Here is a 43,275-nt window from a genome sequence, read left to right as displayed (position 1 = left end):
GGTCCGCCTGCTGACCGAAGATCCCGCGCATCCGTACAGCGCGATCAGCGGCTGGGCCAGCCAGGACAAGAACGCCCCGGTGCCCGGCGCCGACGGCTTCAAGCTGGTCGGTGACACCCGCGACTTCGTGCTGGCCAAGGGCCAGAACGAACTGCAGATCCCGTTCGTGTGGACCGCCGACAACGGCGTGACCATCAAGCGCACCCTCACCGTCTCGCGCAACGAGTACGCCGTGCGCTTCAAGGATGAAGTCAGCAATGCCGGCGCCACCACGTGGAACGGCTACGTCTACCGCACCCTGGACCGCACCCCGACCATCCTGTCGCGGAGCATGACCAACCCGGATTCCTTCAGCTTCAACGGTGCCACCTGGTACGACAACGACAAAAAGTACCAGCGTCGTGCGTTCAAGGATTACCTGGAGGACGGTGCGCTGAACCAGAACATCACCGGCGGCTGGCTGGCGATGCTGCAGCACCACTTCTTCACCGCGTGGATCCCGCAGAAGGACCAGGTCGCCCACTACGTGCTGTCGCAGGTGGACGGTCGTGACCTGATCGAAGCGCGCGGACCGGCCTTTACCCTGGCCCCGGGCCAGTCCACCAGCACCGAAGCGCGCCTGTGGGTCGGCCCCAAGCTGGTCAACCTGATCGCCAAGGAAGACGTGCCGGGCCTGGATCGCGTGGTCGACTACAGCCGTTTCTCGATGATGGCGGTGATCGGCCAGGGCCTGTTCTGGGTGCTCAACCAGGTGCACAAGCTGGTCGGCAACTGGGGCTGGGCGATCGTCGGCCTGGTGGTGCTGCTGAAGCTGGTGCTGTACCCGCTGTCGGCCGTGCAATACAAGAGTGGCGCCAAGATGCGCCGCTTCCAGCCGCGCATCCAGCAGCTGAAGGAACGCTATGGCGATGACCGCCAGAAGTTCCAGACCGCGATGATGGAGCTGTACAAGAAGGAGAAGATCAATCCGATGGGCGGCTGCCTGCCGATCCTCATCCAGATGCCGATCTTCTTCGCCCTGTACTGGGTGCTGGTGGAGTCGGTCGAACTGCGCCAGGCGCCGTGGCTGGGCTGGATCCAGGACCTGACCGCGCGTGACCCGTACTTCATCCTGCCGGTGATCAACGTGGCGGTGATGTGGTTCACCCAGAAGCTCACGCCTGCGCCGGGCATGGACCCGATGCAGCAGAAGATGATGCAGTTCATGCCGCTGGTGTTCGGCGTCATGATGGCCTTCATGCCGTCCGGCCTGGTCCTGTACTGGGTGGTCAACGGCGGCCTGGGCCTGCTGCAGCAGTGGTGGATGACCAAGCGCCATGGCGGCGACCCGGTCCCGGCCACCGCCGCGTCGGCTCCGGTCAAGAAGAAGTAATCGGTAGAGTCGGCCGCTGGCCGGCTGACCGCAGCAGAAGCCCGCCGCAAGGCGGGCTTTTCGCATGAGGCGGTAGAATTCCGCGCGTGCGCAACCGGAGACGTTCCAAGCGATGAATGAGGCAGCCAGCACCGACACCATTGTCGCCATCGCCAGCGCGCCAGGTGCAGGTGGCGTCGGCATCCTGCGCCTGTCCGGCCCGCGCGCCGCCGCCATCGCCAACGCACTGGGCGCAACCGGCCTGCGCCCACGTCACGCGCATTACGCACGTCTACGCGACGCCGACGGCGAGGTGATCGACGATGGCATCGTGCTGTGGTTCCCGGCACCGAACAGCTTCACCGGCGAAGAAGTGGTGGAACTGCAGGGCCATGGCAGCCCGGTGTTGCTGCAGCAACTGGTTGCACGCTGCATCGCGCTCGGCGCGCGGCAGGCGCGGCCCGGTGAGTTCAGCGAGCGCGCCTTCCTCAACGGCAAGCTCGATCTGGCTCAGGCCGAGGCCATCGCCGATCTGATCGCTGCGGGCGACAACCGCGCCGCGCGTGCTGCCCGTCGCTCGCTGGACGGGGTGTTCTCGCGGCGCATCGACGCCGTGGTCGAGCAGCTGGTGCTGCTGCGCGTGCATGTGGAAGCGGCCATCGATTTTGTAGATGAGCCGCTGGATACGCTGGGCGGCGCGCAGGTGCGCCGCGGGCTGGAACTGGCACGCAGCGACCTGGCCCTGCTGCGCCGCGATGCCGAGCGTGGCCGTCGCCTGCGCGATGGCCTGCACGCGGTGCTGATCGGCCCGCCTAACGCCGGCAAAAGTTCATTGCTCAATGCGCTTGCCGGCAGCGAACGCGCCATCGTCACCGACATCGCCGGCACCACGCGCGACACGCTGCGCGAGACCATCCGCCTGGATGGACTGGAGCTGACCCTGGTCGATACTGCCGGCCTGCGCGACGGTGGCGACGCCATCGAACGCGAAGGCATGCGCCGTGCCCACGTGGAGATCGAACGCACCGACCTGGCGTTGATCGTGCTGGACGCACGCGATCCGGCGGCGGGCGAGGCGGCCATCGGCGAAGCGGTGCGGGCCGTGCCGCACAAGGTCTACATCCACAACAAGTCGGATCTGCTGCAGGCCGGGCCAACCGTGGACGATCCGGACCGTGTGTTCGTTTCGGCCGCTACCGGTGCCGGACTCGACGACCTGCACGCGCGCCTGCGCGCGATCGCATCGGCAGGCGCGGGCGAACAGGTGGACGGCGAGTTCTCCGCGCGTACCCGCCACGTGGATGCAATCGAGCGTGCGCAGGAACATGCCCGTCGCGCTGATGGCGAGCTGGCCCACGAACACCTGGAACTGGCAGCCGAAGAGCTGCGGCTCGCACATGACGCGCTGGGCGAGATCACCGGGCAGATGAGCGCCGATGACCTGCTGGGACGGATCTTCTCCAGCTTCTGCATCGGGAAGTAAGCCGCGCGGAGCCGTAGATAGGAGCTCATTCTCCGGCCACATTCCCCATAAAGTGACGTAATTGGCACTGAATCTGGGTCAGGATCTGACCAACGGCTTGAGTCAGGGCAAGTCCCGGGTTAGCGTGCGGAAAAATCTGACAAGGAACGGCAGATGCATCCAGATCATGTGGAGTACCAGCACTTTACCTATCCGGCACAGCTGGCCCGCTCTCTGAACTCGCTCGCTGGAATCATTGAAGGGATCGCTATCGATCAGGAGATCAACGAGCTTGAGCGCGGCTTTCTCGAAGGCTGGATCCAGCAGCATGTAGCACGCCGCAAATACCATCCCTTCAACGAGCTGATTCCTGTTGCCGAGGCAGCTCTGGTGGATGGAGTCCTTACAGAGGAAGGGGCTGAGGACATTCGGTGGCTCGTCTCGAAGATGCGATCTGCAGAGCGCATCGGCAGCACCGTTGCCGATCTCCAGCGACTACATGCCGTACTGGGCGGGATCGTCGCCGATTGCGAGATCAGCGAAGCTGAACTGCGCGGTCTGTCAGACTGGATGGAAGAGCATGTACATCTTCGGGGGTGCTGGCCGTATGACGAGATTGATCATTTGGTTGCGAAGGTACTTGCGGACGGAAAAGTGGATGAAGAGGAGCAACATCAGCTAACGCAGTTCTTCACTGAGTTCATTGCATTGTCCGATGACCGGACGGTCACGGCACCGACTGTTGGCGTCCAGGGTGCATTGATTGGTCTGTGTGCCGTTGCGCCGGAAATCCAGTTTGCCGAGAAGGGCTTCTGCTTCACGGGAGCTTCCTACAAAGGAAGTCGGAGCGAGATGGGGTTGCTGGTGTCAGACAGAGGAGGAACCGTCCACTCGAATCCCTCCAGAAAGGTCGATTACCTTGTCATTGGCGCGGAGGGCAATCCGTGCTGGACGTACGCTTGCTACGGTCGAAAGGTCGAGCGCGCCGTAGAACTACGTAAGCAGGGGGTGCGCATCATGATCGTCCATGAACGTGACTTCCACGACGCGCTGGTCGATTAGACCAGAATCGCCGAGCAGGCATCGGACTCCGCAGGACAGCATGGATCACTGCATCAACTGTCCGCCGTAGAGGCAAGCCCAAGTCAGGCTCCACAGCGGCCCTTCCCCCACCTGTCACATTGCCGCCGCATACTGCCGCCCATCACCTACCGTTGGGGGACGTTGCAGTGAAGTCGTGGGGTTGTGCGTTGCTGTTGTCGCTGGCCGTGGCACCATCGGTGGCCATGAGTGCTGAATCCTCTCTCCCGGCTGCGGCCAGGGCGTCGGTCTATGGTCATCGCGGCGCCAGCGCGCTGCTGCCGGAACACACCCTGGCTGCGTATGCACAGGCCATCGCCGACGGAGCCGACTACATCGAACCGGACCTGGTGATGACCAGGGACGGGGTGATGGTGGCCCGCCATGAGAACGAGATCGGGGGCACCACCGATGTCGCCTCGCATCCCGAATTCGCCAGCCGCCGCACCCGCAAGGTCATCGACGGGCAGACGGTGGACGGATGGTTCACCGAAGACTTCACCCTGGCCGAGCTGAAGACGCTGTACGCGCGCGAACGCCTGCCCGACCTGCGCAGCACCGCCTACGACGGCCAGTTCCGCATCGCCAGTCTCGATGAAATCCTCGCCTTCCTGGTCCAGCAGGCCGGCCGCGCCAATCGAGGCATCGGTCTGGTGCCGGAGATCAAGCATCCGACCTACTTCCAGTCCATCGGTCTGCCGATGGAAGACAAACTATTGGCCGCGCTGCGTGGCAATGCCTACACCAACGTCGGTCCGGTCACCATCCAGTCCTTCGAGACCGCCAACCTGCGTTACCTGCGCAGCAAGATCCCGCAGGACAGCAACATCCGCCTGCTGCAGCTGTTGTGGAAGGGCGATACCCAGCCGGCCGACGTCGCCAAGGCCGGGGGCACGCTGAACTACGCACAGATGATGACTCCTGCGGGCCTGAAGGACATCGCGGCCTATGCCGATGGCATCGGTCCTGAACTGCGCTCGATCATTCCGCTGGACGCCAACGGTGCACTGGGAACGCCGACCGCGCTGGTGCGCGATGCGCACGCGGCCGGCCTGATGGTGATCCCGTATACCTTCCGCCCGGAGAATCAGTTCCAGCCCAGCAACCTGCGCAGGGGGGCGGACAACGCGCGCAATGCCGAAGGCTCGATCGCCGAGATGCGCGCCTATCTGGCCACTGGCATCGATGCGTTCTTCACCGATGACCCGGCGCTGGGCCGGCAGGCGGTGGATGGCACTGGCGCGGCGGGCAACGCGGCGAACTGACACGTCAACGCCGCCGGGCATGGCCCGGCGCTACCCGGGATGCCGGTGAACCGTAGCGCCGGGCCATGCCCGGGACCCATCCCACCTCAGCCGCGCGGTTCGTCCGGCCGCCGGAACGGGATGACCACGTAATCCTGCCCTTCGCGCGGCTGCCACAGGACCGGCACACGGTGTGGCGACGGCGGCTCCAGTTCATCGTCGGCCAGCGGTTCTGCGTTCTCTTCCTCGTCCTCCCAGCTGTAGCGCGGACGCGGTGGCAGCGGGTCGGCGGTGCGGAACAGCAGCGCTGCGATGATGCCGGCGAAGGCGCCGCCCATGTGCGACTGCCAGGACACGCCGTCGGCATGCGGCAGGATGGTCATCAGCATGCCACCGTAGAACAGCATGCCGATCAGGCCGGTGGCGATGGCGGCGCGGTCGCGGCGCAGCAGGCCGAGGCCGGCGAGCAGGAACATCAGGCCGTGGGTCACGCCACTGGCACCCAGATGGACGCTGCCGGGATTGCCCAGCATCCATGCGCCCACACCCGATCCCAGCCAGAGCAGGGGCAGGGCGCGGACGGTGGCCCTGGGATAGACGCTTCCGGCCAGGGTGCCGAGGATCAGGATCGCGATGCTGTTGGCGGCGATGTGCTCGACCGAGGCATGCAGCAGCGGGCCGCCGAGCAGGCCGAGCAGGCCCTTGGCTTCCAGCGGCGCTACCGCCCAGGGGCGCCAGTCGAACGTGCCCTGCAGGGCGAACACGACCACCAGCACCAGCACGGCGGCCAGGCTGACATTGAACGCCCGCAGGATGCGGAGGCGGTCGTTGCGGGGGGCCGGCACGTCGCCGGCGGGCAGGGGCGCGTTGCTGTTCATACCTCAAGCAATGGCGGTGGCTGGCGCGAAACCAAGGCCACCGCTGCGGGAGAGTGGAAGCGGCCAGCGGGACAATCCCGCTGGCCATGTCTGCCAGCCGCGATCAGGCCTGGCCTTCGCCTTCCTTGGGCGGGTACTTCAGGCTCAGCACGACGGTGGCGGCAATGATCAGCGCGACCACGCCCAGCGAGACCGGGGTCGGGATCTTGAACAGGTCGATGATCATCATCTTGATGCCGATGAAACCCAGCACCAGTGCCAGGCCGTACGGCAGCAGGTGGAACCGGTCGGCCATGCCGGCCAGCAGGAAGAACATCGCACGCAGGCCCAGTACCGCGAACACGTTGGAGGTCAGCACGATGAACGGATCGGTGGTGATCGCGAAGATCGCCGGAATGCTGTCCACCGCGAAGATCACGTCGGTGACGGCGATCAGGATCAGCACCGCGAACAACGGGGTGAACCAGCGCACGCCGTCGCGCTTCACGCTCAGGGCGTTGCCGGCGTACTCCGGCAGCAGGCGAAGGTGCTTGCGCATCCAGCGCAGGGCCGGGTTGCTCTCCAGGTCCGGCTCCTGTCCGGCGGCAAACCACATCTTCCAGCCGGTGAACAGCAGGAAGGCGCCGAACACGTAGAGCAGCCAATGGAACTGGCTGATCAGCACGCTGCCGGCGAAGATCATGATCGTACGCAGCACGATCGCGCCCAGGATGCCGATGATCAGCACCTTCTGGCGCTGCTCCTCCGGCACCGCGAAGTAGCTCATGATCATCAGGAAGACAAAGATGTTGTCCACCGCCAGCGCCTTCTCGACCAGGTAGCCGGTCAGGAACTCGAGACCGACCTTGTTGGCCACGACCTGGCCGGCCGTCTCATTCAGGTAGTACCAGAGGCCGGCGTTGAACAGCAGGGCCAGCGCGACCCAGCCGATGGACCACCACAGGGCCTCCTTGAAGGTGACCTTGTGCGGGCCACCATGGCGCATCAACACGAGGTCGACCAGCAGGGCGATGACCACCACCGCTGCGAAGCCGCCCCACAACCACATGTTACCGATCGTCTGCATTGGGAATGTCCGTTGGAAAGATGAATGCCAGGCCGGACGGCGAGGATCTGCAACGGAGGATCGGGAGGGGATCCAGGGACAGAGCTTCGCCAGTACGGCGAAGGTCTCGCTCGCAGTTCCAGTCGGCTGGAACTGCCGTTGCACCGGAGCCTGCGGGCTCGAAATGACGGCGACAACGTCTGGGAGCTACTCCCCTTCTGGCGCCGATTCTGCGGCCTGCCGCGTCCGCCGTCAAATGCCCGGGCACCGGGGTCGGATCCCCGCAGGGACCCCGAGCCCATGTTCCCGCCAGAGAGGGGTCAGAGCCCCTGCGGGGATCTGACTCCCGGCGGCCGGTTTACAATAGGTGGATGAATACCCCCCTTCCCGTTGTCCGCCTCAAGAACGCGTGGCGCTCCAGCCACCCGTGGATCTTCCAGAAACTGGTCGAGAAGCCGACCGTCCGGCCCAAGCCCGGTTCCCTCGTCGACGTGGTCGGGGTGGACGGGGAATTCATCGGGCGCGGGTTCTACAACGGGCACTCGCGCATCGCCGTGCGCATTCTTGAAACCCATCAGGCCGTTGCGGTTGATGCCGGCTGGTTCTCGCGCAAGATCGCCCAGGCAGTGTCGCTGCGCCGTGAGGTACTCAAGCTCGACGCGGTGTCCGACGCCTGGCGTGTCGTGCACAGCGAAGGTGACGGTCTGTCCGGCCTGGTGGTGGACCGCTACGGCGACCTGGTGGTGGTCGAGTTCTTCGCTGCCGGCATGTTCCGCCACCGCGAATGGATCTACGATGCGCTGCGTGAGCAGTTCCCCGGCTGCCGCTTCCACAGCTTCGCCGACGAACACGTGCAGAAGCAGGAAAGCTTCGATTTCCACGGCAACACCACCACCGAAGCGTCGGTGATCACCGAGTACGGGATCAAGTTCCGCGCCGATCCGGCCGGCGCGCACAAGACCGGCTTCTTCGCCGACCAGCGCGAGAACCGGCAATGGCTGAGCCAGCAGGTGGAAGGCAAGAGCGTACTCGACCTGTGCTGCAACACCGGCGGCTTCGCGGTCTATGCAGCCGCACGCGGGGCCTCGGACGTGGTCGGCATCGACATCGATGAAGACGTCATCCAGATCGCCAAGGGCAATTCGCGCCTGAACAACGTGCGCCCGAAGTTCATCCAGTCCGACATCTTCCCGTGGCTGCGCGATGCCGCCAACCGCGGTGAGCAGTACGACGTGGTGATCCTGGATCCGGCCAAGATGACCCGCGACCGCGACCAGGTGATCAATGCGCTGAAGAAGTACCTGGACATGAACAAGCTGGCGCTGGGCGTGGTCAAGCCCGGTGGCCTGTTCGCCACCTTCTCCTGCACCGGCCTGGTGGCCGAGGACCAGTTCCTGGACATGCTGCGCCGTGCGGCCTATTTCTCCGGCCGCACCCTGCAGATCCTGAAGGTTGCCGGTGCCGGCGCGGATCATCCGTTCATGGCCCACGTGCAGGAATCGCGTTACCTGAAGGCGGTGTTCTGCCGCGTGGTTGATTGACCGCGTGGCGCTGTAGAGCCGAGCCCACGCTCGGCTGATCTGTCTGGCAGCCGAGCATGCGCTCGGCTCTACAAATTGGCCGGCCGCAGCGCTATGGTCGGGTTCTTCCCATTGCCGGTAGGAACCTCATGCCGTCGTTGCGCCGTCTGTCCGTGCTGCTTGCCCTGGCGCTGAGCGCGCCGCTGACCGCCCATGCCATCGAGTTCAGCGCGCAGGAGCTTGCGCGTGCCAAGACATTGCAGCAGCGCCTGCTGACGCTCGACAGCCACCTGGATACGCCGGCCAACTTTGGCCGCACCGGCTTCGATATCGAACAGCGCCATGATCGCAACGCGCTGTCACAGGTGGACTACCCGCGCATGGTCGAGGGAGCACTGGACGGCGGGTTCTGGGCGATCTACACCGACCAGGGCGACCGCAGCGCCGCCGCCCACCTGGCCGAGCGCGATCACGGCCTGCAGCGCCTGCTGGAAATCCGCGAGATGGTGGCGGCAAACGGCGATCGGTTCGCTCTGGCCCTGACCGCTGACGATGCAGCGCGGATCAAGGCCGCCGGCAAACGCGTGGTCTACATCAGCATGGAGAACGCCAGCCCGCTGGTGGCCGACCCCAGCCTGCTTTCGTTCTATCACCGTGCCGGCCTGCGCCTGCTGAGCACGGTGCATTTCGCCAACAATGAGTTCGCTGATTCTGCGACCGATCCGAAGGGACCGGAGTGGAAAGGCCTGAGCCCGGCCGGCAAGGCGCTGGTGCGCGAGGCGGTGAAGCTCGGCATCGTCATCGACCAGTCGCATGCCTCCGATGCTGTGTTCGACGATCTGCTGGCGATGATGCCGGTGCCGTTCGTGCTCTCGCACAGTTCAGCCAAGGCGGTCTACGACCATCCACGCAACCTCGACGACGCGCGGCTGAAGAAGCTGGCCAAGGCCGGTGGTGTGATCCAGGTCAACGCCTATGGCGGCTATCTGATCGACACCGGCAAGACGGCCGAGCGCAAACAGGCCGAAGAAGCACTCAGCCGGCAGCTGGGAGGCTGGGAAGGCATGGGCATCGAGCAGGGCGTGGCCCTGTTGAAGGCCGAACAGGCACTGGACCACGAACACCCCGTCCGGCACGCCAGCCTGGAGGACTTCTTCGCCCACTTCGAGCACATCCTCCAGGTGGTCGGGCCCGAACACGTGGGCATCGGCCTGGACTGGGACGGCGGCGGCGGCCTGAGTGACCTGCCCGATGTCAGCCAGCTGCCGAAGATCACCGCGTGGCTGCTGCGCAAGGGATACACGGAACAGCAGATCGCCGGCATCTGGGGCGGCAATCTGCTGCGGGTGATGCGGCAGGCGCAGGACTACGCCGCCAGGCAGGGCGGGTAACCGCCCCGCCCGGGCCGGATCTGCGCCGGGCCGTGCCCGGCGCGGTCTGGATCAGCGCGCGATCAGCGCATGGCGGCGGCTGTACAGGAAGTACAGCACCAGGCCCGCGACATTCCACAGCAGGAAGTACAGCTGCGTGGTGTGCGGCAGGCTGATGAACAGGTAGATGCAGCCCAGCGCAGCCAGTGGCCCGACGATGAAGGCCAGCGGCGTGCGGAAGGTCCGCTCGCGGTTCGGTTCACGCACGCGCAGCACGACCAGGCAGATGCCTACCGCAGTGAACGCCGCCAGGGTGCCGGCATTGGCCAATGCCGCGATCTCGTCCAGGCGTGCCACGCCGGCCAGGGCCGACACCACCAGCGCGGTGAACAGCGTGGTGGCCACCGGCGTACCGGTGCGCGCGCTGACCTTGGACAGGCCACGCGGCAGCAGGCCATCGCGGCTCATGACGAAGAAGATGCGGCTCTGCCCGTACAGGAAGGCCAGCAGCACGGTCGGCAGGGCGATGATCGCGATGACACCGATCACCATCGCCGCGGTCGGGTGGCCGAGCTGGCGCATGATCAGCGCCAGCGGCTCAGCACTGTGGCCGAACACCGCGTAGCTCATCGCACCCACGGCGGCCAGCGCCACCAGCACGTAGACGATGGTGCAGCCGATCATCGAACCGATGATGCCGATCGACAGGTCGCGGCCCGGGTTCTTGGTCTCCTCGGCAGCGGTGGAGATCGCGTCGAAACCGTAGAAGGCGAAGAAGATGATCGCGGCGGCCGCCATCACGCCTCGCTCGACACCATCCGGACCCAGTGATTTGGCGAAGCCATACGGCATGAACGGCTGCAGGTTGCTGCTGTCGAAGGCCGGCAGTGCCACTGCCACGAAGATGGCCAGCGCGATCAGCTTGAACACCACCAGGATCGCGTTGAGGGTCGCGCTCTCCTTGGTGCCGGCCATCAGCATCAGGGCCACCAGCCAGGTGATGACGATCGCCGGCAGATTGATCATGCCGCCTTCCACGTGCGGACCCGCGGCCAGCGCGGCCGGCAGGGTCACGTCCCAGCCGAACTGGGTGTGGACCCACTCCAGGAAGCCGACGAAGTACCCCGACCAGCCCACGGCCACCGTGCTGACCACCAGCGAGTACTCCAGGATCAGGCTCCAGCCCACCACCCAGGCGAACACCTCGCCCAACGCGCTGTAGCTGTAGGTGTAGGCACTGCCGGCGGCCGGCATCATCGTCGACAGCTCGGCGTAGGACAGGGCCGCGCAGGCGCAGACCGCACCGGCGATGGCGAAGGAGATCAGGACGGCCGGGCCGGCGAGATTGGCACCGACGCCGATCAGCGTGTAGATGCCGGTACCGACGATGGCGCCGATGCCCAGCGCGATCAGGTGCGGCCAGCTGAGTGTCGGGACCAGTCGCCTGCCGGCTTCATGGACGGTGACGGAATCTAGGGACTTGCGCCGGAGCAGGGACATGCAGGCCTCGGAAGGGGTGACTGATAACGACAAGTCTCCGAGTGTGACCGAACGCAGCGCAGCATTACCACTGACGGGGGTCATGCCTGGCGCAGCGCGCGCATGACCGCGACGACACTGCCGGAATCAGCACAAAGGCTGCGGAACGGGCCCGACGCCCGTCGCCGTGCCGGTCAGCCGTTCAGTCCCAGGCGGATGCCGAAGCCGACCAGGAACACTCCGGCCACGCGCCGCAGCGCGTCGCTGACGCGCGGATGCTGGATCAACCGGCGCCGCGCCAGGTTGCCGACCCAGATCAGCAGCGAGCAGTAGGCGATGCTGACCACGAAGATGATCCCCGCCAGCGCGACGAAGGTGGCGATGCCCTGGTGCGCCCTGGGGTCGATGAACAGTGGCAGGAAGGCCATGTAGAACAGGATCGCCTTCGGATTGAGCAGGCTGACCAGGATCGCCTGCTGGAAGTAGCGGCCCGGCTGCATGCGGATCGGGCCGGCATCGCCGCCCTCCTGCCTGGGCGTGCGCAGCAGGCTGATGCCCACCCACACCAGATAGGCCGCGCCCAGGTACTGCACGGCGTGAAAGACCAGCGGGTTGGCCTTCAGCAGGGCCGCCACGCCGGCCAGGGCCAGCCACATCAGGATCTGGTCGCCGACCAGCAGGCCTGCCAGTGCGGTGTAACCACCGCGCACCCCGCCCCTGCCGGTGGCGGTCAACAGGGTGAACGTGCCAGGCCCGGGCAGGGCGAGGAACACCAGCACGGCGACCAGAAACGTCCACAGGTCCTGGATGCCCATCCACGGCATGGCGGTGTTCTCTCGCTACGGGGAGCCGGTATTGTCGGCCAGTGCCGCGCGCTGCGACAGGGGGCCGCCGCCGCCCTCGGGCATGCCCGACAGCAGCGGTTGCAGGTGCTGGCGCAGTTGCGCATGCAACTGCCGCACCGCGGGCGAGAACTGCTTGCGGTGCGGGCAGACCAGCTGCAGTGGGATGTGGCTGCCCACACCGCGAAGCAGCAGCTGCAGGCGCCCGGCGAGCACGTCCTCGCGCAGGTCCAGCCAGGACTTGTAGGTGATGCCCTCACCGGCCACCGCCCAGCGCCGCACCACATCGGCGTCGTCGCACACCAGCGGGCCCTGTACCGGGATCACCACGCGACGGCCGTCGACCTCGAAGGCCCAGCGGTCGTAGGCGCGACCACCGAGCTGGTAGGCCAGGCAGTCGTGCTCGCGCAGATCCTCCAGCCGCTGCGGCGTGCCGCGCCGCTGCAGGTAGCCGGGCGACGCCGCCAGCACGCGCCGGTTGCCTTCCAGCAGGGGCAGGGCGACATAGCTGGCATCATCGAAGTGCCCGATGCGGATCGCCACATCGACCGGATCGCGGAATACATCGGCCACTTCGTCGGACAGGCGCAGATGCAGCCGCAATCGCGGATGCATCGCACGGAACCGGGTCAGCCACGGCAGCAGCAGGTTGCGTCCGAAGTCCGACGGGGCAGAGAGCCGCAGCGTGCCATGCAGCTCGGCATCCTCGCCCTGCACCCGGGCCTGGCCTTCGCGCAGGGTCGCCAGCACCTCCTGCGCGTAAGGCAGGTACAGCGCGCCTTCGGCGGTCAGCCGCAGGCTGCGGGTGGTGCGCACGAACAGGCGCAGGTCCAGTTCGCGCTCGAGCCGGGCCACGGCGGCGGCGACCTGTCCGGGCAGCAGGTCGGCCTCGCGCGCGGCCTGCGAGAAGCTGCCCAGTGCGGCGGTACGGACGAACAGCTGCAGGTCGTCGAAGCGGATCATTTTCATTGCAGGAGTGAAAGTCCTGCCCGATTGTGCGCCTTTCCGGCGGACCGTGCGCGGCGCACGCTGTGGCCTCCTTTCCCACTGGACCGCTGCCATGCGCGCCATTGCCTATTCCCATGCCGGCCTGCCGATCGACGATGCACAGGCCCTGATCGATATCGACCTGCCGCTTCCCCAGCCGGGCCCGCGCGACCTCCGGGTGGCGGTGCGCGCGGTGGCGGTGAACCCGGTCGACACCAAGGTCCGCCGCAACATGGCCACCGATGGCCCGCGCGTGCTCGGCTGGGATGCCGTCGGCATCGTCGATGCGGTGGGCGGTGAGGTGACCTTGTTCCAGCCGGGCGATGCGGTCTACTACGCAGGCGTGATCGACCGGTCCGGCAGCAATGCCGAGTACCAGCTGGTGGACGAGCGCAGCGTGGGCCGCAAGCCGGCCAGCCTCGATGATGCGGCCGCCGCAGCCCTGCCGCTGACGGCGATCACGGCCTGGGAGCTGCTGTTTGATCGCCTGCGCATCGCCGAGGGCGCAGGCGAGGGCCAGACCCTGCTGGTGATCGGCGCGGCCGGTGGCGTCGGCTCGATCCTGGTGCAGCTTGCGCGTCGCCTGACCCGCTTGACCGTGATCGGCACCGCCTCGCGCCCGGAGACGCAGGACTGGGTGTACGCGATGGGCGCGCACCATGTGATCGACCACAGCCAGCCACTGGCCGAAGGGCTGGCACGGCTGGGCATCGCGCAGGTGGAGCATGTCGCCAGCCTGACCCACACCGACCAGCATTTCGCGCAGATCGTGGAGGTGCTGGCGCCACAGGGCCAGTTGGGGCTGATCGACGATCCTGGCCAGCTGGATGTGATGGCGCTCAAGCGCAAGGCGCTGTCGCTGCATTGGGAATCGATGTTCACCCGCCCGCTGTACCGGACGCCGGACATGCAGCAGCAGCACGTGCTGCTGAACCGCGTCGCGGACCTGGTCGATGCCGGCGTGCTGCAGACCACGCTGGGCGAGCATTTCGGCCGCATTGAAGCGGCGAACCTGCGCCGCGCGCATGCCGTGCTGGAGAGTCACCGCGCCAAGGGCAAGATCGTTCTCGAAGGCTGGTAGAGGCCTGTCTGCCTCCTGCAGAGCAAAGCATGACCCGGCCCTGCAGGAGGCCTCGCGGTACGTACCGCTGCCTCAGGGGTCACCGTTGTCGACGTGTTCGGCGAACCCGGGTCGCGACCGCAGGCGGTCAAACCAGGCGTCAACGCAGGGCAGCGCGGGCCTGGCGCCGGGGGTGCTGCGCCAGCGCTGGGTGGACAGGCCTAGCACGATGTCAGCCAGGGTGAAGTGGTCGCCGGTGACATACGCTCCCGTGCCGGCCAGCTGGGCATCCAGCAGACCCATGAGCTCATTCCAGCGGGCCAGGCCGGCCTCGGCCCGGTCGTCGTCGGGATAGTCAGGATGCTGCCGCACGCGTGCCATGAACACGTGGCGCCAGGCGGTGTTGAGGTCGGTCGCCTGCCAGTCCATCCATTGCTCGACCTTCGCACGCGCCTGCGCATCTGCCGGCAGCAGGTCAGCGCGTCCGGCGCGGGAGGCCAGGTAACGGCAGATGCTGTTCGATTCCCACAGCACGAAGCCGCCGTCGCGCAGCACCGGCACCTGCTGGTTCGGATTCAGCCCGGCCAGCCGCCGTGCCGACGGTGCCGGATCGTGCTCGATGGCCAGCCTGAGCTCGGCGCACAGCCACAGCACCTTGCGTACGTTGATCGACGTGGGCTTTCCGAACAGCGCGAGCATGACCGGGGCGGGACGCAGCAGTTGAGACTGGCCCAGCCTACACTGGTGCCATGCAAACCGAATCCCTGCTCATCGCCGGCCTCCTGTTGGTCGTACTCATCCTGCAGCTGGTCGCCCTGCTGCGCCGCCCACCGCATGATCGGCTGGAGCAGGCCGTACGCGAGGAGGCGCGGACGGGCCGCAGTGAACTGCGCGAACAGTTGGATGGCTTTGCCCGGGCGCTGACCGACCTGTCGACCCGCACCGACCAGCGCCTGGACCTGCTGCGCGAGGCGCTGGGCGAGGATGCACGCAAGGCACGCGCCGAAGCCGCCGACAGCCAGCAGCGCAGCGGCGCCCTGCTGGCGCAGCGGCTGCAGGAACTGCGAGGCCAGCTGGAGAGCTTCGGCCAGCAGCAGGAGGCGCGCATCCATGCCTTCGGCCAGCAGCTGCAGGAACTCACCGGCCGCACCGATGCCCAGCTCGGCGCGCTGCGCCAGACCCTGGTGGACGATGCACGCAAGGGCCGCGAAGAGGGTGCACTGTCCCAGCAGCGCCTGACCGATAGCCTGGGCCTGCGGCTGCAGGAGCTGACCCAGCGCAATGAACAGCGCATCGCCGAGATGCGCGCCACTCTGGAAGAACAGCTGCGCGCGCTGCAGAACGACAACGCCCAGAAGCTGGAGCAGATGCGCCACACCGTCGATGAGAAGCTGCAGTCGACGCTGGAAACACGACTGGGGCAGTCGTTCACCCTGGTCTCCGAACGCCTGGAGCAGGTGCAGCGCGGGCTGGGCGAGATGCAGCAGCTGGCCACCGGCGTCGGCGACCTCAAGCGCGTGCTGACCAACGTCAAGAACCGCGGCAGCTGGGGCGAAGTGCAGCTGGAGAACATTCTCGAGCAGACCCTAACCCAGGAGCAGTACGCGCGGGGCGTCAAGGTCCGTCCAGACAGTGGCGAGATGGTCGACATCGCCGTGCGCCTGCCGGGCCGCAGGAACGACGACACGCCGGTATGGCTGCCGATCGACTCCAAGTTCCCGCGTGAGGACTATGAGCGCCTGCTCGATGCGCAGGAGCAGGGCGATGCCGAGGGCGTGCGCCTGCAGGGCATCCAGCTTGAGCGCGCGGTGCGGGTGCAGGCCAAGTCGATCTGCGAGAAGTACATCGTGCCGCCGCACACCACGGATTTCGCAGTGATGTTCCTGCCTACCGAAGGCCTGTACGCCGAAGTGATCCGGCGTCCGGGCCTGGTCGACGGCCTGCAGCGCGATCACCGCGTGGTCGTGGCCGGGCCGACCACGGTCACCGCTCTGCTCAACAGCCTGCAGATGGGTTTCCGCACGCTGGCCATCGAGCAGCGGTCCAGCGAGGTGTGGAGCCTGCTGGGGGCGGTGAAGAGCGAATTCGGCAAGTTCGCCGGCATCCTCGAGAAGGCCGAGAAGCAGATCAGCACCGTGGGCCGCAGCATCGGCGACGCCAGCCGCAAGACGCGCACCATCGAGCGCAGGCTGCGCGGAGTGGAATCGCTGGCCACCGAGCAGGCGCAATCGCTGCTCGGCGACCTGGGCGAAGGGGATGCGGAAGGCAGCGGTGAGGATGACGGAAGTGAAGGCGGGACCGACGCCCGCTGAGCGACGCAGACACCCTGCCGACGGGGGCGATGCGTATGCTGGCGGCCTGTCCATCGCCAACAGGTACCGCCATGCGTTTCCACCTTGCCGCCAGTGCCGCCCTGGCCGCAGTGCTTGCTGCATGCAGCAGTACACCGCCTGCCACGCAGGCCGGTGATGCCCGGCCAAGCCCGGAGGCCGCGCAGGCCTACCAGGACGCGCGTGATGTGGACTGCCAGGCCGCCGGCGGCACCCTGCAGCCGCTGGGACGGCTGCAGCGCCTGCAGTGCGTGATTCCATACGCCGACGCAGGAAAGACCTGCAGCAGCAAGCGTGACTGCACCGGCCAATGCCTGGCCAGCGACGGCATCGCCGTCGGCACGGCAGCCACCGGCACCTGCCAGCGCGACGTGAGCCAGAACTTCGGCTGCCGTCAGCGCATCGACGACGGCAAGGCACAGGGCACGCTCTGCGTGGATTGAGGCGTTCCGGCGCAGCCACGCGGCGCTATGCTGATGGGCCATTCCCCGCTGTTGCCGGAGCACCCCCGCGTGAGCACCCCGATCCAGGACATTCCCCTCACCACCATCGACGGCCAGCCGTCCAGTCTTGCCGATTACCAGGGCAAGGTGCTGCTGCTGGTCAACGTCGCCTCCAAGTGCGGCCTGACCCCGCAGTACGAGGGCCTGCAGGCGCTGTATGCGCAGAAGCAGGCACAGGGGCTGGAAGTGCTCGGTTTCCCGGCCAACAACTTCCTTGGCCAGGAGCCGGGCAGCGAGGCGGAGATCCAGCAGTTCTGCCAGCTGACCTACGATGTCACCTTCCCGATGTTCGCCAAGATCAGCGTGGCCGGCGATGACACGCACCCGCTCTACCAGCAGCTGATCGCCGCGCAGCCGGAGGCCATCGGCGAAGGCCCGCTGCGCGAGCGACTGTCCAGCAAGGAGATTCCGATCCACCCGGCGCCGGCGGTGTTGTGGAACTTCGAGAAGTTCCTGGTGGGCCGCGACGGCGCGGTCATCGCCCGCTTCGCGCCGGATGTGGCCGCCGATGATGCGCGTCTGCGCGAGGCCGTCGACGCCGCACTGGGCGCCTGATCGCCCGCAATGAAAAACCCCGCCGAGGCGGGGTTTTTTCATGGGGTGCCGACAGGATTCAGTTGCCCCACTGCGGCATCGGCATCGCATCGATCGGGATCGGCGAGTTGGGATCGTCCTGGCCGCGGTTGCGCTTGCCACGCAGATCGTTCTCGATCTGGTAGTTGCGACGTTGCAGCCACGCATCGCGGACCAGCGCGTATTCGTCCACCGCCGAACTGCGCAGATCGTCCACCGCCAGCAGCTGCGCGCGGCTGTCGACCAGCTGCAGGCCCTGCAGGCCGACGCGGACCTTGTCCTCTTCGATGTTGCGGATCGGCGAGAGCGGCATGTCGCCGGCCAGGCCGAACACATCACGCACGGTGCGGGGACCGAAGAACGGCAGCTCGACGTAGCGCGAGCGACGCCAGCCCCATGCACCCAGCGTCTGGCCGAAGTCTTCCTTGCGGTTGGCGACCATCGCCTTGCTGGCCGGATCGAACAGGCCACCGATACCCAGCGTCGAGTTCATCAGGAAGCGACCCAGCGTGTCCCAGGCATCATCCGGACGGCCCTGCAGCAGCTGGTTGACGATCGTTACCGGCGAGCGCAGGTTGCTGAAGAAGTTGCTCACACCGGTGCGGGCAAAGCGTGGCACCACGTGGGTGTAAGCCGTCGCCAGCGGTCGCGCGACGGCATTGTCGACCGCCACGTTGAACCGGTGCACCTTGCGGTTGAACGGTTCCCACGGGTCGTAGGCCACCGCGTTGCCAGCCGCACCGTCGGCGCCGTACAGCGCGTCGAAATCATCGTCGCCGCCGGGCTGCGCAGCGGCAGCCGAGGCACTGGTTCCAGCAGACGCGTCCGTGGCCGGAGGCGTATTGGCCGTGGCCGTTTCGCCGCTGGCCACGGGGGTGGGCTCCGCTGCCGGTGCGGGGGCATCGGTGGCGGTATCGGTGGCGGCGGTCGGGCTGGCCGGAACCAGCGTATCGGCAACCGGCGCATCGCTGCGCGCGGGCTTGCCGGCACAGGCGCTGAGCGCGGCGGCCAGGACGATCAGGGGGAGAGCGCGTACGACGTTCATGTCAGCTCGCAGCAGAAGTAGCGTTGAAATCCAGGTCGGGCGACAGCCGGTAGGCTGCGCTCAGTTCGTTGTAGCCGGCGGGCATGCCGGAGATCACCAGGGGGTGGCCGGCCTTGCGCGCGCGCGCGGCCAGCTCGGCCAGCAGGGCCAGGCCGGCGCTGTCCACGCGCTCGACCTCGCCCAGTTCCAGCCGTGCCAGCTGCGCCGGCAACGCCTGCAGCTGCGGCCACAGTGCAATGACAGCGGCACGATCCAGCGCCCCGCGCAGGCGCAGGGTGCCGCCTTCCAGCAGTGCCAGCGCGTTACTTGCCATTGCCGGCCGGTCCGGCCTGGATGCTGCCGCTGTGCAGTTCGTTGGCCACCTGTCGGATGCCCTTCTGGCGCAGGGGACTGTCGAACTGGTTGCGGAAGGTCTGCACGTAGGAGATGCCCTCGATGTTGACGTCGAAGATCTTCCACTGGCCGTTCACGTTGCGCATCCAGTACTCGACGGGCGTCGGTTCGTTGCCCGCACGCACCAGCTCTGTGCTCACGCGCACGCCGCGGTTGCCGGGCAGCGGGCTTTCACCCTTCAGGCGGAAGCTCGGCCTGCCCTGGATGTTCAGCAGGGCCGAACCGTAGCGCTGCATCAGGCTGTCGGCCATCGCATCGGCGAACAGCTTGATGTCCGCATCCGACGCGCCGCGTGCATGCGTGCCCAGCACCAGGCGCGCCGCGTAGTCGCGGTCGAAGGTGCGGTTCAGTTCGCTGTCGATGTAGGAGCGCAGGCTGGACGGATTGCTGCTGAACTCGCTCTTGCGCTGCTGCAGGGTGGACAGGATGCGGCTGCTGGCATCGATCACCACTTTGCCGGCCTGGGCCTGCGGAGCGGCGGCAGCGGGGGCCGCGGCCTGCGCCTGGGCGAGCAACGGGGTCGCCAGCAGCAGCGAGGACGCGAGCAGGGCCGGGATCAGTTTCATCTTCATGGTTGCGGTTCCTTTGCAGGCGCCTGTGCGCCATCGTTGGGCTTCGGGTCTGCGCCGCCGCCGGCGCCGCCACTGAACATGTACTTGCCGACCAGCTGGATCAGGTCCACTGCCGGCTGGGTGAAGACGATCTCCTCACCGGGCTTGAGCACTTCCGGATCACCACCGGGCTGAAGACCGATATAGCTCTCGCCCAGCAAACCACTGGTGAAGATGCCGGCCGAGGTATCCGCCGGCAGGTCCTTGACCTTGCTGTCCATGCGCAGGGTCACGATGGATTCGAACTTGACCGGGTCCAGGTCGATCGCGGCAACCTGGCCGACGGTAACGCCGCCGATCTTGACCGGCGCCTGCTTGCGCAGCTGGCCGACCTGGGAGAAGCGCGCCTTCAGCTCGTAGCCGTCACCGCCCCAGCTCCAGCGCTGGTTGGTGGAAGCCACGGCCAGCACCAGCAGCGACGCCAGGGCCAGCAGCAGGAATGCGCCGACGGAGAATTCGAGTCTGGGACCGCGGATGGCCATGGGGAGTACCTGATCGAGTCGTTGTGGCCGCGCGCACCGCGCACCGCCGATGGAAGGGTTAGGTGAACAGCATTGCCGACAGCACGAAGTTGAACATCAGCACCAGCAGGGAGGCATTGACCACCGCACGGGTGGTGGCCACCGAAGTGCCTTCGATGGTCGGCTCGGCGTGGAAACCGACATAGGCGGCGACCAGGGCTGCAGTGCCGCCGAAGATCGCCGACTTCAGCATCGCCACGCCGAAATCGTCCCAGAAGTCGACACTGTTGCGCAGCGCCGACCAGAACACGCCATTGTCCAGGCCGAGCACGTGCACCGCTTCGAAGTAGCTGGCGCTGATCGCCAGCGAACAGAAGATGCCGGTCAGCAGCGGCACGGTCAGCACGGCTGCCCAGAAGCGCGGCGCCACGGCCTTGGCCACCGGGTCGATCGCCATCAGCTCCAGTGCCTTGATCTGGTCGGTGGCGCGCATCAGGCCCAGTTCGGCGGCGATCGAGCTGCCGGCACGGCCAATGAACAGCAACGCGGTCAGCACCGGGGCCAGTTCACGGTAGAGCGACAAGCCGAGCAGGGTCGACAGGGCATCGGCCGCGCCGAAGGTGGTCAGCGTGCGGTAGCCCTGCAGGGTCAACACCAGACCGACGAAGGCGCCGCCGACAGCGATGATCGGCAGCGAGCGCGCGCCGATCTTGTAGATCTCGCGGGTCAGTTCGGCCAGGAAATCACGGGTCGGCAGCGAACCGCGCAGCACGGTCAGCGAAAACAGGCCGGCGCGGCCCAGCGAGCGGGTGGCTTGGATGAAGGGCATCAGGCGACCCTCGCGCGCGGCTCGGCGTCGAACGGGATGGGGCCATCGGGCTGGCCGTGCAGGAACTGACGCAGCAACGGGTCCTGGCTGGACTGCAGCGCGTCGGGCGTGCCCTGGAAGACGATGCCGCCATTGGCGATGGCGATCACCTGGTCGCAGATCGGCAGCGTCTCGTGCACGTGGTGGCTGACGATGATGCTGGTCAGTCCCAAGCTGTGGTTGAGACGCTGGATCAGGCTCATGATCACCCCGGACGCGATCGGGTCCAGCCCGGTCAGCGGCTCGTCATAGATCATCAGCGGCGGATCCAGCGCCAGCGCACGGGCCAGCGCTACGCGGCGCGCCATGCCGCCGGACAGCTCGCGCGGCCAGGCATCGGCCGCGGCCAGCAATCCCACCGCGTGCAGCTTCATCTGCACCAGCCGGCGCAGCACCGCCGCCGGCAGGCGGGTGTGGGTGCGCAGCGGCAGGGCGACGTTCTCGGCCACGGTGAGGTCGGTCAGCAGGCCATTGCCCTGCAGCAGGACGCCGACGCTCTTGCGCATCTCCAGCAGCTCGGCGCTGCGGTGCGGGATCGGCTTGCCGAACAGGGTGATATCGCCGGCCGCCGGGCGCAGTTCGCCGGTCAGCGCGGCCAGCAGGGTCGACTTGCCGCTGCCGGAGGGACCGAGCACGGCGGTGATGCTGCCCTTCGGCACCTGCAGGGAAACGTCGCGCAGGATCGTGCGTCCGCTCCGGTCGATGCGGACGTTGGACAACTGCACCAGACTGGAGGTGGAAGCCGACATGGGCACCATTAACATTTTTTCGACATCGAAGGATCGGGTCAGCCGGCTGAACATAAGCAGACTGGACGGTGCAGTATTGTGGCACGGCAGGGCCCCGGGCAGGTCGGGACAATCGCCGGGCGACCCGGAACAATCCGTGCCGGTGACAGGTTTGACCATTGAATACTGCCAGCCGTGCTGCACACTGTGCATGATGAGTGACCCGGGCAGCGACTTCCGCCTCTACCATTCCAACTCGCTGGATGTGCTGGCCGCGCTGCTGGCACGCAACGTCCGTGCGCCGATGCCAGGGCAGCCGCTGCTCGCACCGGACGTGGTGCTGATCCCGCAGGTAGCGATGCGGCGCTGGCTGCAGGCGACATTGGCCGCCGAATACGGTGTCGCCGCCAACCTCGAATTCCTCACCCCGGGTGAGTTCGTCGCCCGTGCGCTCAACGCCAACGTCGATGGCGAAGCCGACGATCTCGATGCTGCCGGCCTGCACTGGCGGCTGTACCGGGCGCTGCGCGATCCGGCGCTGCTCGGGCAACCACCGATGCGCGCGCTGCAGTCCTATCTGGCCGGCAGCGATGGGCTGAAACCCTGGGCCCTGGCCGGCGAGCTGGCGTCGGTGTTCGAGAAATACCAGGCCTGGCGGCGCGACTGGCTGCTGCGCTGGGAGGCCGGGGCCGACCCGGCCGATCCCCAGGCGATCCTGTGGCGCGCCGTTGCCGGTGGGCATGGCTACCGCGCGCGCCGCATCCAGACCTACCTGGACCGCTTCGAGGGTGCCGGCCAGCCATTGCCGCAGGGGTTGCCGCCGCGCATGTCCGCATTCGCGACGCTCAACATCTCCCCGGACGTGCTGCGGGTCATGGCGACCCAGGCGCGGGTGGGCGAACTGCATTTCTACCTCCCCACCCCGGTGCAGTCGTACTGGGGCGACCTGCAGACCCTGGCCGAGCGGCTGCGCAGCGGCGCTCCCGATCCCTTCGGCGAAGCGGCGGGAGAACACCGCCTGCTGGAAGCCTGGGGCGCAGCCGGCCGCGACTTCATGGCAGTGCTGGGCAGCTATGAAGTGGTACACCCGGCCGGTGAGATCGCCGCCTACATCGACCCGGAAGACGACGCGCGGCCGACGATGGCCGACGGCGGCCTGTCCGACAGCCTGCTGCACCGCCTGCAGCGCGATCTGTTCCACCGTCGGGCGCTGCCGTCCGGCGAACTGCGTGATGGCCTGGCCGGCGATGATCCCAGCCTGCAGGTGCACGCCTGCCACACCCGCCTGCGCGAACTGCAGGTCCTGCACGACCAGCTGCGTGGCCTGCTTGAGGATGACCGCTTCGACCCGCCGCTGCAGGCCCGCGAGATCGCCGTGCTGGCGCCGGACATCGATCCCTACGTGCCCTACCTGGAGGCCGTGTTCGGTGGCCGCGGTGGCGAGGACGACCACATTCCCTACGCGTTGGCCGACAGCAGTCCGCTGGCGGGCGAACCGCTGGCCGATGTGTTCGTGCACCTGATTGGCCTGCCGGTCTCGCGGTTTGGCCTGAATGAAATGCTGGATCTGCTGGCCAGCGCGCCCCTGGCCGAGGCAGCCGGATTGGACGCGACCGACTTCGACCGCCTGCATGGCTGGCTGCAGCAGGCGGGCGCACGCTGGGGGCTGGATGCGGACCATCGCGCCCGGCACGGCGCGCCGCCGGATGATGCCTACACCTGGCAGTTCGCGCTGGATCGCCTGCTGCTGGGCCATGCCACCGGCAGCGATGCCGACCTGGCCGGCGTCGCGCCGTGGACCGGGCTGGAAGGTGGCGCGCTGGATGCGCTGGACCGCCTGCTGCGCCTGCTGCGGGTACTGGCCGCCTACCAGCGCCGTCTTGGCGAGACGTTGACTCCGGCGCAGTGGCGGCAGCGCCTGCTGTCGCTGCTGGATGCGCTGCTGCCGACCCCGCCCGGCTCACCCAACAGCCAGCGCGCGCTGGAGCGGCTGCGCAAACTGCTCAACCAGTTCGCCGAAGACGCAGACAAGGCCGGCTTCAGCGACGGGGTGCCTCCCGAAGTGATACGTGCGCATTTCGCCTCCGCCCTGGCCGAAGCCGACACGCGTGCACCGCTGCTGACCGGCGGCATCAGCTTCGGCCGCATGGTGCCGATGCGATTGCTGCCGTTCCGGGTGATCTGCGTACTCGGCCTCAATGATGGCGATTTCCCGCGTCGCGATCCGGCGGCCGGCCTGAACCAGCTCACCGCCGAACTGGACACGCCCCGACGCCGCCCGGGCGACCGTTCCACCCGCGAGGACGATCGCTTCCTGTTCCTGCAGCTGTTCGCCGCCGCACAGGACGTGTTCTACCTCAGTTACCTCGGCGCCGATCCGCGCGATGGCAGCGTGCGGGAACCGTCGGTGCTGGTCAGCGAGCTGATCGACGCCGTGGCGGCCTACCACCTCGATCCAGCCGCCGCCGCCGCGGCATTCACGGTCCGCCACGCGCTGCAGCCGTTCTCCCCCGCTGCGTTCGGCGATGGCGACCCGCGTCGCTTCAGCTACCGCCGGCAATGGCATCCGGCAGCCGGTCGCCTGGCCGGGCAGCGTGGCGGGCTGTCGCCGTGGTTCGACGCAGCGGCGCTGCCGCCGCCGGTCGAAGCTGCGGAGGAAGAGGAGCTGTCTCTGGAAAGCCTGCGCCGTTTTCTGTGCGATCCGGCTGGGCAGTTCCTGTCGCAGTCTCTGGGCCTTCGACTGGCCGATGAGGTCGAGGACGTCGTCGATCTGGAGCCGCTGGTGCTGTCCGCGCGAGGGCCGGACACGCGCAGTGTGCAGGCCGCGGTGGTGCGTGCCACCCTCACCGGCGATGACGACCCGCTCTACCCGAGGCTGCGCGCACGCGCGCTGGTGCCATCCGGCGCGCTGGGCGAGCGGCAGTTCGAGGTGGAACAATCGAAGACCCGCCCCTATGCCGACGCAATGCTGGGCTGGATGCAGGGCGTACAGCCGGAAAGCCGCCGCTATGAGGTCCAGATCGACGGCGTGCGCCTGCACGGCCGGGTTGCCGATCGCCATCCCGGTGGTCTGGTGCGGCTGCGCGCGGGCACGCTCAACGGCAACGCGGTGATCCGCCAGGGGCTGGACTGGCTGCTGGCCAATGCGGCAGGCGACGCGTTGCCGCTGGTCCAGTTCCACGACGGCGGTGACGCCGGTCAGGGTCCGCACGTCCTGCCGGCACTGTCCGTGCCCGCGGCGCGGGCCGCCCTGCGCGCGCTGCTGCAGCTGCGCCGGCGTGGCCTGCGTGAGCCGTTGTGGTTCGCTCCCTACACCGGCTGGGTGCTGTACACGACCAGCGGCGAGAAACAGCGCAGCGAGGGCTGGAAGCAGTGGCATGGTAGCGACCGCAGCTGGGGCGAATCCCGCAGTGACGCCTGGCAGTTGCTGATGCGCGGTGCCGATCCCTTCGCGGACGATGCCCGGTATGCCGAGCTGCTGCACAACAGCCAGGTGGTGTTCGGCGCGCTGCGCGAAGGCCGCGTGCCCGGCGCCGGTTCACATACAGAGGTCACCGGATGAACGCTACCGTGGCAGGCAGCCCCATCGAACATCCCGGTATCGACCCGTATCTCGCACTGCCCCTGGATGGCGTCCGCCTGATCGAAGCCAGTGCCGGCACCGGCAAGACCTTCACCCTGGCCACGCTGTTCACCCGGCTCGTGGTCGAGCAGGGCCTGCGTATCGGCCAGATCCTGTCGGTGACCTTCACCGATGCCGCGACCCAGGAACTGCGCAAGCGCATCCGTGAGCGACTGGCGCTGGCCGCGCGGATGGTCGACCTGCCTCCGGGCGACGGCGAGGCACCCGACATGCGGTTGACCCGGCAGATCCTGTGGCGCCATCTCGATGCCGGCAATGAGAGCGCGGCGGCGCTGAAGCGTCGCCTGCAGGTCGCTGCCGACGAAATCGATCTGGCCGCGATCTTCACCATCCACGGCTTCTGCACCCGCGTGCTGCGCGAGCACGCACTGGAGAGCGGCCACACCTTCGATCCTCCGGAGCTGCTGACCAGCGACCGCGAGCTGATGGAGGAACTGGCGGCTGACCTGTGGCGCGTGCACGCCAACGATCCGGCCACACTGGAGCCGCTGACCTTGTTGTGGTCGAGCCCGGACGCACTGGCAGGCGACCTGCGCGCGCTGCTGGCCGCACCGCCGCTGCATCCATTGCCATTGCCGACGCTGCCGGACGATCCGCGGCCGCGGATGCTGCAGGCCGCGCAGGTCCTCGCGTCCGCCATCGACTCCGGTCTTGATGCGGCCCGTGGGCAGATCGCCACGGCGTTCGAGAAGAAGGTCTTCGATGGACGTCGTGCCAAGCGGCCGAGCTTCGACAAGGCATTCTCCACCCTGGTCGCCGGGCAGGCCGGCGCGGACTGGTCACGCGATGGAAAACTCCATCTAGAGAAGCTGCTGCCCACTTCGATGCAGGCGCTCTGCCGGGACGATCAGCAGGGCGCATGCCCGGATGCACCCCTCTTTGACGCATTGCAGGCCTGGTGGGATGCCGCCGACGTGGTCATGTCGTGGCTTCGCCAGCGCGCGATCCGTTTCCTGCACGCCCTGCGCGCCGAAGCCGCGCAGCGACTGGCCCTGTTGAAACAGACGCGACGGGTGCAGACCTACGATGACCTGATCGACGGCGTGGCGCTTGCCCTGCAGGGGCCGCAACGGCTGACGCTGGTGCAACGGCTGCGCGCGCAGTACCGCATTGCCCTGGTCGATGAATTCCAGGATACCGATGACCGTCAATGGGGCATCTTCCACACCCTGTTCGGCGATTCGCCGGAGGTGCGCGAACTGGGACTGGCGCCAGCGCTGTTCCTGATCGGCGATCCGAAGCAGGCGATCTATGGCTTCCGCGGCGGCGACATCCATACCTACCTCAAGGCCAGGCAGGTTGCGCAGCCTGCGCCGGCACTGGACCAGAATTTCCGCTCGCGGCCTGCGCTGCTGCGCGTGCTGCAGATGCTGTACGACAACGGCGGTGAGGACGCCTTCCTCGAGCGTGACATCCGCTTCGAGCCGGTGCGGCCGGGCGGCGTACGTGCAGATGCGGATTACCAGCGTGATGGCCATGCCGCCGCAGCCCTGACCCTGCGCGTGCTGCGCAGCGGCGGTGACAGGCCGCTGGCTGCCGATGCCTCCCGCGAGGCAGCGACGCGGGCCTGTGTGGCCGCCATTCACCAGGTGCTGGTGGACGCGCGCGCCGGCAGGGCCCTGCTGCGTGGTCGCCCGGTGCAGCCGGCTGACATCGCCGTGCTGGTGCGTTCGCATCGCGAGGCCACGCTTGTACAGCGTGCGCTGGCGGCTGTTGGAATTCCCGCGGTGGCAGCCGGCAGGCAGAGCCTGTTCGCCACCAGCGAAGCCCGCGACCTGCGCGCGCTGCTGCTGGCCCTGCTGCAACCGGCCGACGAAGGCCGCCTGCGTACCGCGCTGGCCACCGTGCTGCTCAGCCAGCCTGCCAGTGCGATCGCAGCGATGGAACACGAAGGCGACCTGCAGCGGGGATTCCAGGCGCAGCTGCTGCACTGGCGCGAACGATGGCAGCGCGGCGGCCCGTTCGCGGTGATCGCCGACGTCTGCGCCGCACAGGGCGAACGCCTGCTGGCGCTGATCGATGGCGAGCGCCGGCTGACCAATTACCTCCAGCTCGGCGAGCTGCTGCAGGAGGCGTCGGCACAGGCGCTGGGCATGCATGGCCTGCTGGACTGGCTGCAGGGCCGGATGGCCAGCGCCGACCAGGACGATGAGCAGCAGCTGCTGCGCCTGGAATCGGACGCGCGCCGTGTGCAGATCATCACCCTGCACAAGAGCAAGGGCCTGGAATACCCCTTGGTGTTCCTGCCGTTCGTGGGCATCGAGCGCGGCGCGAACAACAGCGCTGCACACTGCACCGTGCATCTGGACGGCGAGCGCCAGCTGCACTGGAAGCTCGACAGGGACGAGGTGTGGGACGCCGTCAGCCGCCAGGCGCGGCACGAACAGCAGGCAGAGGACGCGCGCCTGCTGTACGTCGGCATGACCCGAGCCGAGCACGCGCTGTGGATCGCCATCGGTGACCTGGCCGGTCTTGCCAGGACCCCACTGGCGCCGTTGCTGGGCGACCTGCAGGCCCTGCGTGGGTGCGCCGATGTGCAGGTCGACGACAGCGAGCCGGTGGCGCAGCTGCCGCAGCTGGCGGTGGAAATGGACGGCGAACTTCCGGCAGTGCGCACGCAGGCGCGTCGCGTGCCCCACGACTGGTGGGTATACAGCTTCACCCAGCTGGCCCATGCCGATGCCGGCAGTGGCAGTGACATCGAGGCGGCCGCCACCGAACTTCCGGCGCCGGCGGCCGACGAACCGGTTGGCGCAGAGCTGCCCCTGGAGCCCGCGCTGCCGGATCCTGCCGCGACCGAAGAGGCCGCGCCGGTCGACCCGCGTTTCATGGGCAGCCGCTTCGGCAACGTGCTGCACGAAGCGATGGAGAACGTCGACTTCGCCGCATGGGGCGCCTGGCAGCCTGGCCAGGAAGCGCCGGAAGGCCAGGCCGCCGTGCTGCGCAAGGCATTGCGCGAAGAGGGCTATGCAGATGCGGACCTGGATGACGGCATCGCGGTGCTGGTGCCACTGGTCGGCCAGACCCTCATCGCGGAGCTGCCGGAGGGCGGCGCGCTGTACAGCGTGCCCGCGCAGGATCGTCGTGCCGAGATCGACTTCCACTTCGCCATCGAGCCGACCGCTGTGCCGGCGCTGCTGGATGTACTGCATGCCCATGGCATCGCCAGCGCGCGCCGGGGCTTCGGCCAGCGCCGCCGGCTGGAAGGACTGATGACCGGCATGATCGACCTCACCTACGTGCGCGATGGCCGCTGGTACGTGCTCGATTACAAATCCAACCGGCTGCCGGGCTACAGCCCCGACCTGCTGGCCATCGCCATGCGCCACAGCGAGTACGACCTGCAGGCCCTGATCTATACCGTCGCGCTGCATCGCTGGCTGCGCTTCCGGCTGGGGGCGGCCTACCGCTACGAACGCGACATGGGCGGCATCCGCTATCTGTTCTGCCGCGGCCTGGATGGCACTGGCAATGGTGTCTACACCGATCGTTTCCCGCTCGAACTGGTGGACGCGCTCGATGCGTTGTTCGCCGGAGGCAGGCAGGCCCAGGCCGAGCTGGCGGCACGCGCGCTTGGAGCCAGCGCATGAGCCTGCTCAGGGATCTGTACCGCAATGGCCAGCTGCGGACGATCGACCACGCCTTGGCCACCGGCCTGCAGCGCCTGCGCACGGACACCCCGGAGGACGTGGCCCTGGCGGCGGCCCTGGCCTCGCTGGCGGTATCGCTGGGGCATGCCGGTTTCGATCCGGCGCAGCCGCACCGGCTGCTGGAAGGCGTATCCGCCTGGCCGGCGCCGCAATCCTGGATCGAGCAGCTGCGCGCCTCGCCCTGGGTCGCGACCCCCGGGCGCGCCGATGCTGTCGCAGATGACGCCCCGCTGGTGATGGAGAATGGCCTGCTGTACCTGCGCCGCTATCGCGAGTACGAGCGGCAGCTGGCGGCAGGCCTGCAGCGCATCGGCGGCCATCCGCTGCCGGCGCCGGATCTGCCCGCGTTGGCGCCTCTGTTCGCACGGCTGTTCCCGCAGGCCCGGGATGCCGAGGATCATCAGGCGCGCGCGGCAGGCGTGACCCTGCGTCATCCCTTGGCGCTGGTGACCGGAGGACCCGGCACCGGCAAGACCACCACCATCGCGCGCCTGCTGCTGTTGCTGGCTGCGCAGGCAGCGCATGCCGGCCAGCCACCGCCGAAGGTGGCCTTGGCCGCACCGACCGGCCGCGCCGCAGAGCGGATGGCTGAAAGCCTGCGTCTGGCCGTGCAGCGGTTGCAGGAGGAGGGCCTGGACCCGGCGCTGTGCGCCGCATTGCCTACCACCGGTACCACCCTGCATCGCCTGCTGGGCGTCATTCCCGACTCGCCCCGTTTCCGCCACCACGCCGATAATCCGCTGCCGCTGGATGTGGTGGTGATCGACGAAGCGTCGATGATCGATCTGCCGATGATGGCCAAGCTGGTCGATGCCATCGCCAGCGGCACCCGCCTGATCCTGCTCGGTGATCCTGACCAGCTGCCCTCGGTCGAAGCCGGCGACGTGCTGGGCGCGATCCTGCGAGCCAGCGGTGATGGCATGGGCACGCGCGTCGATGATGCACTGGCGTTGCAGGGGATGTTGGCGGCACCGGCATTGCAGCCGCCGGCGCCGGTCCATGCATTCACCGGTCGGCGGGTGCAGCTGCAGCGCGGTTACCGGCAGAGCGACGCATTGGATCTGGCACCGTTGGCGCGTGCCGTCCGCGATGGCGACAGCGTCACCACGCTGCGACTGCTGCGCAGTGGCGAACTGTCGGGAGTCCGCTTCCACGAAGGGGAGCCGGATCCGCTGCGTGACCAGCGTGAGCATCTGCTGGGCCGCTGGCGTGCATTGGCCGATATCCGGGACCCGGTCCTGGCACTGCAGCAGGCCGGCCGCCTGCGCGTGCTGACCGCGCTGCGTGAAGGGCCGCAGGGAGCCCGTGGCCTCAACGAGCGGATCGAACAGCTGCTGGCCGGCACCACCCCGGGCTACTTCCAGGGGCGCCTGCTGCTGGTAACCGAGAACAGCTATCGGCATCGCTTGTTCAACGGCGATGTCGGCATCTGCCTGCGCGACAGCACGGGCGCGATGGTGGCGTGGTTCCCCGGCGACACCGCCGATCAGCCGCGCGCCTTCCATCCGGCCGCATTGCCGGCGCACGAGAGCGCGTTCGCAATGACCGTGCACAAGGCACAGGGCTCGGAGTTCGATGAGGTCTGGCTGCAACTGCCACGGCAGGACAGTCGCGTGCTGTCGCGCGAGCTGATCTACACCGGGCTGACCCGTGCCCGCCAGGTCCTGCATGTGGCGGCCAGTGCCGACGTGCTGCAGGCCGCGCTCAAGCGCCATGCCAGTCGAATCGGCGGCCTGGCCTGGCGGCTGGGTGCAGAAGAGGTGGCCGAACAACCAGCGCGCATGGAACAGCCCACGGTGCAGGGCCAGTTGTTCTGAACCGGGGTCGGATCCCCTTCCCAACGGGAACGGGATCCGACCCGGCGTCATTCCGCGATCAGCACCAGGCCATCGGGGAAGACGATGGCCGCTTCATCCGCGCTGACATCAAAGAAGCCCACCCCGTGCTCCTCCGCAAGGTCCTGTACCCGGCCGTGCGCACGCTCGGCCACGGAGTAGGCAAACGCACCGTAGATGACGTGCCGGCCGATGCTGTAGTCGGTGACCTCGGCGCGATCGTCCCCATCGTTGCTCAGCGGACCATTCAAGGGCGGGAACTCCTGTGCCATCGCGGCGAACCAGCCCTGCAGTGCCGGACTGCTGACCACCGGATCGTCGTACTCGTGGTTCTCGCCCCAGGCGGTCTGCTTCTCGAACCAGGCGATGAACGCTGCCGCCTCACGCGGGGCGACGCTGGCCTCGAACACCATCATGTCGTAACTCATTGAACCGTCCTGTTGTCGGGGCGAAAGGCCGCCGGGCATCGCCCGGCGCTACGGGGTAGCGATGGTAGCGCCGGGCCATGCCCGGCGGATCGCATCACATGGACGGCGATTCAGCATCCGCCAGCCCCGGCGCCAACGCTTTCGCCTCCGGGAACAGGGCGAAGCGCAGGCCCACCAGGCCCATCAACGCCTCGTCGCGTGCCTTGCAGGCCGCCACGCTGCCGACCCGCCCCAGCGAGGCATCCAACCGCTCGCGCAGCGTCTGATCGGCGGTGATCGGCCGGCGTGCCGCGACCTGGCGCCGATAGTGCGCGGCAATCTCCTGCAGGATCTGCTCAACGGCCTCGCGGCTGCGGTCGGGCAGTTCCAGCCGAGCACGCCGCAGCTGCAGGATGTTCAGGCCGATGCGGGCTTCATTGAGCATGTCCACCGACGCGATGTCGCTGCCTTCCGGCGTCGCCGCCAGCCGGGGGGCCAGCAGCCCGAGCAGGTCGAGCATGCGCGCGGCGAAGCGCTGCCGGTCCTGCTGTCCGCGGCCTTCGGCCGCTTCCGCCAGGGTGGTCCAGCCTTGCCGGACCAGCCGCCGCGCGGTCCATTCGGCACCTACCGAGCGGAACAGGCGGGTCATCACCACCGCAAAGCCGATGCCGATGAACATCGCCACTGACGAGTTCACGAACGTCTGGATGTTGGCGCTGTAGGTGTTCTGCAGGCTGAGCAGCGCGGCCAGATTGACCGTCAGCGGCAGCGCAAACAACGCACTCTTGGGGTGGTGCAGCAGCAGGCCCAGCGGCAGGAACGCCACCGCCAGCACCAGTGCCAGCAGTCCGAAGTCGTGAACGGCGGGGAATACACCGAACAGGTACACGCCTGCGACCAGCGAAGCCACCATCGCCCACACCAGGAACGAGACCATGCTCGGTGCCGGATCATCCTGTGCCGCGAAGAAGGCCGCCGTCACCGCAGCCATCATCGCGCCGTTGCCACCGCCTTCCCAGCCCAGCGCGATCCACAGCACGCAATAGCCCATCAGCGCCACGCCGGCGCTGAGCGCCGAGAACAGCGCCATGCCGTAGTCGACGTGCCTGTCGGCCGCGACCCGGTCGGTGCGGATGCGATAGTGCGCGCGGTCCAGCGGCGCGTTGCCGTGGTCGATCGCCTGCTGCAGCGTGCGGCAGTCCTGCCACAGGTCCACCAGCTCTTCCAGCCGCAGCAGCAGGCTGGCCAGCTGCAGGTGCTGCAGGTCGCGGTCCACCTGCGGTTTCACTGCGCTGATGCGCGCACGCAGGCGGGCGTAATCACTGGCACTGGCCGGTTGCTGCAGCCATTCGTGAATGTCGTCGATCACTGCCGGCAGCCCATCGGGCAGCGACTGGCCATTGCTTCGCAGCGCACTCAGGCGATCGGCAATGGAGGAAAGCACCGGCAACAGCAACAGCATGCGCTCGCGCAGCCGCTCCATGGAGACCGCCGCGCCGGTGTGGCGCGGATCATCGCGGCGCAGGAACTCGATCAATGCCTCGAACTGCACCAGATCGGCGGCCAGGCGGTTGCGCGGTGCATGCGCGCGGCCTCGCTCCAGGATCTGCCGGCACCACTGCGCCGCATCCTCCATCCAGGTGCCGATGCGTGCGCGCAGCATCGGCCGCACCGAAGCCGGGAACAGCAGCGAGGCGAACAGCACCGCCACCACCGTGCCGAGGATGATCTCCTCGCTGCGTGCCACGACCGTGTCGAAGATCGTCTCCGGCGAGGTCACGGCGGGGAAGCCGATGAAGGCGGTCGTATAGCCGGCGAGCAGGAAGGCATAGCCGCGCGGGCCGCGGTTGAGCAGGGCCAGGAACAGGCAGCCGGCCAGCCAGAACGACATCGCCGCGCTCAGCAGCAGTGGGGTTTCCACCAGCGCGGGCAGCACCAGCAGTGTGGCCAGGCCGGCCACCAGGGTGCCGACGATGCGGTATACGCCCTTGGCGCGGGTTGGTCCCAGCAGCGGCTGGCTGACGATGTAGACCGTACCCATCGCCCAGTACGGGCGCGACAGGTTGCCGGCCATGGCGATGTACAGGGCGGCGATCGCGGCCAGGTAGGTCTTGATCGAGAACAGCCACGCCTGGCGATCGGTCACGGCGTTCATCACTTAGTTCGCCGTGGCCCGTGGAGCGGCCGTCGCCTGCCAGCCACCGCCGAGCACCAGGAACAGGTGGATCTGATCGCGCGAGACCTGTGCTTCGGCCGCGGCCAGTGTGGCATCGCTGGTGGCCAGGCTGCGGTCGGCGTCCAGGCTGGCCAGGTACGGTGTCCGCCCACCCTGGTAAAGCCGGCGGTTCTGCTCGGCTGCCAGCGCGGCCTGTTCCTGGGCGATGCGCAGCGACTGCAGGCGGCGCAGGTCCTGTGCGTAGCGGTCCAGAGCGGTCTGCGTCTCACGCAGTGCCTGCAGCACAGTGTGGTCGAACTCGGCCAGCGCCGCATCGGCGCCCGCTTCGGCAGCGTGGATGCGTGCATGACTGCCCGATGACGGCAGCGTCCACGAGATCAGCGGCCCGATCGACCACTGCTGGGTCATGGGCTGGCCGAAATCTTCCAGCAGGCCGGCGGCGCCGATCGAAGCCCCCAGACGGATGTCCGGATAGAGTTCGGCAGTAGCCACGCCAATGCGCGCGGTGGCCGCGGCCAGCCTGCGTTCGGCCTGGCGCACATCCGGACGACGCTGCAGCAGCGCACGGCCATCTCCGACCGGCAGCGGTTGCGTCAGCGACGGTGCCTGTGCGCAGTCGATCACTCCGCCCGGCAACTGGCCGGGGGTCTGGCCGAGCAGGGCGGCCAGGGAGTACGCCGCCGCCGAGCGCTGCGCGCGCAACGGCGGCAACGCGGCCTCCAGCAGGGCGACCTGGGCATTGGCACGGGCCAGTTCCGGCGGCGTGCCGCGGCCGGCCGCGATCAACCGCTCGGTCACCGAGCGGCCGCGCTGCTGCAGCTGCAGCGAATGCTCGGCCACATGCAGTTCGTGGTTGGCGTGGCAGATCTCCAGATAGCTGTCGGCCACCTGCGCGACCACGCTGACCTGGGCCAGGTCGCGCGCCGCTGCGACCGCCTGCTCGTCGGCCCGCGCCGCTTCCGCACCGCGCTTGAGCTTGCCGAACAGATCGAACTGATAGCTGACCGCGAACTTGCCATCGGCCAGGTTGATCACCGGCAGTTCGTGTTCCTGCAGGAACGATTCGGCCGACAACTGCGCGCGGCTGACGCCGGCCTCGGCCTCGTACTCGAAGCCACCGGCGTCCAGTGCCTGTTCGTACACGGCCGCCGCGCGGCGCAGGTGGGCATCAGCGGCTTTCAACTCAACGTTGTCGCGCAGCGCCTGGCTGATCAGGCCGTCCAGCACCGGATCGTCGTACAGCGACCACCAGCGCGCCGGCAGCGGCTGGTTGGCGGCGATCTGCGGGTTCTGCGTATCGATGAACGCCGCATTCGCCTCCGGGCGCTTGAATGCCGAGCCTTCCGGTAGTGCATAGTCGGGACCAACGGTCCTGCACGCGGCCAGGCTGGCCAGTGCGACGATCAGGCCGAGGCGGGACAGTGCGGTATTCACAGGCGGCCCCGCGTCGGCGTGGGGCCGGCCTTGCTGTCATCCGCGCGGCGGCCGGTATCCACCGTCACGGTGGCGGTGCGGCCGGCGATCAACTCAACACCCGCGGGAAGATCATCGATGGCAATCCGCACGGGAATGCGCTGCGCCAGCCGCACCCAGTCGAATGCGGGTGTGACGTTCGGCAACAGGCTGCTGCCGTTGCTGCGGTAGCGGTCCTCGATGCCGGCGGCGATGCTCTCCACATGTCCCTGCAATGGCCTGGATTCACCCATCAGGCGGATGTCCACGCGCTGCCCGGGCACCACACCCTGCAGGCGGGTCTCCTCGAAATAGCCATCGATGCGGAATGAGCCGGTATCCAGCAACGCCAGTACCGGTTTGCCGGCCACCACGTAGTCTCCGACGCGCAGCGTACGGTCGTTGACCCGGCCGTCTGCCGGTGCGCGCACTTCGGTGCGGCCCAGATTGAGTTCGGCCAGATCGACTGCGGCCTGTGCCGTGGCCAGCGCGGCCTGTGCGGCCTGCAGCTTGGCCCGGCGCACTTCGGCGTCCTCGGCAGCGACGAGGTCCTGCAGGCTGCGATCACGACCGATCTCGCGCTTCAGCTGGGCCACCGACGCCTGGCGCTCGGCCAGGCTGGCCTGTGCCTGCTCCAGTGCGATGCGGTAGCGCGCACGGTCGACCACGAACAGCAGGTCGCCCTTCTTCACCGCCTGGTTGTCGGCGACGTTCACCGTCTCCACCAGGCCGGACACATCCGGCGCCATCTGCACCACGTCCGCGCCGACATGGGCGTCACGGGTCCAGGGCTCGTCCATGTAATAGACCCACAGCTGGCGCAGCACCAGCAGCGCGACGATCACGGCGGCACCGGTGAGCAGCACCGGCAGGGACTTCTTCACGATCTTGTTCACGATTGCATCCAGCGCAGAAGGTGGAAAAGCAGGCCCAGCACGATCCCGTACAGCGCCAGGTTGAACAGCGCCGGGTGCCAGACATGGCGGTAGGCACCGGCGCGTTGCAGCAGCGCGTGCAGACCGCTGTTGAGCAGATAGGCCAGCAGCATCAACCCGAGCAGGGTCGGGACGAACACTCCGTGGAGACTGAATTCACCAGGCATCGGTAGGGCAGGGCAGATGGGGGAGGGGAGGAACAACGGCACAACAACAACGGGTGACAGCCGCTGGCGTGGCAACGGCAGCGGCGGCATCCGGGGACATCGGTCTCACGTGATGCGGTCGGCGGCCTCGGCCAGCAGGCGCCATGCCTTCAGCACGGCGTGCAGTTCATCCATGGAAAGCGCGCCGAACACGTCCTGACGCAGGTCGATCAACTGATCTTCAAGTTCCTGCACCAGCGCTTGGCCGGCCTCGGTCAGCCACAGCAGGTTGGCGCGACGGTCGCTTGCATCACTTTCACGGCGGACCAGGTCGCTGGCACAGAGCTTGTCCAGCAGGCGTACCAGCGAGGGGCCCTCCATGCCCAGCTGCTGGGCCAGGGCGACCTGGCGGATGCCGCCGCCGGAGCGGCCGATCATCAGCAGGGGCATGGTGCAGGCGGTGGAGATCCCGTAGCTGCCCAACCGGCTGTCGGCCAGGCGCTGCCACTGCCGCCCTGCATACAGCAGGCCGGAGCTGAGCTGCATCTGCAGCACGGTGCGCTCGTCGAGGGGGCGGTCCATAGATAGATAGGATACTACTAATTTCATTCCTATCAATAGTATTTGCTGAATGGGCGCCCCATTGCGGTAGCGCCGGGCCGTGCCCGGCGAGCGGCATGGGGCCCGTCCACAGAGCCCGCCGGGCATGGCCCGGCGCTACCGCAGCACGTTCCGGAGCCATGAGCCTCGGCCCTCGACCCCGACTGCCGGCGCGCGATGAACCGTCCCCACAGGACGACCCACCCCCCGGTCCTCCGCCACCCGCCCCACATCCCGCGAACGCGGTGGGTTGGCTCCTTAAAGGCAAGAGCAGAAGCAGTGCGGACCAACGGTCCGCACCCACCAGGGCAGCGGCGCGCCGCTTCCGAAGCCATGAACCCCCGCTTTTGACTCCGCTTTCGGGGGGCCGACCGCGCCAGCAGGACATTGTCGGAGAGGGGAGGGGCAGGCCGGGCAGGACCGTCCACGGCATGGATGCCGTGGCCGAGCCTACAGGGACGTACTTGCGGCGTGTCCTGCCCGGCCTGCCCTTCCCCCTCTCGCTCAGCAGCCACGAGGCGCCGGAAGAACCCCCGATGAACCGTCCCCACAGGACGACCCACCCCCCGGTCAGGTACGATGCTCGCCCCCCGTTCGGGACGCTGTACGCAATGAGCAAGAACAACGAAAAGGCCGCCCCGCAGGGCGACGTGACCCAGGACCAGGCCGAGGAGGCCGTGCGCACCCTGCTGCGCTGGGCCGGAGAGGACCCGTCCCGCGAAGGCCTTCTGGACACCCCCCGCCGCGTCGCCGAAGCCTACGGCGACTGGTTCAGCGGTTACCGCGATGACCCGCGCGCCTACATGGAGCGGACCTTCGAGGAAGTCGCCGGTTACGACGAACTGATCGTCCTGCGTGACATCGAGTACGAGAGCCACTGCGAGCACCACATGGCGCCGATCATCGGCCGAGTGCATGTCGGCTACCTGCCGGCCGGCAAGGTGGTGGGCATCAGCAAGCTGGCGCGCGTCGTCGAGGCCTATGCCCGCCGTTTCCAGGTGCAGGAAAAGATGACGGCGCAGATCGCCCAGTGCATCCAGGATGTGCTGCAGCCGATCGGCGTCGGCGTGGTCGTCGAAGGGGCCCACGAGTGCATGACCACCCGCGGCATCCACAAGCGTGGCGTCAGCATGGTCACCTCCAAGATGCTCGGCAGCTTCCGCGACGATGCGCGTACCCGCGCCGAGTTCCTGCGCTTCATCGAAGTGGGCGGCAAGCGCTGAGCCGCTTCTCCCCGCACCGCCGGCCCATGGTGGCCGGCCTGCCCACGGCTGTCCCCGCGACGGCCGTGCGTGGCTGCCCGCAGCCGCCTGTCTTTCCCGATCCCCTCGCTGCATGAAGCATCGCGAACGCATCTCCCGCTACCGTCACCTGCGCGAACAGCCCCAATGGAAGCTGCTTGCCGCCGACCATGCGCCCGAAATCATCGGTCTGCTGCAGAGCCTGCTGATGGACGGCGAACGCACCTTGCCGTCCTCGGTGCTCAACGAGCGCCTGCAGCGCGCGCTGGACCAGCTCAATGGGGACGAACTGGCCCGTGACCTGCCGCGCACGGCGCAGGCCTACATCGCACACTGGCTGTCCCAGGGCTGGCTGGAGCGGCGGTTGCCCGAGGGTGCCGACCAGGAGCAGTACGAACTGTCGACCCAGGCCCTGCAGGCGATCCGCTTCGCCGACAGCCTCGAGCAGGCGCGCGTGGCTGCCACCGAGAGCCGCCTGGCACTGGTCATCGAACAGCTCTCGCAGCTGGCTGCACAGACCGAATCCGACCCCGATGCACGCCTGTCTGCGCTGCGCGACGAGCGCGACCGCATCGACGCCGAGATCGCGCGGGTCAGCGCCGGTCGTGTGGTCGCCCTGGACGGCAAGCGTGCACTGGAGCGCGCCCGCCAGATCATCGGTCTCGCCGACGAGCTGACCGAAGACTTCCGCCGGGTGCGCGACGGCTTCGAGCAGCTCAACCGTGAGTTCCGCGAGCGCATCATCGATGACGAAGGCGAACGTGGCGATGTGCTGTCGCAGCTGTTCGAGGGCGTGGACGTGATCGGCGAAAGCGATGCCGGCCGCAGCTTCCAGGCATTCTGGCGGCTGCTCAATGATGCCGAGCAGAGCGCGCAGCTCGATGCCGCGCTGGAAGCCGTGCTGGCACGCGGCTTTGCACGCCGCCTGGATCGCAACGAGCGCAACTTCCTGCGCAGCTTCACCAGCACCATGCTTGAACGCGGCGGCCAGGTACACGATGTCCTGCAGAATTTCGCGCGCAGCCTGCGCGGCTTCGTGCAGAGCCGCGGCTATCTTGAACAGCGTCGCCTCAATCAGCTGCTCAAGCAGGCCCAGTCCGAAGCGCTGGCTCTGCGCGACGAGTTCCCGGCCCAGCGCACGATCGGTCGTGACCTGCAGTTGACGACCAGCCGGCTGCGTTCGTGGTCGCAGTGGAAGCTGCACGACCCCCGCAGCGCCCAGGTCGATGGCAATGTCGAGTACAACGACGCGGCCAGCATCAGCCTGGAGAGCGTCGGTGATCTGGTGGCCTCGTCCGAAATCGATTTCCGCACCCTGCGCCGCGACCTGCACGACCTGCTCGATGCACAGCCGCGGCTCAGCATCGCCCAGGCGCTGTCGCAGCGCGAAGCGCCGCAGGGCCTGGGCAGCGTCATCGGCTACCTGTCGCTGGGCACGCGCTTCGGCAGCGTAGTCGCTGGCGAACAGGAGCTCGCCGAATGGCGTGGCGGCGACGGCCAACTGCGCCGCGCACGCATCCCGCTGGTTTGGTTCACCCAGGAGAGACGCCATGAGCTGGCATGAAGACCCCATCGAAGCACCGTCTGCCGACCAGGCCGAGGACGCCTACGAGGCCGAGCCGGCGATGCTCGAAGCGCAGCCACGGCGCGGCAACAGCGTGTACTACCTGGGTGATACCGGCCGCCTGCCGCTGGATGCCCGGCGCGCGCTGTGCCAGCTGCTGATCGGTCCCAGCATCGACCAGCTGCGCCACGCCAAGCTGTGGCCGGCACTGGTGCGCAGCGAGGCGGGCATCCGTTCAGCGCTGTCCGACCTGTTCCTGGAACTGGTGCTCGACCGCGAAAGCGGTGTGGCATTCACCCGCCAGGCCGACACCGAAGACGTCGATGCACCGGTACTGCTGCGGACCTCGCCGCTGACCTTCATTGACTCGGTGCTGTTGTTGTTCCTGCGCCAGCAGCTGGCTGAGGCCGACGCGCGCGGCAACCGCGCGGTGGTCGCCGACGCCGAGATGGCCGAAGCACTGGCCATCTACGAGAAGAACCTGTCCACCGACCGCGCCGGCTTCAACCGCCGCGTTGCATCGGCCGTGCAGAAGATGAAGGACAACCACATCCTGACCCGCCTGAGCGGCCAGGACGACCGCCACGAAGTCTCGCCGGCGCTGAAGCTGCTGTTCTCCGCCGAAGACGTGTCCCAGCTTTCGGCAGTGTACCGCCAGCTGCGCGAAACCCCGGCCGCCGAAGCCTGAGAGACCCGAACACCGCATGGCCATTTCCAAGCACACCCCCGCCCTGTTCAATGAAGGCCTGCCGGACCCGCGCCTGCAGCAGTTCCGCATGCGCCGCCTGCAGGTGCACAACTGGGGCACCTTCAACGGCCTGACCGAAGTACCGATCGCCGAGCGTGGCTTCCTGTTCGTCGGCCGTTCCGGCTCGGGCAAGTCGACCCTGCTCGATGCCATGTCCGCGCTGCTGACGCCGCCGGCCATCGTCGACTTCAACGCGGCCGCACGCGAGGCCGAGCGCAGTGGCCGCGACCGCAACCTGGTGTCCTACGTGCGTGGCGCGTGGGCCGACCAGCAGGACAGTGGCACCGGCGAGATTGCCACCCAGTACCTGCGCAAGGGTGCGACCTGGACCGCACTGGTGCTGGAGTACCGCGCCGGCGACGGCCGCGTGGTCAGCCTGGTGCGCCTGTTGTGGATCTCCGGCAACGGCACCTCGGCCGGCGACGTGCGCAAGCACTACATGATCGCCGAGCGTCCGTTCGACATCGCCAAGGATCTGGGCGGCTTCGATCTGGACCTGCGCAAGCTCAAGCAGAAGCTGGCCGACGTCCACCACTTCGACACCTTCTCCGGCTATGCCGAGCGCTTCCGCGACCTGCTCGGCATCGACAACGAGATGGCGCTGCGCCTGCTGCACAAGACGCAATCAGCGAAGAACCTGGGTGATCTCAACGTCTTCCTGCGCGACTTCATGCTCGACACGCCGAAGACGTTCGACGCCGCCGAGCGCCTGGTGAGTGATTTCGCCGAGCTTGACGGGGCCCATCAGGCGGTCGTCACCGCCCGTCGCCAGGTGGAGACGCTGTTGCCGGCGCGCGCCTATTACGCCGATCTGAAGGAAATGCACCGGCAGCGCGGTGACGACGAGGCGCTCAAGCTGGGCGTCGACAGTTTCCGCGAGAGCCGCCGCCAAGCGCTGATCGAAGCGCGCCTGCGCGAGATGGACGTGCGTGACCGTGGCCTGCTGGGGGAAGAGGCGCAGCGCCGCGCTGCGCTGGACAACCACAGCGAACGCCTGGCCGAGCTGGAACTGCAGCGGCGTCAGCAGGGCGGCGAGCGCATCGAAGAGCTGGAGCGCGAGCAGGGCCGCGCCGAAGCCGAGCGCGATCGCCGCAAGGCCAAGCGCGACCAGGCGCAGGAAGCCGCACGGAAACTGCAGGCCGAACTGCCCGACGATGCCCATGGCTTCGCCGAACTGGTCGAGCGTGCGCAGAACGAACTGCAGGATCGCCAGCGCGCTTCGGCCTCGCTGGACGATGCCATCAGCGAGCGCCTCGGTGGCAAGCGCGATGACGAGCGTCGCTTCGCTGAAGTACGCCTCGAACTTGACGCGATGCAGCGCACGCCCTCCAACATTCCGGCGCCGATGCAGAAGCTGCGTGCACGGTTGGCGGAAGAGACCGGCATTTCCGAAGTGGCGTTGCCGTTCGTCGGCGAGCTGATCCAGGTCCGCTCCGAGGAACAGGGCTGGCAGGGTGCGATCGAACGCGTGCTGGGTGGCTTCGCGCTGTCGCTGCTGGTTGACGACAAGCACTACAACGCGGTTGCCGACTGGGTGAACCGCACCCACCTCGGCATGCGCTTCACCTACTACCGCGTGCGCCGCAACGACGAGGCGTTCGCCCGCGAACCATCGGCGAAGTCGCTGCTGCACAAGCTGGAGCTGCGCGACCACGTGTTCGAGAGCTGGCTGCGGCGTGAGCTGGGCAAGCGATTCGACTACGAATGCGTGGATGCCAGACAGCTGCGCAACGTCGACCGCGGCATCACCCGCGAAGGCCAGGTCAAGCATCCGGGCGACCGCTTCGAGAAGGACGACCGCAGTGCCGTGGGCGATCGCCGTCGCTGGATTCTCGGTTTCAACAATCACGACAAGGTCGGTGCGTTCGAACGTGAGGCGCAGGAACTGGCCAAGCGCATCGCCAGCTGCGAGACCGATATCGCGAGCCTGCGTGGCCAGCGCGATCGTGACAACGAGCGCCGCCTGGCCTGCCACGAGCTCGCGGGTATCCAATGGAACGAGATCGACGTCGCCGCGCCCCAGCAGCGCCTGACCGACATCGAAGCCAGCCTGCGCGACCTGCGCGAAGGCAATGCCGACCTGGCCAGGCTGGCACAGCAGATCGACGCCGTGCGCGCCGACATCGAGCAGGCCCGCCGCACCTATGAGGATGTCCGCGTCGAGCGCGGCCAGCTGGTCCGGGAACGTGACCGCCTCGACCGCGCGCGCCAGCAGAGCCGCGCGCTGGTGCTGCCAACGCTGGCCGAAGCGCAGGAGAGCGGCCTGGCAGAGCGGTTGCAGCAACAGGGCCCGCTCAGCCTGGAAACGCTGGAAGCGCACATGCGCCAGGTCAGCAACGCGCTGAACGAACAGTTGTCGTCCTCGCAGCAGGACCTCAACCGTATCGAAAACCAGCTGGTCGGCTGCTTCCGCCGCTTCATCCAGCAGTGGCCGGAAGAATCCGGCGACTTCACCGCATCGGTGGCGTCGGCCGAGGACTTCCTCGCCCGCCTCGACCGTCTCGAACGCGATGGCCTGCCGCAGCATGAGGAACGCTTCTTCGATCTGCTGCAGAACCAGAGCAAGAACAACCTGCTGGCCCTGCAGCGCCACAGCGCCGAGGCCCGCAAGTCGATCGGCCAGCGCCTGGACGAAGTCAACGCCAGCCTGGAGCAGGTGCCGTTCAATCGGGGCACCCTGCTGACCATCGAATTGAGCGACCGCCGGCTGCCGGAAGTGCTGGAGTTCCAGCTGCAGCTGCGCGAAGTGCTGTCGCAGCAGCAGACCGAGCAGCGTGAACTGGCGGAGTCACAGTTCACCGTGCTGCGCCAGCTGGTCAACCGCCTGGGTTCGCAGGAAGGTGAGGACAAGCGCTGGCGCGAGCTGGTCCTGGACGTGCGCATGCACGTGGAGTTCATCGGCGTCGAACTCGATGCGGAAACGCGCCAGCAGGTCGAGATCTACCGCAGCGGCGCCGGCAAGTCCGGTGGCCAGCGGCAGAAGCTCGCCACCACCTGCCTGGCCGCAGCGCTGCGTTACCAGCTCGGCGGCGCTGACAGCCAGCTGCC

Annotated in this window: 35 protein-coding genes; 17 read left to right on the top strand and 18 right to left on the bottom strand. The window is 67.8% G+C overall.

Annotation, left to right across the window (positions count from 1 at the left end; translation table 11 throughout):
- The 4 genes from yidC to QMZ25_RS04155 all read left to right on the top strand — a co-directional run.
- On the top strand, positions 1 to 1,372 hold a 1,372-nt coding region (gene yidC, locus QMZ25_RS04170; RefSeq protein ID WP_283219178.1), incomplete at its 5' end, for a membrane protein insertase YidC.
- Between the two features lie 112 nt (positions 1,373 to 1,484).
- A complete protein-coding gene (gene mnmE / locus QMZ25_RS04165) occupies positions 1,485 to 2,834 on the top strand; it encodes a tRNA uridine-5-carboxymethylaminomethyl(34) synthesis GTPase MnmE (protein WP_283219177.1) in 1,350 nt (449 codons plus the stop codon).
- Positions 2,835 to 2,987: 153 nt separating this feature from the next.
- Positions 2,988 to 3,875, top strand: coding sequence for a BRCT domain-containing protein (locus QMZ25_RS04160; protein ID WP_283219176.1), 888 nt, complete (start codon positions 2,988 to 2,990; stop codon positions 3,873 to 3,875).
- A gap of 167 nt (positions 3,876 to 4,042) precedes the next feature.
- Positions 4,043 to 5,158, top strand: coding sequence for a glycerophosphodiester phosphodiesterase (locus QMZ25_RS04155; RefSeq protein WP_283219175.1), 1,116 nt, complete (start codon positions 4,043 to 4,045; stop codon positions 5,156 to 5,158).
- Positions 5,159 to 5,244: 86 nt separating this feature from the next.
- Here QMZ25_RS04155 and QMZ25_RS04150 read toward each other — a convergent pair whose 3' ends face one another.
- Both QMZ25_RS04150 and QMZ25_RS04145 read right to left on the bottom strand, forming a co-directional pair.
- Positions 5,245 to 6,015: a rhomboid family intramembrane serine protease gene (locus QMZ25_RS04150; protein ID WP_197600196.1), complete on the bottom strand. Its 771-nt coding sequence runs from the start codon at positions 6,013 to 6,015 to the stop codon at positions 5,245 to 5,247.
- Positions 6,016 to 6,118: 103 nt separating this feature from the next.
- On the bottom strand, positions 6,119 to 7,081 hold the full coding sequence (locus QMZ25_RS04145; protein WP_053517229.1) for a TerC family protein: 963 nt from the start codon (positions 7,079 to 7,081) through the stop codon (positions 6,119 to 6,121).
- A 350-nt stretch (positions 7,082 to 7,431) separates the two neighbouring features.
- Between QMZ25_RS04145 and QMZ25_RS04140 the strand changes: the two genes are divergently transcribed.
- Positions 7,432 to 8,601, top strand: a complete 1,170-nt coding sequence (locus QMZ25_RS04140; protein ID WP_283219174.1) for a class I SAM-dependent rRNA methyltransferase — start codon at positions 7,432 to 7,434, stop codon at positions 8,599 to 8,601.
- 128 nt (positions 8,602 to 8,729) lie between these two features.
- A complete protein-coding gene (locus tag QMZ25_RS04135; protein ID WP_053517232.1) occupies positions 8,730 to 9,971 on the top strand; it encodes a dipeptidase in 1,242 nt (413 codons plus the stop codon).
- Between the two features lie 51 nt (positions 9,972 to 10,022).
- On the opposite strand, the gene QMZ25_RS04130 is transcribed toward QMZ25_RS04135, so the two are convergent.
- The 3 genes from QMZ25_RS04130 to QMZ25_RS04120 all read right to left on the bottom strand — a co-directional run bounded on the left by QMZ25_RS04130 (position 10,023) and on the right by QMZ25_RS04120 (position 13,240).
- Positions 10,023 to 11,450: an amino acid permease gene (locus QMZ25_RS04130; RefSeq protein ID WP_053517233.1), complete on the bottom strand. Its 1,428-nt coding sequence runs from the start codon at positions 11,448 to 11,450 to the stop codon at positions 10,023 to 10,025.
- Positions 11,451 to 11,623: 173 nt separating this feature from the next.
- Positions 11,624 to 12,253, bottom strand: coding sequence for a leucine efflux protein LeuE (leuE, locus tag QMZ25_RS04125; protein ID WP_053517234.1), 630 nt, complete (start codon positions 12,251 to 12,253; stop codon positions 11,624 to 11,626).
- Between the two features lie 15 nt (positions 12,254 to 12,268).
- Positions 12,269 to 13,240 (bottom strand): LysR family transcriptional regulator, encoded by a 972-nt coding sequence (locus QMZ25_RS04120; RefSeq protein WP_065182141.1) that lies wholly within the window; start codon positions 13,238 to 13,240, stop codon positions 12,269 to 12,271.
- 91 nt (positions 13,241 to 13,331) lie between these two features.
- Between QMZ25_RS04120 and QMZ25_RS04115 the strand changes: the two genes are divergently transcribed.
- Entirely contained in the window at positions 13,332 to 14,339 is a 1,008-nt protein-coding gene (locus QMZ25_RS04115; RefSeq protein ID WP_065174064.1) for a zinc-binding alcohol dehydrogenase family protein, read from the top strand.
- Positions 14,340 to 14,411: 72 nt separating this feature from the next.
- Here QMZ25_RS04115 and QMZ25_RS04110 read toward each other — a convergent pair whose 3' ends face one another.
- Positions 14,412 to 15,017: a glutathione S-transferase N-terminal domain-containing protein gene (locus QMZ25_RS04110; RefSeq protein ID WP_283219173.1), complete on the bottom strand. Its 606-nt coding sequence runs from the start codon at positions 15,015 to 15,017 to the stop codon at positions 14,412 to 14,414.
- Positions 15,018 to 15,067: 50 nt separating this feature from the next.
- Between QMZ25_RS04110 and rmuC the strand changes: the two genes are divergently transcribed.
- The 3 genes from rmuC (at position 15,068) to QMZ25_RS04095 (ending at position 17,706) form a co-directional block, all read left to right on the top strand.
- Positions 15,068 to 16,630: a DNA recombination protein RmuC gene (rmuC, locus tag QMZ25_RS04105; RefSeq protein ID WP_253118417.1), complete on the top strand. Its 1,563-nt coding sequence runs from the start codon at positions 15,068 to 15,070 to the stop codon at positions 16,628 to 16,630.
- Positions 16,631 to 16,701: 71 nt separating this feature from the next.
- Positions 16,702 to 17,091 (top strand): hypothetical protein, encoded by a 390-nt coding sequence (locus tag QMZ25_RS04100; RefSeq protein ID WP_283219172.1) that lies wholly within the window; start codon positions 16,702 to 16,704, stop codon positions 17,089 to 17,091.
- 69 nt (positions 17,092 to 17,160) lie between these two features.
- Entirely contained in the window at positions 17,161 to 17,706 is a 546-nt protein-coding gene (locus QMZ25_RS04095) for a glutathione peroxidase (RefSeq protein ID WP_283219171.1), read from the top strand.
- 58 nt (positions 17,707 to 17,764) lie between these two features.
- On the opposite strand, the gene QMZ25_RS04090 is transcribed toward QMZ25_RS04095, so the two are convergent.
- Genes QMZ25_RS04090 through QMZ25_RS04065 form a run of 6 tightly spaced genes read right to left on the bottom strand, consistent with a single transcriptional unit; the run spans position 17,765 to position 21,851 of the window.
- Entirely contained in the window at positions 17,765 to 18,769 is a 1,005-nt protein-coding gene (locus QMZ25_RS04090; RefSeq protein ID WP_283219170.1) for a VacJ family lipoprotein, read from the bottom strand.
- Position 18,770: 1 nt separating this feature from the next.
- Positions 18,771 to 19,082 (bottom strand): STAS domain-containing protein, encoded by a 312-nt coding sequence (locus QMZ25_RS04085; protein WP_053517244.1) that lies wholly within the window; start codon positions 19,080 to 19,082, stop codon positions 18,771 to 18,773.
- Positions 19,072 to 19,734 carry an ABC transporter substrate-binding protein gene (locus tag QMZ25_RS04080; RefSeq protein WP_053517245.1) on the bottom strand — a complete coding sequence of 221 codons (663 nt, stop codon included), beginning with the start codon at positions 19,732 to 19,734 and terminating at the stop codon, positions 19,072 to 19,074. The genes QMZ25_RS04085 and QMZ25_RS04080 overlap by 11 nt, the downstream gene beginning before the upstream one ends.
- Complete coding sequence (gene mlaD, locus QMZ25_RS04075) at positions 19,731 to 20,255, bottom strand: outer membrane lipid asymmetry maintenance protein MlaD (protein ID WP_053517247.1); 525 nt, start codon at positions 20,253 to 20,255, stop codon at positions 19,731 to 19,733. Before mlaD ends, QMZ25_RS04080 begins: the two co-directional genes overlap by 4 nt.
- 58 nt (positions 20,256 to 20,313) lie before the next feature.
- Complete coding sequence (locus QMZ25_RS04070) at positions 20,314 to 21,063, bottom strand: MlaE family lipid ABC transporter permease subunit (protein WP_065174057.1); 750 nt, start codon at positions 21,061 to 21,063, stop codon at positions 20,314 to 20,316.
- Entirely contained in the window at positions 21,063 to 21,851 is a 789-nt protein-coding gene (locus tag QMZ25_RS04065) for an ATP-binding cassette domain-containing protein (RefSeq protein ID WP_065174056.1), read from the bottom strand. Before QMZ25_RS04065 ends, QMZ25_RS04070 begins: the two co-directional genes overlap by 1 nt.
- A gap of 190 nt (positions 21,852 to 22,041) precedes the next feature.
- On the opposite strand from QMZ25_RS04065, the gene recC reads away from it, so the two are divergent.
- Genes recC through recD form a run of 3 tightly spaced genes read left to right on the top strand, consistent with a single transcriptional unit; the run spans position 22,042 to position 30,940 of the window.
- The gene (gene recC, locus QMZ25_RS04060; protein ID WP_283219169.1) at positions 22,042 to 25,392 is read left to right on the top strand and encodes an exodeoxyribonuclease V subunit gamma; all 3,351 of its coding nucleotides are present in this window, start codon (positions 22,042 to 22,044) and stop codon (positions 25,390 to 25,392) included.
- On the top strand, positions 25,389 to 29,063 hold the full coding sequence (recB, locus tag QMZ25_RS04055; RefSeq protein WP_283219168.1) for an exodeoxyribonuclease V subunit beta: 3,675 nt from the start codon (positions 25,389 to 25,391) through the stop codon (positions 29,061 to 29,063). The genes recC and recB overlap by 4 nt, the downstream gene beginning before the upstream one ends.
- Positions 29,060 to 30,940 carry an exodeoxyribonuclease V subunit alpha gene (recD, locus tag QMZ25_RS04050; protein WP_262218820.1) on the top strand — a complete coding sequence of 627 codons (1,881 nt, stop codon included), beginning with the start codon at positions 29,060 to 29,062 and terminating at the stop codon, positions 30,938 to 30,940. The genes recB and recD overlap by 4 nt, the downstream gene beginning before the upstream one ends.
- A 47-nt stretch (positions 30,941 to 30,987) precedes the next feature.
- Here the strand turns inward: recD and QMZ25_RS04045 are convergent, their stop codons facing one another.
- The 6 genes from QMZ25_RS04045 to QMZ25_RS04020 all read right to left on the bottom strand — a co-directional run bounded on the left by QMZ25_RS04045 (position 30,988) and on the right by QMZ25_RS04020 (position 36,656).
- Positions 30,988 to 31,386, bottom strand: a complete 399-nt coding sequence (locus QMZ25_RS04045; RefSeq protein ID WP_164151439.1) for a hypothetical protein — start codon at positions 31,384 to 31,386, stop codon at positions 30,988 to 30,990.
- 94 nt (positions 31,387 to 31,480) lie between these two features.
- Positions 31,481 to 33,520, bottom strand: a complete 2,040-nt coding sequence (locus tag QMZ25_RS04040) for an FUSC family protein (protein ID WP_253118421.1) — start codon at positions 33,518 to 33,520, stop codon at positions 31,481 to 31,483.
- A gap of 3 nt (positions 33,521 to 33,523) precedes the next feature.
- A complete protein-coding gene (locus QMZ25_RS04035) occupies positions 33,524 to 34,975 on the bottom strand; it encodes an efflux transporter outer membrane subunit (RefSeq protein WP_065174051.1) in 1,452 nt (483 codons plus the stop codon).
- A complete protein-coding gene (locus QMZ25_RS04030) occupies positions 34,972 to 35,889 on the bottom strand; it encodes an HlyD family secretion protein (protein WP_053517256.1) in 918 nt (305 codons plus the stop codon). The genes QMZ25_RS04035 and QMZ25_RS04030 overlap by 4 nt, the downstream gene beginning before the upstream one ends.
- Positions 35,886 to 36,095: a DUF1656 domain-containing protein gene (locus tag QMZ25_RS04025; protein ID WP_053517257.1), complete on the bottom strand. Its 210-nt coding sequence runs from the start codon at positions 36,093 to 36,095 to the stop codon at positions 35,886 to 35,888. The genes QMZ25_RS04030 and QMZ25_RS04025 overlap by 4 nt, the downstream gene beginning before the upstream one ends.
- A gap of 105 nt (positions 36,096 to 36,200) precedes the next feature.
- Positions 36,201 to 36,656 (bottom strand): MarR family transcriptional regulator, encoded by a 456-nt coding sequence (locus QMZ25_RS04020; protein WP_065174050.1) that lies wholly within the window; start codon positions 36,654 to 36,656, stop codon positions 36,201 to 36,203.
- A gap of 629 nt (positions 36,657 to 37,285) precedes the next feature.
- On the opposite strand from QMZ25_RS04020, the gene folE reads away from it, so the two are divergent.
- From folE to QMZ25_RS04000, 4 genes are all read left to right on the top strand, one after another.
- Entirely contained in the window at positions 37,286 to 37,897 is a 612-nt protein-coding gene (gene folE, locus QMZ25_RS04015) for a GTP cyclohydrolase I FolE (RefSeq protein WP_180876256.1), read from the top strand.
- Between the two features lie 112 nt (positions 37,898 to 38,009).
- Positions 38,010 to 39,479 (top strand): DUF3375 domain-containing protein, encoded by a 1,470-nt coding sequence (locus tag QMZ25_RS04010; RefSeq protein WP_053520046.1) that lies wholly within the window; start codon positions 38,010 to 38,012, stop codon positions 39,477 to 39,479.
- Positions 39,466 to 40,167, top strand: coding sequence for a DUF4194 domain-containing protein (locus QMZ25_RS04005; RefSeq protein WP_053520047.1), 702 nt, complete (start codon positions 39,466 to 39,468; stop codon positions 40,165 to 40,167). Before QMZ25_RS04010 ends, QMZ25_RS04005 begins: the two co-directional genes overlap by 14 nt.
- 16 nt (positions 40,168 to 40,183) lie before the next feature.
- Positions 40,184 to 43,275 (top strand): ATP-binding protein (locus QMZ25_RS04000; protein ID WP_283219167.1); only part of this gene is annotated, 3,092 nt, incomplete at its 3' end.

This window comes from Stenotrophomonas sp. RS-48 (assembly GCF_030053245.1).
Lineage (GTDB): Bacteria > Pseudomonadota > Gammaproteobacteria > Xanthomonadales > Xanthomonadaceae > Stenotrophomonas > Stenotrophomonas maltophilia_P.
Note: the sequence above shows the minus strand (reverse complement) of the source record. Positions and strands in the feature narration are given on the sequence as shown.

What these genes read in the sequence shown, in the direction of transcription:
- mnmE (WP_283219177.1), top strand. Translation starts at nt 1,485, where the DNA reads ATGAATGAGGCAGCCAGCACCGACACCATTGTCGCCATCGCCAGCGCG.
- QMZ25_RS04160 (WP_283219176.1), top strand. Translation starts at nt 2,988, where the DNA reads ATGCATCCAGATCATGTGGAGTACCAGCACTTTACCTATCCGGCACAG.
- QMZ25_RS04150 (WP_197600196.1), bottom strand. Translation starts at nt 6,015, where the DNA reads ATGAACAGCAACGCGCCCCTGCCCGCCGGCGACGTGCCGGCCCCCCGC.
- QMZ25_RS04145 (WP_053517229.1), bottom strand. Translation starts at nt 7,081, where the DNA reads ATGCAGACGATCGGTAACATGTGGTTGTGGGGCGGCTTCGCAGCGGTG.
- QMZ25_RS04140 (WP_283219174.1), top strand. Translation starts at nt 7,432, where the DNA reads ATGAATACCCCCCTTCCCGTTGTCCGCCTCAAGAACGCGTGGCGCTCC.
- QMZ25_RS04135 (WP_053517232.1), top strand. Translation starts at nt 8,730, where the DNA reads ATGCCGTCGTTGCGCCGTCTGTCCGTGCTGCTTGCCCTGGCGCTGAGC.
- QMZ25_RS04130 (WP_053517233.1), bottom strand. Translation starts at nt 11,450, where the DNA reads ATGTCCCTGCTCCGGCGCAAGTCCCTAGATTCCGTCACCGTCCATGAA.
- leuE (WP_053517234.1), bottom strand. Translation starts at nt 12,253, where the DNA reads ATGCCGTGGATGGGCATCCAGGACCTGTGGACGTTTCTGGTCGCCGTG.
- QMZ25_RS04120 (WP_065182141.1), bottom strand. Translation starts at nt 13,240, where the DNA reads ATGAAAATGATCCGCTTCGACGACCTGCAGCTGTTCGTCCGTACCGCC.
- QMZ25_RS04115 (WP_065174064.1), top strand. Translation starts at nt 13,332, where the DNA reads ATGCGCGCCATTGCCTATTCCCATGCCGGCCTGCCGATCGACGATGCA.
- QMZ25_RS04110 (WP_283219173.1), bottom strand. Translation starts at nt 15,017, where the DNA reads ATGCTCGCGCTGTTCGGAAAGCCCACGTCGATCAACGTACGCAAGGTG.
- rmuC (WP_253118417.1), top strand. Translation starts at nt 15,068, where the DNA reads ATGCAAACCGAATCCCTGCTCATCGCCGGCCTCCTGTTGGTCGTACTC.
- QMZ25_RS04100 (WP_283219172.1), top strand. Translation starts at nt 16,702, where the DNA reads ATGCGTTTCCACCTTGCCGCCAGTGCCGCCCTGGCCGCAGTGCTTGCT.
- QMZ25_RS04090 (WP_283219170.1), bottom strand. Translation starts at nt 18,769, where the DNA reads ATGAACGTCGTACGCGCTCTCCCCCTGATCGTCCTGGCCGCCGCGCTC.
- QMZ25_RS04085 (WP_053517244.1), bottom strand. Translation starts at nt 19,082, where the DNA reads ATGGCAAGTAACGCGCTGGCACTGCTGGAAGGCGGCACCCTGCGCCTG.
- QMZ25_RS04080 (WP_053517245.1), bottom strand. Translation starts at nt 19,734, where the DNA reads ATGAAGATGAAACTGATCCCGGCCCTGCTCGCGTCCTCGCTGCTGCTG.
- mlaD (WP_053517247.1), bottom strand. Translation starts at nt 20,255, where the DNA reads ATGGCCATCCGCGGTCCCAGACTCGAATTCTCCGTCGGCGCATTCCTG.
- QMZ25_RS04070 (WP_065174057.1), bottom strand. Translation starts at nt 21,063, where the DNA reads ATGCCCTTCATCCAAGCCACCCGCTCGCTGGGCCGCGCCGGCCTGTTT.
- QMZ25_RS04065 (WP_065174056.1), bottom strand. Translation starts at nt 21,851, where the DNA reads ATGTCGGCTTCCACCTCCAGTCTGGTGCAGTTGTCCAACGTCCGCATC.
- recC (WP_283219169.1), top strand. Translation starts at nt 22,042, where the DNA reads ATGATGAGTGACCCGGGCAGCGACTTCCGCCTCTACCATTCCAACTCG.
- recB (WP_283219168.1), top strand. Translation starts at nt 25,389, where the DNA reads ATGAACGCTACCGTGGCAGGCAGCCCCATCGAACATCCCGGTATCGAC.
- recD (WP_262218820.1), top strand. Translation starts at nt 29,060, where the DNA reads ATGAGCCTGCTCAGGGATCTGTACCGCAATGGCCAGCTGCGGACGATC.
- QMZ25_RS04045 (WP_164151439.1), bottom strand. Translation starts at nt 31,386, where the DNA reads ATGAGTTACGACATGATGGTGTTCGAGGCCAGCGTCGCCCCGCGTGAG.
- QMZ25_RS04040 (WP_253118421.1), bottom strand. Translation starts at nt 33,520, where the DNA reads ATGAACGCCGTGACCGATCGCCAGGCGTGGCTGTTCTCGATCAAGACC.
- QMZ25_RS04025 (WP_053517257.1), bottom strand. Translation starts at nt 36,095, where the DNA reads ATGCCTGGTGAATTCAGTCTCCACGGAGTGTTCGTCCCGACCCTGCTC.
- QMZ25_RS04020 (WP_065174050.1), bottom strand. Translation starts at nt 36,656, where the DNA reads ATGGACCGCCCCCTCGACGAGCGCACCGTGCTGCAGATGCAGCTCAGC.
- folE (WP_180876256.1), top strand. Translation starts at nt 37,286, where the DNA reads ATGAGCAAGAACAACGAAAAGGCCGCCCCGCAGGGCGACGTGACCCAG.
- QMZ25_RS04010 (WP_053520046.1), top strand. Translation starts at nt 38,010, where the DNA reads ATGAAGCATCGCGAACGCATCTCCCGCTACCGTCACCTGCGCGAACAG.
- QMZ25_RS04005 (WP_053520047.1), top strand. Translation starts at nt 39,466, where the DNA reads ATGAGCTGGCATGAAGACCCCATCGAAGCACCGTCTGCCGACCAGGCC.